At 61.3% G+C, this 55,089-nt stretch carries 59 protein-coding genes and 5 pseudogenes (1 of these 64 only partly in view); 17 read left to right on the plus strand and 47 right to left on the minus strand.

The annotated features are described in order from the left end of the window. Positions 1–87 precede the first annotated feature (87 nt). Positions 88–668: pseudogene (locus NKI20_RS21810) on the minus strand (hypothetical protein); the annotation flags it as partial. A gap of 439 nt (positions 669–1,107) precedes the next feature. Between NKI20_RS21810 and NKI20_RS21815 the strand changes: the two are divergent. Beyond that, positions 1,108–1,320: a DUF982 domain-containing protein gene (locus NKI20_RS21815; RefSeq protein ID WP_352834228.1), complete on the plus strand. Its 213-nt coding sequence runs from the start codon at positions 1,108–1,110 to the stop codon at positions 1,318–1,320. Between the two features lie 75 nt (positions 1,321–1,395). On the opposite strand, the pseudogene NKI20_RS21820 reads toward NKI20_RS21815, so the two are convergent. The 12 genes and pseudogenes from NKI20_RS21820 to NKI20_RS21875 all read right to left on the minus strand — a co-directional run bounded on the left by NKI20_RS21820 (position 1,396) and on the right by NKI20_RS21875 (position 14,179). Further along, positions 1,396–1,886, minus strand: a pseudogene (locus NKI20_RS21820) (SOS response-associated peptidase family protein). Positions 1,887–2,067: 181 nt separating this feature from the next. Further along, a complete protein-coding gene (locus NKI20_RS21825) occupies positions 2,068–3,039 on the minus strand; it encodes an amino acid ABC transporter permease (RefSeq protein WP_023762005.1) in 972 nt (323 codons plus the stop codon). 19 nt (positions 3,040–3,058) lie between these two features. Next, complete coding sequence (locus NKI20_RS21830) at positions 3,059–4,339, minus strand: NAD(P)/FAD-dependent oxidoreductase (protein WP_352486983.1); 1,281 nt, start codon at positions 4,337–4,339, stop codon at positions 3,059–3,061. Between the two features lie 144 nt (positions 4,340–4,483). Beyond that, complete coding sequence (locus tag NKI20_RS21835) at positions 4,484–5,311, minus strand: transporter substrate-binding domain-containing protein (protein ID WP_352834102.1); 828 nt, start codon at positions 5,309–5,311, stop codon at positions 4,484–4,486. Between the two features lie 307 nt (positions 5,312–5,618). Beyond that, positions 5,619–7,037, minus strand: a complete 1,419-nt coding sequence (locus tag NKI20_RS21840) for an NAD(P)/FAD-dependent oxidoreductase (RefSeq protein ID WP_352834104.1) — start codon at positions 7,035–7,037, stop codon at positions 5,619–5,621. After that, positions 7,034–7,900, minus strand: a complete 867-nt coding sequence (locus NKI20_RS21845; protein ID WP_352834107.1) for a PfkB family carbohydrate kinase — start codon at positions 7,898–7,900, stop codon at positions 7,034–7,036. Before NKI20_RS21845 ends, NKI20_RS21840 begins: the two co-directional genes overlap by 4 nt. Then, on the minus strand, positions 7,897–8,751 hold the full coding sequence (locus NKI20_RS21850; protein WP_352834110.1) for a sugar phosphate isomerase/epimerase family protein: 855 nt from the start codon (positions 8,749–8,751) through the stop codon (positions 7,897–7,899). Before NKI20_RS21850 ends, NKI20_RS21845 begins: the two co-directional genes overlap by 4 nt. 21 nt (positions 8,752–8,772) lie before the next feature. Next, positions 8,773–9,633 carry a carbohydrate ABC transporter permease gene (locus NKI20_RS21855; protein ID WP_352834113.1) on the minus strand — a complete coding sequence of 287 codons (861 nt, stop codon included), beginning with the start codon at positions 9,631–9,633 and terminating at the stop codon, positions 8,773–8,775. Continuing rightward, positions 9,630–10,592, minus strand: a complete 963-nt coding sequence (locus NKI20_RS21860) for a carbohydrate ABC transporter permease (protein ID WP_352834115.1) — start codon at positions 10,590–10,592, stop codon at positions 9,630–9,632. Before NKI20_RS21860 ends, NKI20_RS21855 begins: the two co-directional genes overlap by 4 nt. A 7-nt stretch (positions 10,593–10,599) precedes the next feature. Then, complete coding sequence (locus NKI20_RS21865; protein WP_352834118.1) at positions 10,600–11,922, minus strand: ABC transporter substrate-binding protein; 1,323 nt, start codon at positions 11,920–11,922, stop codon at positions 10,600–10,602. A 28-nt stretch (positions 11,923–11,950) separates the two neighbouring features. Further along, positions 11,951–12,964 carry an SIS domain-containing protein gene (locus tag NKI20_RS21870; RefSeq protein WP_023762014.1) on the minus strand — a complete coding sequence of 338 codons (1,014 nt, stop codon included), beginning with the start codon at positions 12,962–12,964 and terminating at the stop codon, positions 11,951–11,953. 192 nt (positions 12,965–13,156) lie between these two features. Continuing rightward, positions 13,157–14,179 (minus strand): LacI family DNA-binding transcriptional regulator, encoded by a 1,023-nt coding sequence (locus NKI20_RS21875; RefSeq protein WP_031260984.1) that lies wholly within the window; start codon positions 14,177–14,179, stop codon positions 13,157–13,159. Positions 14,180–14,697: 518 nt separating this feature from the next. Here NKI20_RS21875 and NKI20_RS33765 point away from each other — a divergent pair. Beyond that, positions 14,698–15,021, plus strand: coding sequence for a hypothetical protein (locus tag NKI20_RS33765; protein WP_023762016.1), 324 nt, complete (start codon positions 14,698–14,700; stop codon positions 15,019–15,021). Beyond that, positions 15,000–15,586 (plus strand): annotated as a pseudogene (locus tag NKI20_RS21885) (SOS response-associated peptidase); the annotation flags it as partial. The gene NKI20_RS33765 and the pseudogene NKI20_RS21885, both read left to right, overlap by 22 nt. Positions 15,587–15,615: 29 nt before the next feature. Here the strand turns inward: NKI20_RS21885 and ligD are convergent. After that, positions 15,616–16,623, minus strand: coding sequence for a non-homologous end-joining DNA ligase (ligD, locus tag NKI20_RS21890; RefSeq protein WP_352834122.1), 1,008 nt, complete (start codon positions 16,621–16,623; stop codon positions 15,616–15,618). A gap of 494 nt (positions 16,624–17,117) precedes the next feature. After that, on the minus strand, positions 17,118–17,294 hold the full coding sequence (locus NKI20_RS21895; RefSeq protein WP_023762019.1) for a hypothetical protein: 177 nt from the start codon (positions 17,292–17,294) through the stop codon (positions 17,118–17,120). A 113-nt stretch (positions 17,295–17,407) separates the two neighbouring features. Between NKI20_RS21895 and NKI20_RS21900 the strand changes: the two genes are divergently transcribed. Then, positions 17,408–17,566, plus strand: a complete 159-nt coding sequence (locus NKI20_RS21900; protein ID WP_156938615.1) for a hypothetical protein — start codon at positions 17,408–17,410, stop codon at positions 17,564–17,566. A 394-nt stretch (positions 17,567–17,960) separates the two neighbouring features. Next, positions 17,961–18,206: pseudogene (locus NKI20_RS21905) on the plus strand (MFS transporter); the annotation flags it as partial. 226 nt (positions 18,207–18,432) lie between these two features. Here NKI20_RS21905 and NKI20_RS21910 read toward each other — a convergent pair. Further along, positions 18,433–18,576 carry a hypothetical protein gene (locus NKI20_RS21910; RefSeq protein ID WP_352834126.1) on the minus strand — a complete coding sequence of 48 codons (144 nt, stop codon included), beginning with the start codon at positions 18,574–18,576 and terminating at the stop codon, positions 18,433–18,435. Between the two features lie 188 nt (positions 18,577–18,764). On the opposite strand from NKI20_RS21910, the gene NKI20_RS21915 reads away from it, so the two are divergent. Next, complete coding sequence (locus tag NKI20_RS21915; RefSeq protein ID WP_352608346.1) at positions 18,765–19,043, plus strand: hypothetical protein; 279 nt, start codon at positions 18,765–18,767, stop codon at positions 19,041–19,043. A gap of 600 nt (positions 19,044–19,643) precedes the next feature. Further along, positions 19,644–20,216: an NADPH-dependent FMN reductase gene (locus NKI20_RS21920; protein ID WP_352834130.1), complete on the plus strand. Its 573-nt coding sequence runs from the start codon at positions 19,644–19,646 to the stop codon at positions 20,214–20,216. Between the two features lie 156 nt (positions 20,217–20,372). Here NKI20_RS21920 and NKI20_RS21925 read toward each other — a convergent pair whose 3' ends face one another. The 3 genes from NKI20_RS21925 to NKI20_RS21935 form a co-directional block, all read right to left on the minus strand. Beyond that, complete coding sequence (locus NKI20_RS21925; RefSeq protein ID WP_352834133.1) at positions 20,373–20,729, minus strand: hypothetical protein; 357 nt, start codon at positions 20,727–20,729, stop codon at positions 20,373–20,375. Between the two features lie 109 nt (positions 20,730–20,838). After that, positions 20,839–21,405, minus strand: a complete 567-nt coding sequence (locus tag NKI20_RS21930; protein ID WP_352834136.1) for a hypothetical protein — start codon at positions 21,403–21,405, stop codon at positions 20,839–20,841. Beyond that, the gene (locus NKI20_RS21935; protein ID WP_352734233.1) at positions 21,402–21,584 is read right to left on the minus strand and encodes a hypothetical protein; all 183 of its coding nucleotides are present in this window, start codon (positions 21,582–21,584) and stop codon (positions 21,402–21,404) included. The genes NKI20_RS21930 and NKI20_RS21935 overlap by 4 nt, the downstream gene beginning before the upstream one ends. A gap of 82 nt (positions 21,585–21,666) precedes the next feature. Between NKI20_RS21935 and NKI20_RS21940 the strand changes: the two genes are divergently transcribed. Further along, the gene (locus NKI20_RS21940; protein ID WP_031260989.1) at positions 21,667–21,873 is read left to right on the plus strand and encodes a helix-turn-helix domain-containing protein; all 207 of its coding nucleotides are present in this window, start codon (positions 21,667–21,669) and stop codon (positions 21,871–21,873) included. Positions 21,874–23,137: 1,264 nt separating this feature from the next. Here NKI20_RS21940 and NKI20_RS21945 read toward each other — a convergent pair. Together NKI20_RS21945 and NKI20_RS21950 are read right to left on the minus strand one after the other, a co-directional pair. Continuing rightward, positions 23,138–23,593: a hypothetical protein gene (locus NKI20_RS21945; protein ID WP_352834139.1), complete on the minus strand. Its 456-nt coding sequence runs from the start codon at positions 23,591–23,593 to the stop codon at positions 23,138–23,140. Positions 23,594–23,657: 64 nt separating this feature from the next. Beyond that, positions 23,658–25,592, minus strand: a complete 1,935-nt coding sequence (locus tag NKI20_RS21950) for a helix-hairpin-helix domain-containing protein (protein ID WP_352947388.1) — start codon at positions 25,590–25,592, stop codon at positions 23,658–23,660. Here NKI20_RS21950 and NKI20_RS33770 point away from each other — a divergent pair. Together NKI20_RS33770 and NKI20_RS21960 are read left to right on the plus strand one after the other, a co-directional pair. After that, complete coding sequence (locus NKI20_RS33770) at positions 25,525–25,773, plus strand: hypothetical protein (RefSeq protein ID WP_502898146.1); 249 nt, start codon at positions 25,525–25,527, stop codon at positions 25,771–25,773. The genes NKI20_RS21950 and NKI20_RS33770 overlap by 68 nt on opposite strands. Beyond that, positions 25,679–25,876 carry an SDR family oxidoreductase gene (locus tag NKI20_RS21960; RefSeq protein ID WP_502898147.1) on the plus strand — a complete coding sequence of 66 codons (198 nt, stop codon included), beginning with the start codon at positions 25,679–25,681 and terminating at the stop codon, positions 25,874–25,876. Before NKI20_RS33770 ends, NKI20_RS21960 begins: the two co-directional genes overlap by 95 nt. 7 nt (positions 25,877–25,883) lie before the next feature. Here NKI20_RS21960 and NKI20_RS21965 read toward each other — a convergent pair whose 3' ends face one another. The 5 genes from NKI20_RS21965 to tkt form a co-directional block, all read right to left on the minus strand. Next, positions 25,884–26,705 (minus strand): ATP-binding cassette domain-containing protein, encoded by an 822-nt coding sequence (locus NKI20_RS21965; RefSeq protein WP_352834144.1) that lies wholly within the window; start codon positions 26,703–26,705, stop codon positions 25,884–25,886. Further along, entirely contained in the window at positions 26,705–27,715 is a 1,011-nt protein-coding gene (locus tag NKI20_RS21970; RefSeq protein WP_352834147.1) for an ABC transporter permease, read from the minus strand. The genes NKI20_RS21965 and NKI20_RS21970 overlap by 1 nt, the downstream gene beginning before the upstream one ends. Before the next feature lie 102 nt (positions 27,716–27,817). Beyond that, positions 27,818–28,834 (minus strand): substrate-binding domain-containing protein, encoded by a 1,017-nt coding sequence (locus NKI20_RS21975; RefSeq protein WP_352834150.1) that lies wholly within the window; start codon positions 28,832–28,834, stop codon positions 27,818–27,820. Between the two features lie 196 nt (positions 28,835–29,030). Beyond that, positions 29,031–30,626, minus strand: coding sequence for an FGGY-family carbohydrate kinase (locus tag NKI20_RS21980; protein ID WP_352834153.1), 1,596 nt, complete (start codon positions 30,624–30,626; stop codon positions 29,031–29,033). Beyond that, positions 30,623–32,683, minus strand: a complete 2,061-nt coding sequence (gene tkt, locus NKI20_RS21985; RefSeq protein WP_352834156.1) for a transketolase — start codon at positions 32,681–32,683, stop codon at positions 30,623–30,625. Before tkt ends, NKI20_RS21980 begins: the two co-directional genes overlap by 4 nt. A gap of 225 nt (positions 32,684–32,908) precedes the next feature. Here tkt and NKI20_RS21990 point away from each other — a divergent pair, with 225 nt between their 5' ends. Then, positions 32,909–34,150: an ROK family transcriptional regulator gene (locus tag NKI20_RS21990; RefSeq protein ID WP_352834159.1), complete on the plus strand. Its 1,242-nt coding sequence runs from the start codon at positions 32,909–32,911 to the stop codon at positions 34,148–34,150. A gap of 7 nt (positions 34,151–34,157) precedes the next feature. On the opposite strand, the gene NKI20_RS21995 is transcribed toward NKI20_RS21990, so the two are convergent. From NKI20_RS21995 to NKI20_RS22010, 4 genes and pseudogenes are all read right to left on the minus strand, one after another. Beyond that, the gene (locus NKI20_RS21995; protein WP_352834162.1) at positions 34,158–34,946 is read right to left on the minus strand and encodes an ATP-binding cassette domain-containing protein; all 789 of its coding nucleotides are present in this window, start codon (positions 34,944–34,946) and stop codon (positions 34,158–34,160) included. Next, positions 34,943–35,980, minus strand: a complete 1,038-nt coding sequence (locus tag NKI20_RS22000) for an ABC transporter permease (protein WP_352834165.1) — start codon at positions 35,978–35,980, stop codon at positions 34,943–34,945. The genes NKI20_RS21995 and NKI20_RS22000 overlap by 4 nt, the downstream gene beginning before the upstream one ends. An 8-nt stretch (positions 35,981–35,988) precedes the next feature. Then, positions 35,989–37,041, minus strand: coding sequence for a sugar ABC transporter substrate-binding protein (locus NKI20_RS22005; RefSeq protein ID WP_352834230.1), 1,053 nt, complete (start codon positions 37,039–37,041; stop codon positions 35,989–35,991). A 205-nt stretch (positions 37,042–37,246) separates the two neighbouring features. Further along, positions 37,247–37,615, minus strand: a pseudogene (locus tag NKI20_RS22010) (RpiB/LacA/LacB family sugar-phosphate isomerase); the annotation flags it as partial. On the opposite strand from NKI20_RS22010, the gene NKI20_RS22015 reads away from it, so the two are divergent. Beyond that, positions 37,614–37,832: a hypothetical protein gene (locus tag NKI20_RS22015; protein ID WP_352834168.1), complete on the plus strand. Its 219-nt coding sequence runs from the start codon at positions 37,614–37,616 to the stop codon at positions 37,830–37,832. The pseudogene NKI20_RS22010 and the gene NKI20_RS22015 overlap by 2 nt on opposite strands. Positions 37,833–38,197: 365 nt before the next feature. After that, complete coding sequence (locus NKI20_RS22020) at positions 38,198–39,571, plus strand: PleD family two-component system response regulator (RefSeq protein ID WP_352834171.1); 1,374 nt, start codon at positions 38,198–38,200, stop codon at positions 39,569–39,571. 45 nt (positions 39,572–39,616) lie between these two features. Here the strand turns inward: NKI20_RS22020 and NKI20_RS22025 are convergent, their stop codons facing one another. Genes NKI20_RS22025 through NKI20_RS22035 form a run of 3 tightly spaced genes read right to left on the minus strand, consistent with a single transcriptional unit; the run spans position 39,617 to position 42,931 of the window. Next, on the minus strand, positions 39,617–40,111 hold the full coding sequence (locus NKI20_RS22025) for a Mov34/MPN/PAD-1 family protein (RefSeq protein WP_352834174.1): 495 nt from the start codon (positions 40,109–40,111) through the stop codon (positions 39,617–39,619). Then, positions 40,108–41,787 (minus strand): ThiF family adenylyltransferase, encoded by a 1,680-nt coding sequence (locus tag NKI20_RS22030; RefSeq protein WP_352834177.1) that lies wholly within the window; start codon positions 41,785–41,787, stop codon positions 40,108–40,110. The genes NKI20_RS22025 and NKI20_RS22030 overlap by 4 nt, the downstream gene beginning before the upstream one ends. Continuing rightward, a complete protein-coding gene (locus NKI20_RS22035) occupies positions 41,780–42,931 on the minus strand; it encodes a CBASS cGAMP synthase (protein WP_352834180.1) in 1,152 nt (383 codons plus the stop codon). The genes NKI20_RS22030 and NKI20_RS22035 overlap by 8 nt, the downstream gene beginning before the upstream one ends. 124 nt (positions 42,932–43,055) lie before the next feature. On the opposite strand from NKI20_RS22035, the gene NKI20_RS22040 reads away from it, so the two are divergent. Next, positions 43,056–44,066, plus strand: coding sequence for a CBASS cGAMP-activated phospholipase (locus NKI20_RS22040; RefSeq protein ID WP_352834182.1), 1,011 nt, complete (start codon positions 43,056–43,058; stop codon positions 44,064–44,066). Positions 44,067–44,407: 341 nt separating this feature from the next. On the opposite strand, the gene NKI20_RS22045 is transcribed toward NKI20_RS22040, so the two are convergent. From NKI20_RS22045 to NKI20_RS22055, 3 genes are all read right to left on the minus strand, one after another. Next, a complete protein-coding gene (locus NKI20_RS22045; RefSeq protein ID WP_352834185.1) occupies positions 44,408–45,016 on the minus strand; it encodes an RES family NAD+ phosphorylase in 609 nt (202 codons plus the stop codon). Beyond that, entirely contained in the window at positions 45,017–45,700 is a 684-nt protein-coding gene (locus tag NKI20_RS22050) for an XRE family transcriptional regulator (protein WP_352834188.1), read from the minus strand. It abuts the gene before it with no gap. Between the two features lie 93 nt (positions 45,701–45,793). Then, complete coding sequence (locus NKI20_RS22055) at positions 45,794–46,930, minus strand: RHE_PE00001 family protein (RefSeq protein ID WP_352834191.1); 1,137 nt, start codon at positions 46,928–46,930, stop codon at positions 45,794–45,796. Between the two features lie 220 nt (positions 46,931–47,150). Here NKI20_RS22055 and NKI20_RS22060 point away from each other — a divergent pair, with 220 nt between their 5' ends. The 3 genes from NKI20_RS22060 to NKI20_RS22070 are packed head-to-tail and all read left to right on the plus strand — an operon-like array spanning position 47,151 to position 48,980. Next, entirely contained in the window at positions 47,151–47,393 is a 243-nt protein-coding gene (locus NKI20_RS22060) for a type II toxin-antitoxin system Phd/YefM family antitoxin (protein ID WP_023762657.1), read from the plus strand. Further along, positions 47,393–47,806, plus strand: a complete 414-nt coding sequence (locus NKI20_RS22065) for a type II toxin-antitoxin system VapC family toxin (RefSeq protein ID WP_352834194.1) — start codon at positions 47,393–47,395, stop codon at positions 47,804–47,806. The genes NKI20_RS22060 and NKI20_RS22065 overlap by 1 nt, the downstream gene beginning before the upstream one ends. Beyond that, positions 47,799–48,980 carry a site-specific integrase gene (locus tag NKI20_RS22070; RefSeq protein WP_352834196.1) on the plus strand — a complete coding sequence of 394 codons (1,182 nt, stop codon included), beginning with the start codon at positions 47,799–47,801 and terminating at the stop codon, positions 48,978–48,980. The genes NKI20_RS22065 and NKI20_RS22070 overlap by 8 nt, the downstream gene beginning before the upstream one ends. A gap of 10 nt (positions 48,981–48,990) precedes the next feature. Here the strand turns inward: NKI20_RS22070 and NKI20_RS22075 are convergent, their stop codons facing one another. From NKI20_RS22075 to repB, 11 genes are all read right to left on the minus strand, one after another. Beyond that, the gene (locus NKI20_RS22075; protein ID WP_023762660.1) at positions 48,991–49,128 is read right to left on the minus strand and encodes a hypothetical protein; all 138 of its coding nucleotides are present in this window, start codon (positions 49,126–49,128) and stop codon (positions 48,991–48,993) included. A gap of 95 nt (positions 49,129–49,223) precedes the next feature. Beyond that, entirely contained in the window at positions 49,224–49,379 is a 156-nt protein-coding gene (locus NKI20_RS22080) for a hypothetical protein (protein ID WP_352834200.1), read from the minus strand. A 481-nt stretch (positions 49,380–49,860) separates the two neighbouring features. Next, positions 49,861–50,292, minus strand: coding sequence for a plasmid maintenance toxin (PemK-like) (locus NKI20_RS22085; RefSeq protein WP_352834203.1), 432 nt, complete (start codon positions 50,290–50,292; stop codon positions 49,861–49,863). Continuing rightward, on the minus strand, positions 50,279–50,572 hold the full coding sequence (locus tag NKI20_RS22090) for a type II toxin-antitoxin system Phd/YefM family antitoxin (RefSeq protein WP_352834206.1): 294 nt from the start codon (positions 50,570–50,572) through the stop codon (positions 50,279–50,281). Before NKI20_RS22090 ends, NKI20_RS22085 begins: the two co-directional genes overlap by 14 nt. Before the next feature lie 303 nt (positions 50,573–50,875). After that, a complete protein-coding gene (locus NKI20_RS22095; protein ID WP_352834209.1) occupies positions 50,876–51,394 on the minus strand; it encodes an RES family NAD+ phosphorylase in 519 nt (172 codons plus the stop codon). Continuing rightward, the gene (locus NKI20_RS22100) at positions 51,391–51,780 is read right to left on the minus strand and encodes an MbcA/ParS/Xre antitoxin family protein (RefSeq protein ID WP_023762666.1); all 390 of its coding nucleotides are present in this window, start codon (positions 51,778–51,780) and stop codon (positions 51,391–51,393) included. Before NKI20_RS22100 ends, NKI20_RS22095 begins: the two co-directional genes overlap by 4 nt. Before the next feature lie 242 nt (positions 51,781–52,022). Next, positions 52,023–52,208: a hypothetical protein gene (locus tag NKI20_RS22105; RefSeq protein ID WP_352834212.1), complete on the minus strand. Its 186-nt coding sequence runs from the start codon at positions 52,206–52,208 to the stop codon at positions 52,023–52,025. 295 nt (positions 52,209–52,503) lie between these two features. Continuing rightward, complete coding sequence (locus NKI20_RS22110; RefSeq protein ID WP_352834215.1) at positions 52,504–52,986, minus strand: RES family NAD+ phosphorylase; 483 nt, start codon at positions 52,984–52,986, stop codon at positions 52,504–52,506. Next, complete coding sequence (locus tag NKI20_RS22115) at positions 52,983–53,414, minus strand: antitoxin Xre-like helix-turn-helix domain-containing protein (RefSeq protein WP_352735002.1); 432 nt, start codon at positions 53,412–53,414, stop codon at positions 52,983–52,985. Before NKI20_RS22115 ends, NKI20_RS22110 begins: the two co-directional genes overlap by 4 nt. An 89-nt stretch (positions 53,415–53,503) precedes the next feature. Next, positions 53,504–54,709, minus strand: a complete 1,206-nt coding sequence (gene repC, locus NKI20_RS22120) for a plasmid replication protein RepC (protein WP_352834217.1) — start codon at positions 54,707–54,709, stop codon at positions 53,504–53,506. 155 nt (positions 54,710–54,864) lie between these two features. Then, positions 54,865–55,089, minus strand: the 3' end of a protein-coding gene (gene repB / locus NKI20_RS22125; protein WP_352834220.1) for a plasmid partitioning protein RepB. It continues 741 nt past the right edge of the window; only the last 225 of its 966 coding nucleotides appear in the window; the start codon falls outside the window, past its right edge — the gene reads right to left on this strand; its stop codon occupies positions 54,865–54,867.

The raw sequence follows: 55,089 nt of genomic DNA on the forward strand, positions 1-55,089 counted from the left end.
ACAAGGCGATCTACTGGTATCGCAATGAACCGATCGCCGACTATGGCCATCGCACGGCGGCCGAGCTCGTCGCCGGCGGCCAGGTAAAATTCCCGTTGACCAATCGAGGACTTCCGGCACCTTCCAGCGCGTGTCCCCGGTGCCGTTGTCAGCGATCCTCTGCACGGCGTCGATCAGTTCTGAGTCAAGTATTCTGCCATAGTCCGGACCGGTTACGGCTCGCAACTCGAGGCGTCCATTGTCGATTTCCAGCGTCTTCACCTGCTCTGCTCGGTGGTTGAGCAGACCGTGCTGAAGGTTGATCGCCGCGAGCGGGGCTGGAAGCTGCCGCAGATAGGCGGCTGGTGCGCCGACCAGGCCGGCGAGTAAAACTCCAATGCGTGGGGGCAACCGGGGCAAGCGCACCGGGCAGCATTAGCCTCAGGCGCTCGGGGATCGTCGCGACTGGCCTCGACGCGGATTAGCTCACTTTCGACGATGCGGGTCTTGCTGCGCTCCGACCGGGCCTTCACCGAGTTCCAAAGGTCGGTGAGCGACAGGTAGCGCTCGTCCGCCGGCCGGTTGAACCATTCTGACGACACGCGGCCAATGCGCTGGCCGCGGCCGACGTCGACCTTGTAACCGGCCCGCTCGTTGCCCTTGGGCGTGTGAATTTCCATCTTGGTCATGGGTGTCGCTCCTCGGCGGGCGCCGGGAGACTCTCTCCCGGACCTTCACCCGCCGCCGCGGCCCGCCCACCCTCTCCCTCTCCCGGCATCGGCGCGCCACAGGAAGCATCGGCATTGCGGCAGCGGCCGGGTCAAGGCTGACACCATGAGAGAAGGCACGGGCATCAGGAAAGTCCGAAGACCAAGCGCCGCTTGACCTTCCGGACGCGGCAGAATTCCGCTGTGCTTTCTTGCGCACCAAGACCGGGACCCATCCGATTTTGGGTAGCGGCCTGCTGAAATTGCACAGGCAATTTGTCTGATTGAGCAACTGCAAGTTCTCTTCGAGCTTAGCCCATACATGTATGAATTGATCCACGTCATGATACGCGAAGACAGGTATCGAAGTCGAAACTGAGAGAGTAATTGCACGTCGAGCAGTTTCATCCGGCCCGTGGCGGTGCAAATTGGCCGGCATGACCGTGAGCGCGTCATGTTCGATGTGAACGACGCAGCCACGATCCTGCTGCGAAGTGTCCCTCGTCCGACGGAGAACCGAAAACTGGCTATGGATGCATGTCTTCAGGTTCTGCGTGGTGAAGCCCAGACGCCGGTAGCGAGACGCGCCTTCGTTACAGCGGCGTTAGAAGCGAAAATTCTGCGCAGCGACTGAGGTCCAAATAATATTAGCCTCGATCACAGTGGCAGCGGCGGATGGCCGGCGAGATCACCAAGTTCGAGTTTTGGTTCAAAATGCTAGCACCGCCTGTGCAGATGCTTCGCGCGGCTTCGAAACCACGAACGTGCCGGCCGGCAACGGCCGAAGCAGCTCTTCTTCCAAGCAGGTCCTGTCGAGCCAAGCCACCCGTTGATCGCGCCGCATCACTGCCACCTGTCGGTCGTGGAAGGGCGCAACGTCGTCGTTCGCCTCGATCGTCAGGATGGCATAAGCCTCACGCCAGTCACGTGTCGCCGGGCGCCAGATTCCGGCGAAAAAGACCAGTCACCGTCGGCGAGCGAGAAGCTATAGGCCTTGCCCCTGCTCCGGTGCCGGAACGAGGCAACGGTGACTGCGAAACGTCCTGCCCTAGCGCGCATGACGGTGAACGGCCTGCCTCCAATTTTGCTGGGCTGAAGGCCCCAAGGCAACTCTGCCATCTCAACATCGCCGCCGTAGCGCCTTATGATAGCGCGGCCTTCGTCGAGCGATGCGTCGGAATCGAAAACCATTGCACTCATCGTCATAACAAGAACACGGTCGCGCTGCAATGCGATCAAACGGAGGACTGATGTGCAACGACTATCGTTTGACGGTGGACGTCGCCGAACGGCATGCTGTCGCGTACAATCTGCAGCTGCTCTCCGAAGTTGGCTGTTGCGGTGCTGTGCAACTCGCTTTGGCGAAAATCACGGATGACGATCAGCGCTTGAGTGAGCGCCCGAACCGGTCCTCAATCCGCGACTGCAGGAACTCGAGCCCCATCGAGAGCAGCCAATAGATCATCGAGGCGGTGATGAGCATCTCGATGTGGCGGAACTCGGTCTGGCCCTGCGTGCGTGCGAGATACATGATCTCCCAGACCCCGACCACCGAGACCAGCGAAGAATCCTTCAGCATCGCAATGAACTGGTTGCCGGTCGGCGGTACGATGACGCGCATCGCCTGCGGCAGGATGACCAGGAACATCGTCTGGTTAGCGCTGAGGCCGAGCGCCGTAGCACCCTCGGTCTGGCCGCGCGAGATGCTTTCGATGCCGGCACGGAAGATCTCGGTCATGTACGCGCCGTAGCAAAGCGACAGCGCCATGATGCCGGCCGGCACGGCGCCGATCACGTAGCCAATCTGCGGCAGGCCGAGATAGATGATGTAGATCTGCATCAGCAACGGCAAGCCACGAAACAGAGAGGTATAGAAGGTCGCCAAGCCATAGACCACGCCGTTGCGGGAAAGTTTGGCGATGGCGCCAACGAAGGCGATGAGGGTGGCGATGGCGATCGAAATGGCCGAAATGTAGAGGGTCGTCACCACGCCCTTCGAGACGAGGAAGCCGATCTTCTTGGCGATGAACGCGAAGGACAGGTCGAAAGAATAGAAAAACAGCATTAACAACACGAACAGCTCTATCCACACCGCCACAATCTGCTGTTTGCGGCTGAGATACCGCAGCGCGTTCCAGTTCGCCGCCACGATCAATGCGATCAGCACCGCCGAGACCGCCCGCCCGATCTCAGGGTTGGCGGCGAGACACTCGACTGTCCCCGGAACAAGCTTGCCGAGCCAACTGGCTTTGATGCCGAGCCCGTACAGGCCGGCGGCGATGGCGGCGAGCATGAAGAACACGCCAACGCGGCGCGCCGCGTCCGGGTGGTTGAGCAACAGTCGGCCGATCACGTCCTCGATCTCCTTATGGTCAGCGGGCGCGCTCGCGCCACCAATCCTGCGCCTGCAGCTTCCAGTAGGTAAGTTGCGCGACTGCAAGTCCAGCCGGGCCGCCTGCCCAGGCAAGCCCAAATGGTGCGAACAGCCGGTAGCGGTCCGATTCTCCCAGTATGGCCTCGGCGATCAGCTTGCCGGCGATCGCCGTGGTGTTGATGCCATGGCCGCCAAAAGCCGTGAGGTACCAGACGCCCGGCTGCAACGCGCCGATTTGGGGCATCAAGTGGCGGGCATAAGACATGAGCCCGGACCAGGCGAGTTCGGTCTTGAGCTTTTCGAGCTGCGGATAAGTTGTGACCATCTCGCGGCGCAATTGCCACGCCAACACGCCCGGTGAGGCCGCCCGCGTGGTGATGCGCCCGCCCCAGAGCAGCCGTTTGCCGTCTTCGAGAATGCGGTAATAATCGCCAGCGCGACGGTTGTCGCCAACGGCGTCGGTTGTCGTAATCGCCTTGGCGATCAGGTCAGGCGCCTCCTCGCTCACCATGACGTAAGTGGCGATCGGCAGGAACGCCCGCTTCAGCCTGCCGACCAGTGGCCCGGTATAGCCACCGGTGGCAAATACGGCCTGGCGGGCGCGCACGTGGCCGCCGTCGGTGCGCACGATCTTTTCCGCGCCGTCAAGGTTGGCTTCAACGGCCCCCGATCTCTCGTGGATCCTGCCGCCCAGCCGTTCGATCTCTCCCGCAATGGCGCGGAGATAGTTGAGCGGATGCATGTGGAAGGCGCTGGGGTCGCGCAAGCCTTGGTAGTAGCGCTCGGAATGCAGCACCGCTCGCACCTGGTCGCGCTCGAGATAGTCGAGCCGATAGTTGAAATCCCGCGCCAGTTGCTCGGCATATGCCTTGAGCGCGGCGCCGCCATCGTGGCGAAGCACGCTCAACATACCGGAGCGCGGCCCTGCCGCCTTGATGTCGAGATCGCGGATCGTCTGCCGCACGAAATCGACGCCTTCGATGGACAGGCGGTGCAGTCTTTGTGCCGCGTCCACGCCGGCCATCGCGGCGATGTTGTCGGTGCCTGTGGCGAAGCCGGGATTGACGAAGCCGCCATTGCGACCGGAAGCGCCGAAGCCGATGCGCTGCGCCTCAAGCACGACGACCTGCTGGCCGGCGCGAGCCAGCTGCAACGCCGTCGTCAGGCCTGCCAGTCCGCCGCCGATAACGACTGTTTCGCACTGCGAAACGCCGCTCAGCGGCGGTCTGATGGTGTTGTCGGCAAGCGTGCGTCGGTAATAAGTGTCAGGATATGTCATGATCGATATGATGAGATGGCGGCACTAGAGCATTTTGAAGCCGGGCGGAGCCGCCCGGTGTCGCAGAAATGCGGTTGAACAAAACAGATGGAGCGGGATGTTCAATTTGAATGCATCCCGCCCAAGCTTCGTCCACGACGCTCCTCAGTCGGCGCTGTAATCCTTGCCGTACCACTCGGTAGTCAGCTTCGTGAGGGTACCGTCCTTCTTCATCTCGTCGAGAATGCCGCCGATCTTGGCATTCCACTCGGCATCACCTTTTTCCGCGATCACCACCAGTGGCTCACGGAAGGCATAGCCGCCTTCCAGGATACGCAACGGGTAGCCGTTCTTTATCGCGTTCTGAGCTGTCTGTTCTGGTGCGATGACCGCGTTGAGGCGCACGCCGTCACCGAGCCTCAAATCGTCGAACGGCAGCATTGAGTCGGCGAAAGTCCTGATCTCACCGGGCTCCAGCTTGTATTCGATGGGCGGCAAGCCGGGAGCATCGATCTCAAGCTGTCTGCGGACGAAATCCTCCGACGTGGTGGCGGTCTCGACGCCGATGATCTTGCCGTTAAGGTCGGCGACCGATTTGGTCGGGCTGTCCTTGTGAACCACGTAAACGTAGGGGCTGTAATAATAGATGCCTTCGAAATCGATCACCTTGGCGCGCGCCTTGGTCGGCGTCACCGAGCCGACACCCAGATCGTAGCGCCCCTGCCAATGACCGCCCGTCATCGTCGCCCAGTCCGGCGTGTCGAAACTGACCTCGACGCCGAGGCGCTTTCCGATCTCCTTCGAGACGTCGATGTCGAAGCCGACCAACTGATTGCTGTCGTCGAGGAAACTCTGCGGCGGCCAGCCGCTGTTTGTGGCGACCACCATTGCCTTCTTCGAGGTAACCCGGTCGATGGTTTCACCCGCCGACGCCGCAGACGCGAACGCTAGCGTGGTAGTGGCCAAGGCCAGCCACGCGATCAATTTCCTCACTTAAACCTCCCTCTTCATCGTTAGATATATGCGCCCTCTCCCATAGAGAAAGGGCTATTTGAGAGCGCAACATGAGATCGATCTCATATCAGACTAGGTACACATATCGACGAGGGGATCAAGTCCTTTTTCAGCGATTGGAAAGAAAACCCGGCCAGCTTTTATTTTGCCGGCAACGCGCCGACAATCGGCGGCTACAGCGACGCATCGGCGGCACTGTCGTGAAGTTTTCGGGACTTGCATCAAGGGCAGATCAGCCATCGTATCCTCCTTGGTGGCGTGAAGGACAAGACGCTCTGGACGTCGCTTATTTCTTGCGGTGGCCCGGCTTGAGCCCAGCCAGCAGATTGGTGATCCTGTCCGCCTTCCGGTTGCGGATCTCGGCCTCATTCTTGCGGCGCACCGCGCCGCGGACGAGCTTGGCGCCGAGATAGCGGAACGGCTCGGGCGGGAGCGACATCCGACGCTCGATGCCGACCAGCCCGCTGGCGCTCCAGCGATCGTTGCGCTCCAGCACGAGGCTGGCCAGTATCCGCCCGCCAATCGGCGTTTGCGCGATGCCGGTTCCGTTGAAGCCCATGCCGTAGAAGATGTTCGGATGGCCGCGCAGGTGATCGAAGACCGGAACGTGTTCGGGTACACAGTCGATGGGACCTGACCAGTCATACTCGACCCGCACGCCACGCAGCGCCGGATAGACTCTGTGCAGTTCCCGCACATTGTCACGGCCATGCTCCGGGCTGCGGTTGAAGCTGGCCCCGAAGTTTCCGGCGAACGCCAAATTGCCGCTGCCGCGGCCGAAGATCACCCTGCCCATGCTGGTGCGCTGGTAGTAGAGGACCTGTGCTTGTGAATCGCAGATTGAGGCACCATCGCGCCAACCAATGCTGTTGAGCAGCTCGGGCACGGCGGCGGTTGCGACCACTTCGCTGTCGATGACGTAGAGATGGCGGCGCAGTTCCGGCAGCGCTGAGAGCCATGCGTTCGCGGCAAGCACAACTTTCTCTGCCCGCACCCTGCCTTGTGCCGTTCGCAGCGTGCACGTCCTGCCGGTTTCGATGTCGAGGACCGGGCTGCGCTCGTGGATAATGACGCCGCGGGCCAATGCCAGCTTGCGCAATCCGATGGCAAGCTTGGCGGGATGGACCGTGCCGGCATTGGTCTCGACGACTCCGACATAGGATGCCGATGAACCGGTGCGGCCTTGAATGTCGTCGGCCGTCAGCGGCTTGAAACGGTTTTCTCCAACAGCCGCGGTCATGGCAACGGCATTCTCCCAGGCGCCTTCCTGCGCAATTGAGCTCGCGGTCCACAGCCATCCGTCCAGCCTCAGGTCCATGTCTATGGTGCCGTTTTGCTGCAGCGCCTTCAGCTCCGCAATCGATGCCACCGTGTCGGCGCAGAGCTGTCGCGCTTCTTCGAGGCCGACGACGGCACCGATCTGGTCGATTTCGGCGAACCAGGAATGAACTTGGCCGCCATTGCGCCCCGAAGCTCCTGAACCGCATAGATCGGCCTCAAGCACGATGACCCGTGTTTCCGGCGCCAATTCACGGATGCGCAGCGCCGTCCACAGGCCGGTATAGCCCCCACCGACGATCACCACGTCGGCGCGCTCGTCGCCTCTCAACGGTGCGGTCGCGGTGTCGGCGCCGATGTCCAGAAGCCAGAAGGACCGGTCGCACGGAAGCGCCACCTTCGGCTGTCGCAGACGCAGTGTCGTCACGGCCGGGCTCCCTGGGCGTCGGCAATGAAGCTGGCATATTTGGCCGGCAGCCAATCTGGTATGGGACGCGGTCTCTGGGGAAACCCGCCGAGATGTGTGCAGGTCTGCGCAGCGGCGATTGAAGCCTCGTGCAATGCCTCCGAGGCGCGAAGGCCGTCGAAACGGAAGCCGGCGAGGAAAGTGGCGATAAAACTGTCGCCGGCCCCACACGTATCCACGACATCGACAAGCGTCGCCGGCGCATGCACTATGTCATTCGAGCCATCGTCAAAGTAGGATCCGCGACGGCCGCAGGTCAAAACCACTTGGCTCGCGCCGGCGGCCCTGAGCGCGGATAGCAATGGCTCGATGGGGACATCGACATCGTCTGGGCCGGAGGCAAACAGCATCGGCACGCCGCCGAGCGGCAGTGCCAGATGTGCCGTCGATACATCAATGCTGAACGGCACACGATCCGCGACCATCCGGCGGACAAGGTCTCTGTTGGCATTGGTGCCGAGATGCACCCAGTCGGCTGCGGCGATGATCGCATAGTGCTCCGGCGACGGCATGTAGCTCTCACCGACCCCGAAGGATTCGTGCAGGAATTTGCGCTCCCCGGATTCGTCGCGAAGCAAGGTGACCGCGGTGTCGCCGGGGCGACGTTCGACGTCATCCGGCGAAAGGCCGACGCCTACCAATTCGGAAAGTACCATGTCACCCTCGGCATCCTCGCCGACAGCGCCAAAATACCGTGCCGTCCAGCCGTTGCGCCGCCATTGCGCGGCAACGTTCAGGGCGTTGCCACCGACGGTAAGCAGACCGCTGGTCAGGTAAGCGTCGAGGCAATTATCCCCGACAGCGACAAGCTTCTTCAACGTCATGCCAGCACCGTTGCGCGATTCAGGTACGGCTCGATAGCGTTGAGGCAGCGCGTCCAGGCCCCTATCGGATCCAGCGCGTAGCATCCATTGCCGAACGGCTCGAAGGTGATCTTGCCCACGTATCCGGCGCTCGCCAATTCGCTGACAAAGCGGCCGAGCGGCAGTATGCCGTCGCCCCACACAAGATGTCCGCTCGGCGTGCCGTCGACGAGTTGGACATGCGCAAGCCGAGCGCCGAACAGGTCTACATAGCCGGCCACCGTGTCGCCGGCAGTGGCCATGGCAACCGTGTCCAGCACAACATCCATGTTGTCAGCGCCGAGTTGGTCGAGCATGCGGCGCAGGCCAGCAGCGTCATTGATGACGTTGGTCTCGAATCGTTGCAGTGGCTCCAGCAGGCACCGGACACCGTTTCGGCCGGCATGCGCGGCGATCATGGCAAGCCCCTCGAGGGCGTGATCCCATGCCACCTGCGGCGCCTCGTTCTCGTAGCCTCGCCCCGGAGTCAGGAACAGGTAACGGGCGCCCAGTGCCGCGCAGATGTCCGCCGCGCGGCAGAACCGCTCGATGCTGTCACGGCGCAGGTCCTCATCGCCTGAGGCAATGTCGATCGGATATAGAACCTGCTCTGGCGTGAAGCACCAAGTGGACAAGCCGCTGTCGGCGAGCACCCGACGAACGGATTCGACCCGTGTGTCGGTGGCGTGGAAGAGGTCGAGATGCTGGGCAATCCCCCACAATTCGATCTCCCTCATGCCGAAGTCGCGGATCGTCCTGGCAACCTCATCAAACGGAAAGTGCTGAAAGCTGAAATTGGCTCCGATCAGCTGATGGGCAGCAAGCTGCGGCATGAAGGCTCCTTTCGGGAATTGTTATTTGCCGATGCCTTCGGCCAAGCCACGGATGAAGTAGCGTTGCGCGGCAAAGAACACGACCACGATGGGCAGGGCCGAGATCGTCATGGCCGCGAAGACCACGGCATAGTTGGTTCCGTGCGTTGCCATGATCGACGTCAGTCCAACCGGCAACGTCTGCACATCGCTGCCGCTCGTGAAGATCATGGCGAAGAGATATTCGTTCCAGGCAAAAAGGACGTGCAGGATGACACACGAAATGATGATCGGCCGGCACAGCGGCAAGGTGATGCGCCAGAAGATCTGACCCTCGCTGGCGCCGTCCATCGTCGCCGCCTCGTCGATGTCTTCAGGCAGATCCAGCATGTAGGCACGGATCAGGAAGGTGGTGAACGGGACCCGGAACGCCGTGTAGAGAATGATCAGCGCCCAGTAGGTGTTATAGAGACCGAGCGCTTGCAACATTTTCACCAGTGGTATGATCGCCACGGTGGGGCTGAGCATCAAGCCGCCAAGAACGATGGCAATAACCAGAGGCTTTGCCGGCATCTTCGTGCGGGTCAGGCCGAAGGCCGTCCAGGCACTGATCAGCACCGTGCATATGGCCGAAGCGACGGTCACCAGCACCGAGACTGTCACATATCCACGAACCCCTTGGTTCCACGCCTGGACGTAATTGTTCCACGACCAATGGACAGGCAGAGCGAAGGGATCGCCGAAGATCTGCGCATTGTCCTTGAAGCCGCTCAGCGCCATCCAGATCAGCGGATAGATGACGATCACAGCGAGGCAGACCAGGAAGGAATAGAGCAAAGTCGTGGCGATGGCCGACCATACAGTGACACGCCGGCTGCGACCGGCTGCGACCGTCGCACTCATAACTGCACCCGCCGTTGCTTCGTGTACCAGAGCTGTGCCGCGCCGGTGAGCATGGTGAGGACGAAGATGACGGCGGCAATCGCCGCGCCATAGCCGAAATTGTCCTCAATAAAAGCCTTTTGGTAGAGCCATGTGCCCAGCACCTGGCTGCTGTTGTTTGGCCCGCCCGCGGTCATGACCATGACCTCGTTAAACACCTGGAAGGCGCCGGTGATCGTGACAATGATCATCAGCCCCGTCATTTCCCGGGTCAGCGGAAAGGTGATGCTCCACAGCCGGCGCAGCGGACCGGCGCCATCGATCGTTGCGGCATCGTAAAGGTCGCGCGGGATCTTCTGGATGGCGATGGCAAACAAGAGCGTCGAGTAGCCAAATCCCTGCCATTGGCTCATGGCGATGATGGCATAGATGGCGGTGTACTCGTTGCCGAGCCAGGGCATGACGAACTGGCTCAGACCAACGCGGCTGAGCGCGGCATCCAGCAAGCCGATCTGCGGCTGGTAAATGAAATAGAACAGCAGTCCGGTCACGGTGATCGAGATGGCCGACGGCACGAAATAGATGGCGCGCCACAGACGGCGCCAGCGTTCGCTCCTCAGGTCCTCGATGATGGCCGCCAGCAGGAACGCGCCGAAGACCTGGAAGATAACGGAAATGATGGCGTAGAGGCAGTTGTTCCACAGCGCCAGCAGCACGACCGGGTCATGCAGCAGCCGGTCGTAATTGGCAAGGCCGACATTGGTGACCTCGCCGGTATAGATGTCCTGGTCGGTGGTGCTGACGATGAAATTGTCGACGATCGGATAGTAAACGAACCAGCCGATGAGGATGAGTGCAATCGCCGCCCATCGCAACGACGACAGATTGGCGAAGCGGGCCCGCGGCCTGTTTGGCCGTTGCGGCCTGGCGACGCCGCGAAGCACGGCGCCGCTCTCCATTGTGTCCGAGGCCCTTGCCATGGTCTGTTTATTTGACTGCGGATGCGGCCTTGCGCACCTCATCCATCACTTGTTCGGGCGTCATCGAGCCACCTGCCAGCGCCTGCAGGCTGGAGAGCCAGACGGCGGCGACGCGTGGCGGGTTGGCCGTGTCCAACCAGGGCATGAGATAGGAGGCCGCGTTGATGTCCTTGAGACCATCAACGACAGCAGCGCTCATGTTCTTTTCCGAGGCGCCGCCGATGGTGGCGCTCGGCTGGCCGTAGGGTGGCGCTGACAGGACCTGCGCGTTTTCCTTGGAGGTCGCGAACTTCATGAAATCGATCGCCAGCGGGATGTTTTTGGACGCCGCGTTGATCATGTAGCCCTCCGGCGCGCCCTCGATCGACTTGGGGTCACCCTTGGCCCCCTCCGGCACGGGCAGTCTGAAAAACCCGAAATCGGTGGGTTTGAGGGCCGAATCCGGCGTGGCGGCCTGATCGAACTCGATGATCTCCTGATAATACATGGCCGACTGCGCGTTGGTGAAGGCCTGGAGAGCCGAGGCATAGGATGTGCCGTTGACGCCGGCGCCATCGGTGCAGCGCTCTACAAGCTGGCTGAACTGCTTGAGCGCTGCGACATAACCTGCATCGCTGTAATCGGCGGTGGCCGGGTCGAAGTCGCGTTCCAGTTTTGCCTGCGGCACGTTGTAGGCGAGCAACTGGCCCGCAAAGTGGATTGCCGGCCAGGCCTCCTTGTTGCCGAACGAAATCGGTGTCGCGCCAGACTTGCGAATGGCGTCGCAGCTGGTCAACAGTTCCTCGAAAGTGGCTGGCGCCTTGAGGCCGAGCTTGGCGAAGACCTGCTTGTTGTAGCCCATGAACTTGGCATCCTGGTAAAGCGGAATGCCATAGAACTTGCCATTGTATTCGAATGCCTTGACAGCGGCCGGAGAGAGCGTCTTGCCCCAGTCGGTGTCGGGGCCGATGACGGCGCTCAGGTCGACTGCGCGATTGCCGCGCACGAAGTTGCCGCCCCAGCTTCCTGTCCAGGAGAAGTAGATATCGGGCAGCGAGTTCGAAGCAACCAAGGTCTTCGTCTTGCCCTTCACGCTGTCGTCGCTCTCCTGGATGAGTTCGACCTTCACGCCCGGATGGAGCTTTTCATAGTCGTGCGCCAGATTGACGAAATAGGGCGACAGCTGCTGCAGTCCGAACTTGGTCAGGACCGACAGCGTGCCGCTATACTCGACCTTGGCGCTGGGGTCGGCCGCAACCGGCACTGAAGCGGCGAAACTGCCGACCATCGACAGCCCCAATGATGATACCGCGGCCAGTGTGACCGCCACGACTTGCAGCGAACGTTCCATTAGCAGCTCCTTCAGAGGTGAGAGTGGATCAGTATTCAACGCGTTTGTAGTAGCGACGTGTCGTCAGCGGGTGATTGCGCAGCACCTCGAGATGCGCGCTCAGCCGCTCGAGCAAGGTGGCAAGCAGGACCGGCGAGATCATGCTCCGCACCTGGGCGGAAATGCGCGGCAACTTGACCGAGGCCGCGTCGAGCGTACGAACACGGTCCGTGTAGCGTTTGGCAAAATTTTCGACCCGGTCGGCCAACGGGCGAAGCGCATCCTCGCCTTTGAACACGAAGACGCTGACGCCTGGCTCGACCAGTTCGAGCGTGCCATGAAAGAAGTCCGCGGCGTGCACAGGGCGGGTGCGGATCCACTGCATCTCTTCGAGGATGCACATGCCGTAGTAGTTGGCTTCGGGCCAAACCGATCCTGCGCCCGTGAAGATGTGATAGGTTTCGTCCTTGATCGTCCCCGCCAGTTCGGCGGCCTTGCCCTCGAACGCGGCTTTGGCATCGGCGAGCAGGCCCGGCAACAGCTTGAGCTCGGCGACGGTCGCATCGAAGCCGTCATATTCGCCACGTTCGGCCAGAAGCGCCAAGACGATCAGTAACGTCTGCAGGTAGAACGATTCCGATGATGTGTCGTCTTCGGCGAAATTCGTGAAGTTGTGGTCAGCTTCCCGCGCTATCGGCGAGTCCGAATGGCCCGTGAGCGAGATCGTGCGGACGCCCCGTTTTTTTAGGAAGGCCATGAGTTCGACGCCTTCCTTTGTCGTACCCGACAATGAAGGGATGACGACCACAGCCTTGCTGTCGAGACCGGCTGGCGGGTCAAGCACGACCTGTGCCGGATATGCCGCGCATACCGGGAAGGTGGAGTAACGCTGCGCCAATTCGATCGCCGGGAGCGTCAGGAGCTGCACGCCGCCGGTACCCATGAAAAACAGTCGCTCGACGCCCTCCGAAATCAGCGTGCGCATGAGCGAGCGCGCCTCGCCCGCGATGGCAACGGCCCCGCTCTGAATCCTTATGAAGCGATCTTTGTCGAAGTTCAGCATGTAGTTCTTCCTTGTACTCGGATGCGGTAGAGCCTCTATCCAGGCGCAAGGATCGAAGCGCCCGTCTCACCAGCCTTTGATCAGTCCCGGCCAATGTGAGATCGATCTCACATCCGGATAATGGCCATGCAATTCCGCGGTTGGCAAGCCCTTGCCGACAAAATTGTTGGTAACGGAGGAATCCCGGCGTTGTCAGCGCCTGCTGAATCGAGCAACCGAACCGCGCACGATCAGGCGCGTCGGGAACCGGATATGGCGAGGCGCGATCTTTTTGCCGGCCAACCGTTCCAGCAGAAGCTTGGCAGCCAGCGGCCCGATCTCCGAGATCGGCTGGGCCACCACGGTGATCTGGGGGTCGGTGAAGGTGGCGAGATTGAAGTCGTCGAAGCCCACCAATGACACGTCGTGGGGGATCGACAGGCCCATCGAGCGCAGACCGAGAAGTGCGCCCTGGGTCATCAGGCTGTCCACGGTGAACAGGGCCGTCGGGCGGTTGCGGCGGCTGAACAGGCGGATGGTTGCGTCGACGGCATGTTCGACGGTCGAGCGCGACACGCTGATCAGCGATTCGTCGAGCGCAATGCCATGCGATTGCAATGAATTCTGGTATCCGGCAAGACGTTCCTGCGCGGTGAAGATGCGCGACTCGTCGCGCAGCAGTCCGATCCGTTGATGGCCATTGGCGACGAGGTAGTCCACGGCCTCGCCCGCCCCGCCCTCATTGTCGACGACGACACTGTCGCAGTGCAGCTCTTTGACGACGCGGTCGATCAGCACGACCGGCGCGCCTTCACGCACCAGCTGGACGATGTGCTCGCTGTCGGTTGCGGAGGTTGGCGCTAGGATGAAGCCGCGGATGCTCAACGACCGCAGGCTTTCCAACAGCTCCTTTTCCTGTTCGACATTTTCCTCGCTGCTGGCAATCAGCAGGTTGTGGCGATGCTTGCGGAGCTCAACCTCGATGTCGTGGGCGATGCGTGCGAAGAACGGATTCTGGATATCGCCGGGCACGAAGCCGACGATCGGCAACTGACCGCTGCGCAGGGCCTGCGCCACGAGATTGGCCCGATAGCCCAGTTTTTCGGCGGCTTCCACAACCCGCAGCGCGGTCTCGTCGCCGACATAACCGTAGCTGTTGAGCGCACGCGCCGCCGTGGCGCGCGACACATTGGCCGCGGCGGCAACGTCCTTCAAGGTGATCCCTTTCTGCGTCACGGCTACTTGTCCTCCTGCAACCCTGACATTGATCGCATCGTGCTTCCGGCTCTGCGTTGCATTTATCTTGTGCGGCATATCCGCGAATTCTCAAACTTCCAACGCAGCTTGTGCACGCTCTTTCCTCAAGCGTCCTATCATCGATTTTGGAAGAAGTGCTGAAACTGCGAACTCTGGCCGGTCGGCTCACCGGCGGCGCCTTATCCTGGCTCGAAAAACCAGACAAGGAGTGGGGGCTCGTCGAGCGAGTAGGGCGACGTTTGGGAACGGAACCAATCCCAGAAATATTTTGTTGGTATCTTTGTTGGTACACGGTCGGCCGAGCACCAACCTAATAACCTGAGAAGAAAGTACAATTCTCTACGCTTCGAATCGGCCTCTGGTCGTTTCGTTGCTCCGGCTGTGTGGACGATTCTGGCGTTACAGCCAAGCCACCTAAATGGAGCAGGTCTATGGCTATCTGATCGGCCCTCGGGTTCCGCCACCGCGTCGAGGCCATCGTCGAAAAGTTCTCTGTTATGCAGGAGGACCTGGCCAAGGAACGCAACGCCACAACACGCCTGTGGGCCAAGCGGGAGACTCAAATACAAGGCGTAGTCGAGTCGACCGTCGACCGGCTACGGCCTGCCTCCAACTTCGCTGGGCTGAAGACCCCAAGGCAGCTCTGCCATCCCAAGATCGCTCCCGGAGCGCCTTATGATGAGACGGCGTTCATCGAGCGATGTGTGGAATCGAAAACCTTCGCGCTCATGTCCGCGCGAACAAAACAGGAACACGATCGCGGTGCGATGCGATCAGACGGAGGACCCACGGAGGACCGATGTGCAATGACTATCGATTGACCGTGGATGTCGCTTCGATCGTGGAGGACTTCGCCGACCTGAAGATCAAAATCCGCTTCGGCGAAGGAGCGCCGAACCTCGAGACGCGCGAGGACATCAAGATCACGGACGTGGCGCCGATCATCAGGACGATCGAGGGCGTCCGAGGCGAAGGTGATATGATGCAACGTCGCTGGAGCTGGCCGGACCAAACAGGCGGCCGGTCTATAATTTCCGTTCGGAGGGCCGAGAATTCACCTCCGGTCGCTGCCTGATCGTGGCGGACGGCTTCTACGAATTCACCGATCCCGAAGACCCCAAGAAGAAGCGCAAGGACAAGTGGCTCTTCACAAAGAAGGAGGAGCCGATCTTCTGCATCGCTGGCATCTGGCGTGAAACGCCTGAGGTCGGCGAGGCATTCACCATGCTGACGATGGAGCCAGGACCCGACATCGCGCCCTACCACGACCGGCAGATCGTCATCCTCGATCGCAGCGCGTGGGCGGATTGGCTCGACCCTTCGGTGTCGGCCAAGTCGCTGATCAAGCCTCTTTCACCCGGCACGCTGCAGGTAGAGCAAGTCGGATGGATGAACCGGTCGGCGACCGATGCCGATCAGGGATGGGGCACGGAACGCACCACCTGCCGGGCCGGCTTATCCTGCCGCTCACCTTGATACGAGACCTGACGCAGGAGATTGTCTTCAGTCCAGGTGAGATAGGTGACCTCGACCACCATTTCAGGCTTGACCCAATGGACGCGCGACAGCTCAAGCGGCGAGCCGAACCGGCTCTCGCGTGGCGGTGGGACGTCGAGCGGCATTCGATCTACCTGAAGTGGTCCAAGCCGGCCAGCCAATCGCTTGAGCTCTGCAATCGTGATGCCTGTGCCGGCGCGGCCTGCGTACATCAGACGACCATCATAGGTGTAGTAGCCGAGAAGCAGCGAGCCGATATGGGGGCGGCTTCCAGTTGGATCGGTCCAGCCGACGACGATGAATTCCTCTCTGTTGAGACACTTTGACTTGACCCATAGCCCGCGATTGCCGGATGCATAGGCGCTGGCGATCCGCTTTGAGATAGCGCCCTCGAGTGCAAGCCGGCAGGCGTGCTTGCGGAACGCAGGCCCGTCGCCGATCACGTGATCGCTGAAACGCAGGCCAGGCATATCGGACGAAAACAGGCCCTCCAGTCGCGCCTTGCGATCTATCAGCGGCAGCTTCGCAATGCTTTCTCCGTTGAGAAATAGAAGGTCGAAAGCAAAGAAGACAAGATCGCCCGTGCGGCCTTCGACCATGCCGGCCTGCAGGCGGCTGAAGGAGGTGACGCCGTCTGCCCGAACGGCGCACAGCTCCCCGTCGACATATGCCTCTTTCACCGGGAGCGCGCGCAGGGCCGCTATCGTCGTTCGATAGCGATGCGACCAATCGAGGCCGGTGCGGGTAAGCAAGCGGATGTCGCTGCCGTCGATCCGCGCGTGCATGCGGTATCCGTCGTACTTGATTTCGTGAAGCCAGTTCGGGCCGTCGGGCGCTTCGTCGACCAGGCGCGTGAGCTGGGGCTCGATCCATTTCGGCGGATGCGTTTTGTTCGGCTTTGTGGGATTCACCGTCTTGCGCGCCAATTGAGATAAGCGTCGTCATGCGGGCGAGACTACCACATGATAACCGCTGCAGCTTTATCGGAAATCCCGCGTTTTCACGTTGATGCGGTCGATGTGCTCGCAGGGGTCTTATCCCGAATCGGAGACTATGCCGATCAAACTGCCTAAGCCGCGGGACTGCCGGTAGAAAACGCCGCCGCGGCTCGGCATAGTCACGATCTTCGGCGTCCAGTCTCCGTTCGGGTGGAAAGCGGAAGGGCAGCTTTCTGGATGCCACCGGCGATCCCCTGCAAGGCAACCAGGAGGGCGTTGCCGATCAGACACTCTCAAGTTTTGGCGCGAGAATAAAATCGAAACGGGCCCGGCCTAAGCCAGTGGTGGCGGCTCCCTCGAGCTGTAATGCCGCCCGCAATGTGCGGACGGTACTTTGATTGAATTAATCAAAGATTCGGAATTTTGGTTGCGCATGACGGGCATGCGGGTAGAGCAGAATAGCCGTCGCCGAAGGATTGCCCCTAGTCTTCCTTCAAAGCCTCTGCCTCGTCTTTAAGTTTCTGCCAGTCCGCGCCATGCTTGCGAAGCAGCGCTCTGGCCTGTTTCGGAGAGACGTCGGTCACCTCCGCCAGGTGCTCAACTTCCAGTTCTGCGCCCTTCACCACGCGGCTTGTGTCGTTCGTCTTCTTGGCGACCATATTCTGCGCTCCTCGCCCATCGATCACAGGCAACGAGCGCCGGTGAGCATTGTTCCGGACCTATGGAACTATCTGCCCCCCGCATTGGTTTCTCGATTGAAGGGAGGACGATCATGCTAAAATTTTTACTTGGTTTTAGCGCGCTCTGGGCGATGTTCCAAATCGGTAGGGAGTTCGGCAGAGCCGAGGCAGAAGTCATGTTGTCGCCTCCCGTCGATTACGATCGCCATCGATCGACAAAGAGCGATGCGGAATACGGCGATCCGACCTGACATTGTCATTCGCCGGCCGCAGGTCGGGGATCTGATGCCGTAGAATTCCGGCCGGCTGAGGCGACGAACCTGACCGGTGCCGCCGCCTATGGCGATGGTTGCTGATGTCATCTGCGCTCCACAATGTTCGCCGGAGAGGGGCCGCCTGAATGGCGAGAGCTTTCGAGCGTCCCTTGCCGCATATAGCCTCGCTCAGTGTCTGTTGCTTTGCGCCAATCCGGGACTCAGTGCGCTGATCGATATCTCGCAACCCCCGCTGCTGATGTCGAAGCCTTCTTCGCCTGGCTCTCGGAGCAAGGCGATCTCTTTTCGCTGATTGCTGAGATCGGCATTCGGTCCTTGAAAAGCTTTCGCACCCTCGAGCTCGTATTGGTTCGGATGCTGGAGCGGATCCTGGGGCGCGGTTTCCTACGGCATCTACACGATGTCGATCATCGAGCTCGGCGAGCGCTTCACCGGCTCGACACTGGTCGCCGGCAATGCCGCCTTCTCGCTGATGTGGGGCGTTGGCGGCATTGCGGTGGCGCCGTTGGCGGGCACCGCCATGGATGTGCTGGGTGCCGGTGGGCTGCCGATCACGCTTGGCCTGATGTGTCTGGCGCTGGCGATCGCGAGCGTCGTTGGTCGAAGGTCAGCCTGATGCGATCGTGGGATGCCGCAGCCGGTCATCCCCTTGCCATCTCGAAATTGTCCATATGTCACAATCGGCATGACGTTCCTCAAGGTGTATCCGACGCAGCATGTCCTGAATTTCAGCGACACGGTCAAAGTCGGCTATCAGCCAAACGTGGGACAGTTCCGAATTCGCAAATACGTCGGGGAAGCCGCCGCAATTGGTCGACGCACTTATAGGGTGATCCGTCCTATCAGGCGTCGGCGTCGATGTCCGGCGTTCTCGTCTTGATGGCATGAACCCGCCGCCAATCGAGACCTGCAAACATGTGTTCGAACTGGGCGTGGGTCAGTATCATCAGTCCATCCTTGATACCGAGGCCAGGTGAAGCTGCCATGACGATACCGGAGCCATCCCAGTAGATTAGCTTCAGCCGATCTGCCTTACGAGCGCAACCCCAACGATGCAGACGGACTGCTCATGAAGGGTCGGTTGATGACCTGTCGTGGGCGACACGAAGAGGCATTGACTTGTTTGGAGGCAGCCGATCGCCTCAATCCACTGCGCTCTCGCTGGTCCCGTCCTTTGTCCGGCATCGCCCTTTTTTCCCTTCGGCGCTTCGAAGAGGCCACCCATGCGTTCAAACTGACGCCGGTGCCAACCCCATGGTCGGTCGCGCGGCTCGCGGCGTGCTACGCCCAGCTTGGTCGGACAGCAGAGGCACAGGCAGCCGTGGCGGAGGTCCTGCGGCTGCAGCCCAATTTCTCGACTGTCGAATACATGCGCAAGAGCGTTTTCCTTGAACACGCCGACGACCGAGAGCTTCTCCGCGAAGGACTGACCAAGGCGGGATTGCCGGCGTGAGGGGCCGTGCCAGAGCAGTTGGTGGCTACCGTGGTAACGGTCGTTCCCTCGCGCAGCGTGTCCGACAGATGCGCCTGTTTCTCCTCATCGCTCTCCGCCCCGACCAACCCATGGCCGAATACGCTCGGCAAATCGACCTCGCTCCCGGTGGGCCGTCAGGCCGTCATTTCGCTGCCCTGAGGTCGGTCGATGAAACTGAAGGATATGGCACCAAGAAGCAACGTCACACCGGGCTTGGCCTGATCGAGACGTACCCCGACCCCAACGACAAGCGCAATCAGTTGGCCCGCCTGTCCGGAAGGGGTGAAGGGGTCCTCAACTCAATCGTTCATTTCATTGAGGAGGATCAGACCTTCGGACAGCAATACCGTGAGGTCGGTGCCTCCCATCCCGGAATGATCTGGCGGGATGGCGCCAAGCGCAATCGACGCTTGGGGATTGTGCCCGCTAATCCCATTAGTCCCACCGCTAAAAGGCCGCCACAAGCGGCAGCGCCCATAGGGCTGCAAACATTCGGGAACCGATGTCTGGTGCGCGCGTTCGAGCATGGGGACTGCGCTGTCAGCCGCATACTGGCAGTCTCCCGAGGAGGTATCCCCAATGACCGCTTACAAAGTCGGTTATCTCATTGGCAGCCTTGCCAAGGGCTCACTCAATCGGAAGCTGGCCAAGGCGCTGGTGAATTTAGCGCCGGCCGAGCTCTCGATGACTGAAATCCCGTTCAAGGACCTACCGCTCTACAGCTACGACTACGACGCAAATTTTCCTCCGCCGGCAAGGGCCTTCAAGGATGCACTCGCCGGGGTCGAAGCCGTGTTGTTCGTCACACCGGAGTACAACCGCTCTATCCCAGGCGGATTGAAAAACGCGATCGACTGGGCGAGCCGTCCCTACGGTCAGAACTCGTTCACCCGAAAGCCGTCGGCTGTCATCGGCACTTCGCCGGGTTCGATCGGCACCGCGCTGGCGCAGCAAAGCCTTCGCGGCGTTCTTGGCTTCTGCAACTCCCCACAGATGAACTCGATCGAGGCCTACATCCAGTTTAAACCCAGCCTGATCACCGACGAAGGTGAGGTCACCGACCCCACGACCGAGGAGTTCCTGCGCGACTACATGCTGCAATTCCACGGCTTCATTGCAAGGGTCTATACCGCCCTTCCCAGACCGACCTAACGCCTGTCGAATAGGGGCTTGGCGTCCACAAGTCCCCGACACATGCCGTAGAACCCGCCACCGTGAGGCAGCGGGCTCGTCGCGCCCCTGCGATTGGAATTCGTTTGGTTGCCAGTTCTTCGACTTTGTTTGGGCATATCCAGCGCAGCCTGATGATCACTTATAGAACCAGCGATCCTGACTAGGCCCAGTAGCGTTGAGGGTGAGACCCAATAGCAGACCTAATGCGGCGCCGAGAATGAAGGCGCTCGACACCGTACCCGGATTGTCTTCGAGGGCACCGGAAACAGATTGAGCCCCAGTCCGGAGCGCCTGGGCTGTACGGCCAGCGCGATCGGCAGCGCTGTCATACCAGCCTGTGGCTTCCTCGATGGCCTCTTCGGCGCGCTCTGCCAGCGTTCGATTGATCTTGTTGATTTCCCGCTTCAGCTGAGCGACCTGCTTCTCCAAGGCTTCCTGAGCTTCGCGCTGGGTCGGTCTCGGTGTCGCGGCTTCGTTTTGGTCGGCGGCCATTTTCAACCTCCCTTGATTGTCATGCTCAACGGCTGGCCGCTGCGTAAGGTTCCTGTCAGCGAAAAAAGCCCGCCACCGTGAGGCAGCGGGCCACCAGTTGCCTTCACGCTCAACTCAGGCGAGCTGCAAGGCGCCTGATATCTGTGGCGATCGACAGGAACGCCGCGTTCGGATCGCCAAAATCCTCTAGTCCCAACATGTCGCTCACGCGAAGCTTTACCGTCATGCCTTCAAGGGTATGGGCAGGGACCGCGCAAATGCGCTTGCCTATTTCCCATTCCTCGTCGCAAATCGCGTTGAATGCTTCTTCGGCAGCGTCAACCCCGTCTTCGCGGTTGATCTCTTCCCATTTGGCGGTGCGCGCATCCTGCAAGGCCTTGTTCTCGGCTTTCTGTTCTTCGATCTGCTTGGACCATGCGGCGTAGATGGCCGGCCTCTTGTTGTGCGCCATGTCTGCAATCGTCATGGCGTTGAACGCAGTCCTCACGTCTTCCGGCATGTCCGGCTCCTTCCACGCCGAAGGTCTCGGCGGGTAGAGCTTTTCGCATCGTCTACGAACCTTCCTGCATACCTTCGCCGCTCTTTCCCTCCGGGTGCGGGCTTGTTCCAGTTCCTTTTCGAGCCGGAACAGCTCGGTGTCTGTGCTTTCGAAGTGCGAATGATTGACCATGTTCATCGGATATTCCTTCTCTCCAGGAAACCCGCCGCTTCTGTCAGTCCAGATGATTCGGCTTTACGTGAGGTTACCGCTGCGATGGAGGCGGCACCGATACCGGCCAGGATGGTGCGGCGGGAAAATCTCCCGATGGCAGCGGGCATAGCTTCGCGGGCCGCCGGAACATAGGTGTTCGGCATTTGGAATTCCCCTTCAGTTGTGATACTTACACTTGTGAAAATAGCACAAGAGCGAAGAGTTGTGAAGCCTGCACAAGTGAGGATGGCTAGAGCCGCTTTGAATTGGTCGTTGGCCGACCTGTCAAAGGCCGCCGGAGTTCATCGCAACACCATCTCAAATTTCGAGACAGGCAAGTATGGCGGTTCGGAGGATGCCTTGGCTGCAATCGAGCGCGCCCTCGAATCTGCCGGCATCGAGTTCATCGCCGAGAATGGCGGCGGCGCCGGGGTGAGGCTGCAGAAGCCCTGAGATCCCGAGGGGAGCCGGCTTGCGCGTGCGCGCCAGTTGCGCGATTGTCCATCGCAGGGATAGGAGGGCTTTCCTTTGAATAGGTGGCTTTTGATGGCCTCAACGCTGCTATCGCGGCAGTTGCGACGTTCTTTGTGCTTAACAGTGACTACAACCCGTTCGCATCCCCAATGAGCCGAGCTTGCGAAGCAGTCCTAAAGAAACGACTTCACGCGCCAGCCGGCTATAAGCGGGTAGAGACTTCGGAAAGTTCCGAACCCATACCTTTGGAAGACTATTTAAAGGACCGCGACGCCACCACCGAATCAGATCGGGATCTATGGACCAGGATGTACAGCGACGACTCCGGTCGCAAAAATCCGCCGACAAAGTTCACGCTCTTCATCGCCTATGACGCCCCCCAACGCCTATGGAACGCCGGTTCGTGGCCTTTCAATGTGCGAATACCGATCCCTCTCAGCCAGCAAATCCGACGCAGCATGGTATTCGGTGATTGTCGATAACTTCACGCAGACTGGTTGGTTAAGAGGCTAATACTCAAGGGCAACGTGCAGAAGTGATTCCGCTCTACATCGCCGCAATCGGTGTCGTGATGCTCGCTGGCGCGGTCTGGCGCTATAGGCAGCGCGACATGCTAGGGATGTCCGTCTGCCTCCTGATGGCAGCGTTCGCGGTTTTGTTGCTGGTGCTTCCGGCGAGGCCCTAACGTCGCTTCGGCTTCGTCGTGATCTCTTCCACCCGGGCGTTCACGCCGTCCTGCACCATTGCCTGCTCAAGCGCGTCCGCTTCGGCCTTGTCCTTGGTCGTCAAGATCGTGCGCCAACGGGGCTTGTCGAACACGCTGACGATAGAGGTCGTGGCCCGGCTTGTCGTGACCTATCGGAGCCCGAAGAAGCTCAATATCGCCAACACGATGACAATCGCTCCAACGATCCAAATGATATTGTTCATGATCATTCTCCGGTTTAGGAAGCCCGCGCCTCTCCGAGGCCTGATCTTTGGCAGGCGATGGAGGCACCACTGATGCAAGCTTCAACTTTTAGAAGCCGCTAATGTTCCCTTCGATCGAAAGTCGGCTTCCAGTCGCGGTTTCGCTCCCGCTGCAGGCCTTCCAGCCCGCCTCGGAGCACCTTTTGTCCGGTGGGACGAGACGGGCTGCGGAAGCTCGAAGGGGGCTTCCCGCTTCAAAACTTCGTGAGCCGCCAATTGTTCCATTAGTCTGCGCTAAAATGCCCGCCACCCCGCTACGCCTCAGTCCGCCAATTTAGCTTTCGCTAATAGCTGGTGCGATGACGCCATCTCGTGGGGATTCACAGCCTCCGGGTTTCAATGTATGTTGCTCGGCATGGAACGGGCATTCGATGACATCGCTGCCGCCCTCAGAGAGCCCCGCCAGGACTTGTGGCGCCCTGTCCGCGCCATCGCCCTTGATCTTGCCGGCAAGCTGCTGATGGGCGTTGCAATCGGCCTTGGCGTAGGACTTGTGATGGCGATAGCGGGTTAGGATGGCGGCGGCGCCGGTGTGAGGCTCCGGAAATGGAAGCGCCTTGAGAGGGTTGCGCAAAAGGCGCGCGTGCATGCGGTATCCGTCGTACTTGATTTCGTGAAGCCAGTTCGGGCCGTCGGGCGCTTCGTCGACGAGACGCGTGAGCTGGGGCTCGATCCATTTCGGCGGATGCGTTTTGTTCGGCTTTGTAGGACTCACCGTCTTGCGCGCCAATTCACATAAAGCGTCGTCATGCGGGCGAGACTACCACATGATGGCGGTATATCCGCTGCAGCTTCTATCGGAAATCCCGCGTCTTCACCTTGATGCGGTCGATGTGCTCGTAGGGATCGACGATATCGCGCGTTTTCGGCATGCCGCGCGGATCAACGCCCGATCCGCCATGATGGGCCTCGTCACCGCGGCCGTGTGGCAATGGAAATGGCGTGTCGCGGTTTCCGACGCTGGCGAGTTCGGCCGATAGATCGGTCAACTCGTGGGCAACGAGATGCACCACCTCCCCTTCCCGCTGGATGCGGCCGCGCACGCCGAGCATGGCCGACGAAAGAAGCACGCGCCGGAATTTCTCGAACACCTTTACCCAGACAACGACGTTGGCGGCGCCGGTCTCATCCTCCATGGTGAGGAACATGACGCCTTTGGCCGAGCCCGGCCTTTGCCGCACCAGCACCAGGCCGGCGGCCTCGAGCCATCGTTTGTCCCGCGCCTGCATGGCTTCCTGGCAAGTCACGATGCGACGCCGGCGTAGATCGGCGCGTAGAAACGACACCGGATGGCTGCGCAAGGTCAGCCCGACATGACCGTAATCCTCGACAACTTCACGGCCCGCCGTCATCGGCCTCAGCGCGATGACAGGCTCGTGGATTTCAGGCACCGTTTTCTGTTCACGGGACGTGGCGGCCGCGAACAGCGGCAAAGGTTCATCGCGCAGCGCCTTGATCGCCCAGAGCGCATCGCGGCGGGCAAGGTTCAGATCCGGCAGAAATGCGTCGGCCTCGGCGAGCTGGACAAGTGAAGCCGCCGGCACGCCGGCGCGGCGCCAGAGATCGTCAACCGAGAGGAAGGGTTCGTCGGCCCGCGCCGCGACGATTGCGGCCGCGTCATCATTGGCGAGACCCTTCACCATGCGCAGGCCAAGCCGGACAGCGAAGCGATCTTCGGCATCGGTCGGCTCGAGCGTGCAATCCCAGCGGCTGGCATTGACGCAGACCGGACGCACCTCGACGCCATGATCGCGAGCATCACGCACGATCTGGGCCGGCAGATAAAAACCCATCGGCTGCGAATTCAGAAGCGCGGTACAAAAGACATCGGGATGCCAGCATTTCACCCAGGACGAGGCGTAGGCGATCAGAGCGAAGGAGGCGGCGTGGCTTTCGGGAAAGCCGTAGCTGCCGAACCCTTCGAGTTGCGAGAAGGTCTTTTCGGCGAACTCTGGCGTGTAGCCGTTGGCGATCATGCCGTTGATCAGCTTGTCGCGGAATTTCGAGACGCCGCCAGTGTGCTTGAAGGTGGCCATGGCGCGGCGCAGCTGATCGGCCTCGCCGGCGGAAAAGCCGGCGCAGACCATCGAGACCTGCATCGCCTGCTCCTGAAACAGCGGGACGCCGAGCGTCTTGCCGAGCACGCGCTCGAGCTCCGGCGTCGGAAACGTCACCTCTTCCGTCCCATCGCGCCGGCGAAGGTAGGGATGGACCATGTCGCCCTGGATCGGGCCGGGACGGACGATCGCAACCTCGATCACCAGGTCGTAAAATGTCCTGGGCTTCATGCGCGGCAGCATCGACATCTGCGCCCGGGATTCGATCTGAAACACGCCAAGCGTCTCGGCCTTGCGGATCATCGCATAGGTTCGCGGATCCTCGGCCGGGATCGTCGCCAGATCGAGGACAATGTCCTTGTGCTCGGACAGGAGATCGAATGACCGCTTCATACAGGTGAGCATGCCCAGGGCCAGGACATCCACCTTCATGAATTTGAGGGCGTCGATGTCGTCCTTGTCCCATTCCACGACCTGGCGATCCTTCATCGCCGCCGGCTCGATCGGCACGAGGCCGTCGAGCCGGTCATGCGTCAGGACAAAGCCGCCCGGATGCTGCGAGAGATGACGCGGCGTGCCGGCAAGTTGCGCGGCGATGGTGGCGATGGGCAAGGGAGGCGCGATCGTCAACGTTTCCAGCCAGGCGGCGCTGGTCGCGCTCGACGGCCACATTTCCTACCGCTCATCCAAGGCCGCGCTGGAAAACAGAGCTGGGCAAATACAATATCCGGGTCAACAGCGTGAACCCAACCGTGGTCATGACACCGATCTCATTGGGCCATTGGAGTCAGCCGCATGTCGCCGAGCCGTTCCTGAAACAGATGCCGCTCGGCCGCTGGGCGACGGAAGATGAAGTCGTAGGCCCAATCGTGTTTCTGCTCAGCGACGCCGCTTCGATGATCACCGGGATTCACCTTCCCATCGACCGCGGCTACACGTGCCGATGGGGCCTGTGACATCGTCCTAGAGAAAAGCTGATGCTGCCGGTTCTTCGAACTTCGCCGCGCCGGTCATGATGGCAACGACATCGGCCATGGTGTGGGTTTTCGGACTGACCACGGCCGCGCGTTTGCCCAGGCGCATGATTTGGATGCGGTCGGCGATTTCGAAGACGTTCGGCATGTTGTGACTGATCAGGACCACGGGCAGTCCGCGTTGCCGGATGGCCCGGATCAGGTCGAGCACCTGGCCGGTTTCGCGCACGCCGAGCGCTGCCGTCGGCTCGTCCATGATCGCAAGTTTCCTGGCGAACAATGCCGCCCTGGCGACCGCGACGCCCTGACGCTGGCCGCCTGACAGCGCTTCCACGGCGCTGCCGATCGACGGCAGGCGGAATTTCAGCTCCGCCATGCTGCGTTCCGCCTCCGCTCGCATGCCCTTTTTGTCGAGCATGCGCAGTACATTGCCGAGAAATCCGCGGCGGCGGCGTTCTCGGCCAAGAAACAGGTTGCTGGCGATGTCGAGCGCGGCCGCAACGGCGAGATCCTGGTAGACCGTCTCGATGCCGAGCTTGCGTGCTTCCAGCGGACCCTTGAAGTGGACGGGTTGGCCGTCCAGCAGGATGTCGCCGCTGTCGGGGACGATCGCGCCGGTCAGCGCCTTGATCAGCGAACTCTTTCCAGCGCCGTTGTCACCGACCACCGCCAGGATTTCGCCGGCGCGCAGTTCGAAATCGACACCGTCGAGAGCGGTGACGTGGCCGTAGCGTTTGACCAAATTGCGGGCTTCGAGGATGACGCCACCCGGGGTGGTCACCACTGGCGCTCTCGGCTCGACAGGCGTCATCACCGCCTCCCCCTGGTCAACTGATCGAGCGCGACCGCCACGATCACGAGAATGCCTGTGATCAGATCCTGCCAGAGCGGGTCAATGCCGGCGAGCGTCAGCCCATTGCGCAGGACGCCAACGATCAGCGCGCCTATCAGGGTGCCGATCAATCCGCCCCGGCCGCCGAACAGGCTGGTGCCGCCGATGACGACGGCGGTGATGGAATCGAGATTGGCGGTCTGCAAGGCATTGGGGTCGGCATTGGGGATTCGGCCGAGCGCCAGCCAGGCCGCGATCCCGTAAATGAACGCCGCTAGGACGTAGACCGACAGCAGGAGCCGGCCAACAGGTATACCGACGAGCCGGGCGGCTTCCGGATTGTTGCCGACCGCGTAGACATGCCGTCCCCATTGCGTCTGGTTGAGAAGGAACCAGACCATTCCATAGAGGAGGAGCATGATGATGACGCCGTAGGTCACGATGAAACCGTTCAGGCGGATGGTGTTTCCCGTCCAACCGAGAAAGTCGTCGTTGACCGCAAAAGCCCCGCCCGCCGAAATCAGCCTGAGGGCGGCGGTGATGATGCCCAATATGCCGAGGGTCACGATAAAGGGCGGCAGGCGCAGGCCGCTGATCAGGCTCCCAGCCGCGACTCCGGCCGCTGTGCAGGCAAGAACTGCCAGGGCCATGGCCGCGACCGGATCATAGCCGCTGTTCGCCAGCTTTCCGGCAAGGATTGTGCCCAGTACGCATATCGCCCCCACTGCGAGGTCGATGCCGGCGGTCAGGATGATCAAGGTCTGGCCAATGGCCAAGGTGCCGATGATCACCGTCTGCTGGAGAATGATCGACAGGTTTTGCATCGCGAGAAACCGCGGATTAGTCAGCGAAAAGATCACGCCGAAAGCAAGCAGCACCAGCAATGGGCCCACCGATGGCGTGCCGATCACCTTCTTGGCAATGCTGGACATCCTGCCGAAAGAGAGTGCCGATGGCGAATTCATAGTGCCCTCTGGAACGGTCGCCATGTCTGCCTCAAGGGTTGGGCCGGAAAACGAACGGGACCATGCCGATACAGACCGTCTTGTCGACGGCCTGTCCGGCATGGTCCCGCCGGGAGGATTCAGAAATCAGTCGCCCCAGCAGTTCTTGAGGCCCCATTCGGTATCCTTGGAGTCGATCCCTTCAATAGGCTTGTCGGTGATCAGGAACGAACCCGTATTGACGAACCCACTCGGCTTCTTGCCGCTGGCGGCATAGTCCACGACCGCATCGACACCCATAGCCGCCATCTTGTAGGGGAACTGCATGACCGTCGCGGCGATCTTGCCGGCCTTGACGTCGCGAACGCCGGCGCAACCGCCGTCGATGGAGGTCAGCATGACATCGGCTTCCTTGCCGAAGGATTTCAACGCCGCATAGCCGCCGGCGGCGGCTGGCTCGTTGATGGTGTAGACCGCATTGATCTCGCCGTTCTTGGAGAGCAGGTTTTCCATGCCGACCTGGCCCTTGTCCTGCGCGCCATTGGTGATAGCCGAGCCGGCAATGGCCGGATCGCCTTCGGCAAGCCCGAAGCCCTTCAGATATCCATTGTGCCGGAACATATCGACCGTGCCGCCAGGCGTTCCATCAAGCATCGCCAGCACCGGCTTCTTGTCGCCGATCGCCTTGCGGGCATAGGCGCCCTGCTGCACGCCGGCCTCGAAATTGTCCGTGGCAAACGTCGCGTCGACGGCGTCGGCCGGATCGGTCGCGGTATCGAGCGCGATCACGAGCACCCCCGCATCGCGCGCCTTCTTGATGACACCCAGCATGCCGGTCGAATTGTTCGGCGTCACCAGTATGCCTTTGGCGCCGGCGCTGATCAGATCCTCGATCGCAGTGACCTGGCCCTCATTGTCGCCGTCGAACTTGCCGGCACGGGCGATCAGCTTGGCGCCCTTGGCCTTGGCCTCCGCTTCGGCGGCCTGACGCATTTTCACAAAGAACGGGTTGACCTCCGTCTTGGTGACGAGGCCGACAATGACTTCCTCAGCCGAGGCATGGCCACTCACTGCAAAGGCGGTCCCGAAGAACACCAGGCCCGCAACGGCTGATTTGGCGATGGTTCCGGATTTCGCACCGGTCGACATAGGCAAAGTGGACATGAACTCCTCCCAAGTTGTTGAACCTTTCTCCTCAAAGGCTCACCGAGTTACGCACATGTTTTGCATACAGTCAAACATTATATCGTGAATTATGTATGTTTTTATACATAATCCACGATACGCGCCCCATATCGGACGTGCTCTGCACGACGAGGACGGCGATTCCGCAAAACGACGGGGCTGGCAATCGCTCTGTTCAGGCCACCGATTTCGCTTCTTCCTCCGGCCGCTCGAGCGACGCCGCCCTGTTCAGATCGTGCATGGCGTTGCGTACGGTCCGGCTGTCGCTGAGCTGCCTATAATTCTTGTAGAGGGACCGATAGGCGGCCGCGCCTTCGCGGCGGGGGTGATAGGGCGTGAAGGTGCGCGCGCCGAACCGGGCCGTGCCTTCGGCGAAGCCGCTCACCAGTTCGGCCGCGACCGCACCATGAACCGCCGCGCCGACGGCCGTTGCATGGGCAATGCTTGGAACCTCCACGACGCGCCCCAGCACGTCGGCCATGATCTGCACCAGCAATGGATTGTTCTGGGCCAGCCCGCTGGTCAGGATGACGCGGTTGATGGCAAAATCGCCGGCTTCGAAGAGGTCGACCACCGTGCGAGCGCCAAAACACAGCGACTCGATCAGTGCACGGTAGATGCCCGCACCGGTGGTTTCGGTGGTGAGACCGAGAAGCAGGCCGCTGAGGTCTGAATCCGCAAGTGGCACCCGGTTGCCGTTCCACCAGTCGAGCGCCACGAGATGGTTGGTGCCGGGTTCGAGCGTGGCTGCCTCGCGGTTGTAGATACGGAAACTTTCCGCCTCGTCGGAACCACGCGGAAAGGCCTTCACGAACCAGGCGAGCGTGTCGCCAAACCCCGCCTGCCCGGCCTCGTAGCACCAGAGATCGCGAACCGATCCATCCTTGGCCACGCCTTCGATGCCGGGTGGCAATGGACGGAACTGCTCGTTCAAAAAGAGATAGACCGCCGATGTTCCGAGCGCGCCGACGAGACAGCCGGACGACACGGCCCCGACCGCGGGCAGCACGACGTGTGAATCAATCACCGCCACCGCCACGACGGCGCGGCCAGTGATCCCCGTGCGCATCCGCCATGGCTCGGATAGGCTTCCAGCCGGAGTGCCAATACGGTGCGGCTCCGACAGCCTTTCGGAAAGACCTGGCACGATCCCCTGGGGATAGCCTTCCGCCTCGGAATACTGGGCCTTGTAGGCCGCAAAACCCAGACTGCGCACTTCACAGCCAGTCAACTGCCAGACAAGCCAATCGCCGGATTCGATGAACCGTCCGGCCGCTTTCCAGATGCGCGGTGCTTCGTCCGCGATTTGGGCCGCCTTCGGCAGCAGCCATTCGCCGGAAAGCTTGCCGCCGAAATTGCGCAGGAAGGCCCCGCCCCGGCGGTTGATCGCATCCGCATAGGGCTGCGCGGCGCGATGCTTCCACAGTTTGACATAGGCATGAGGCTCGCTTGGGTAAAGGTCGGAAAGGGCCGTGCCGTCGGTGGTGGTCGGCATCGGCGAGCTTGCCGAAAAGCCGAGCCCAATCGACTCGATGACCCGGCCACGCCCAAGCACGCCGAGGATTTCTTCCGTCGCCTCAAGATAGTCGGCGGCATTCTGCAACGCCCATGACCGCGGCAACGGCGTGCCATCAGGAAGGCTTTGGGTCATGACGTCATGACGGTAGGCATGCGTGTGGCTGCCGATCTGCTCGCCGGTTGCTGCATCCAGAAGGACGCCGCGAGCTGAGCCGGTGCCGTAATCCAGTCCGATAACGTAAGTTGCGGTCATCTCGCCTGCTGCCCTCCCAACTCCGGCGACGCAGCGCGACGATGTTTCTCAAGCGCCCTGTAAACCGCCTTCTTGACCGCCTCAACGGTGAGGTGGAAATGCTCGTAGAGCATCTCGGCCGGGGCCGATTCGCCAAAGGAGTCGATGCCGACACACTCACCCTCAAGGCCCACATATTTGCGCCAATAGTCGGTGACGCCGGCTTCGACGGAGATGCGGGGAACGCCGCGCGGCAGCACCTCGGCCTTGTAGCCGTCATCCTGCCGGTCGAAGGCACTGGTGGACGGCATGGAGACCACACGAGCCTGGATTCCTTGCTTCGCGAGCTGCTCCTGTGCGCCGACAGCGAGCTGTATTTCGGACCCGGTCGCGATGATGACGGCGTCCAGCCGGCCATCTTCCCGGCGCAGCACATACCCGCCCCTGCGCACAGCTTGAACCTGGGCCTGGTCGCGCGGCTGAAACGGCAGGTTCTGGCGGCTAAGCGCGAGACTTGTCGGCGTCGCCGCCTGCTCCAGCGCAACCTGCCAGGCAACCGCCGTCTCAACGGTGTCGCATGGTCGCCATACGTCCATGTTGGGCATCAGCCGGAGCGTCGCCACCTGCTCGATGGGCTGATGCGTCGGACCATCCTGACCGAGCGCGATGGAATCATGGGTAAAGACATAGATGGCGCCGAGCTTCATCAGCGCTGCCATCCGCAGGGCGTTGCGCGCGTATTCCGAAAACATCAGGAACGTGCCGCCGAATGGACGAAACCCGCCATGGGCCATCAGGCCGTTCATGATCGCGGCCATTCCGAACTCGCGAACGCCGTAGTAAATGTAGTTGCCACCCGAGACGGAGGTGATCGGCTCGGCTCCCTTCCAAAGGGTGAGGTTCGAACTGGCGAGATCTGCCGAACCGCCTATCAGCTCGGGAAGGAAGCCGGAAAAGGCCTGAATGGCGTTCTGGCTTGCCTTGCGTGTGGCCAGCGTTTCGGCTTTTTCGACGGTTTGCGCAACGAACGCATCCGCCTTGGCGGCGAAGGCCGTGGGAAGATCGCATTTGGCTCGCCGCTCGAACTCCGCCGCTTCATTGGGGTAGACCTCGCGGTATGTCTCGAAGCGGCGGCGCCAGTCGGCCTCGAGCATAGCCCCTCTGACCGAGGCGTTCCACGCGTCGCCAATCTCTCTTGGAACGTCAAACGGCGCATGCGGCCAGTCGAGAGCAAGCCGAGCCCCGCCGACTTCGTCGGCGCCCAGCGGAGATCCATGGCAATCGTGACTGCCCGCCTTCGTCGGCGCTCCCTTGCCGATCGTGGTCTTGCAGCAGATCAGCGTCGGGCGGGTTGCATGCGCTTTTGCCGCGGAAATCGCCCGGTCGACCGCCTCGACATCGTGCCCGTTCACATCGGCAATGACCTGCCAGCCATAGGCCTCGAAGCGCTTGGGCGTATCGTCAGAAAACCAGCCGCCGACATGGCCGTCGATGGAAATGCCGTTGTCGTCGTAAAGCACGATCAGCTTGCCCAGACCGAGCGTTCCGGCAAGCGAGCACGCCTCATGCGAAATGCCTTCCATCAGGCAGCCGTCGCCTGCCAGGACAAAGGTGTGGTGGTCGACAATGTCGTGTCCGGATCGGTTGAATTTCGCGGCCAGCGTCTTTTCGGCAATTGCCATGCCGACAGCATTTGCGAGGCCTTGCCCGAGCGGCCCGGTCGTAACCTCAACTCCCGGCGTATAGCCGAATTCGGGATGGCCCGGCGTCCTGCTACCAAGCTGCCGAAACTGCCGCAGATCATCGATCGAGACATCGTACCCAGTGAGATGGAGCACGCTGTAGAGCAGCATCGAGCCGTGGCCATTGCTGAGCACAACGCGGTCGCGGTCGGTCCAGGCCGGATTGGATGGATTGTGACGAAGGTGCCGGTGCCAGAGCGCGACTGCGATCTCGGCCATGCCCATCGGCATGCCTGGGTGGCCGGACTTGGCGTTCTCGACCGCATCCATTGACAGCGCACGGATGGCATTCGCCAGGAGATCCGGGCGGGCGAAGTCCTTTTGCGCTGACAACATGTGAGATTCCGTCGATCGAGTGACGGAGAAACATCGCAACAGCGCGGGGCGGCCCACGCAAGTTCATCCGTTCCTCCCGGACGACATCCTCTTAGCTGCCGATATATCTTTAAGTCAACGTGTTATTGCATGTTTTTGTACAAAAGTTATGCAGCTTTCTTGCAGACATGCCTTTATCTCCCCGGGGTTTATGGCTAAATCTCAGGGCGAACGGGAAAGTGCGGAATGGTCAGGACAAATGGTACGGCGGAGCATCCCGCCCTTGCAAACAGCGGGCAAATTCTCTCGCTGATTGCCACCGGCGCCGCCACGTCCCGGTCGGCGTTGCTCGAGGCGTCGGGATTGTCGCGCGTGACCGTCACCCAGCGCCTGAATGCGCTGATCGACTCCGGCCTGATCCGCGAGACGGCGCGCACCATGCCGAGCGGCGGGAGGCCAACGCGCGTGCTTGGAATCAATGAACGGGCGGGCTTCTTTCTCGTCGCCAACATCGGCGAAACCTACATCCATCTTGCCGCCATGGACCTCGAACCCGCTGTCGTCTCGCAAAGTACAATACCGTTCAACGCGTCGGACGGACCGGCGGTTTCCCTTGAGCAGATTGCCGACGGGTTCGACATCCTCGCAGCGAAGGCCCGGACCAGCCATGGCTCGCTTTTCGGGGTCAGCCTCAGCATGCCCACGCCGGTCGATTTCAAACGCGGCCGCGTCGTCGGTCCTTCGGTGCTTCACGGGTGGGACGAATTCGACATCATCAGCTGGCTGCGCCGTCGCTTCGATGTGCCAATCTATGTCGAAAACGACGTGAACCTCATGGCGATCCACGAGCATCGCCAGAACTTCCCGCATGTCGATGACATGTTCTTCATCAAGGCTGGAACGGGTATCGGCAGCGGCATCATCGCCGGCGGCAAGATCTTTCGCGGCGCTCAGGGCGCGGCCGGCGACATCGGCCATATCCAGTTCAACTCCGAGAACCCGCCGTTGTGCCGCTGTGGCAAGCTCGGTTGTGTCGAAGCCCGCGCCGGCGGCTGGGCGATTGCCCGGGATCTCTCGAGCAAAGGCTTCAAGGCGGAGAACGCACGCGATGTCATATCGCTCGTCGAAATACAGAAGCCGGAAGCCCTGATGCTGCTGCGCAGCGCTGGGCGGGTGATCGGCGAAGTCGCCTCAGATGTCGTCAGTATTCTCAACCCAAACCTGATCGTGGTGGGCGGCACACTCGCCAAGGGTGGAGAGTTTCTGTTGTCGGGTATCCGCGAACTCGTCTACCAGCGATGCCTTCCACTTGCTACGCGCGAGTTGCAGATCGTGCTTGCCAACCCGCAGAAGGATAGTGCCCTTTTTGGCGCTACCTATCTGGCGCTTGAGGATATCTTCAGCCTCAGGAAAGTGGAGGAACTCATCGATCGACTTGCCATCGACCGCGCCAATCCACTTTCACAAGGCGGCAGGATTTCCGGATGACGCTGTTTCAGGTGACACCCATGATCATCGCGACAAGATCCTTCTGAACGCCTTGGCGTATAGTCATCTCGCCGACACTTCGGCCTTGCCGCATGACGACAGCACGATCCGCCACGCGCACGACGTGGTCCATGTTGTGGCTTACAATAATGACTGACAGGCCTCGCTCCGGCAGGCGTCTTACCATCGTCAATATCTCGTCGGATTCGCGCACACCAAGTGCCGCCGTGGGTTCATCCAGAATGACCACCCGGCGGGCGAACGCCACCGCCCGTGCAACTGCCACAGCTTGACGCTGGCCGCCCGACATCAGTCCGATCTCCTGGGAGGGTGAGACATGGCTGACGCTTAGCGCGCTCGCATGCTCCCGCCACTGTCTCTGCTCTTGTCCGGCGGAAAGGAAGCCCAGCGGACCAAGCCAGCGTGGCCACGTCTGCTCGCGTCCAATCAGGAAGTTGTCGGAGACGGTCAGATTGTCGAAAACAGCAAGATCCTGAAATACGGTCTCGATGCCCGATGCACGCGCGTCGGCGGGCGAACGCAGCCGCAGTGGGCGTCCGTCAAGCTCGATGTCACCGGAATCCAGCGTTACGATGCCGGTGATCGCCTTGATGAGTGTCGACTTTCCGGCACCGTTATCGCCGAGCAAGGCAACAATCTCGCCCTCATGAAGGTCAAGCGACGCACCAGCCAGCGCCGTGACGAACCCGTAGGCCTTGCGCGCGTCCCGCACCGAGAGAACCAGACGCGCATCGGAGGCCACGTTGGAAATGCTGTCTGGCGAGGCGATGCTCATTGGCTCACCTGTCTCGCGCGCAGCGTTCGAATGCGGGTCTCGATGTGTTTGCGCAAGACATCGAGTTCAAGTGCCAGCAGGATGCCGATGCCTATTGCCACCGATGACCAGAACGGAGAGACGTCGAGTTGCTGAAGGCCACTGCGGATCGTGGCGATGATGAGCGCGCCGAACAGCACGTTGGTGATGCTGCCGCGACCGCCGAAGAGACTTGCGCCGCCGACAACCACCGCCGTGATGGCGTCCAGCTCATAGCCGACGCCCGAAAGAGGCGAAGCCGACCCGGTCCGACCGTGATACAGCATGCCTGCAATGCCCGCTGTGGTACCACAGATGGCATACGCGCTCATGATCAACCTGTCGCGCGGAAGCCCAACCCATTGCGCGACATCCGGATTGCCGCCAACCGCATAGAGCCAGCGGCCCCATTGCGTACGCCGCAACATGAGCCAGAACAACCCTGCAAGAACCAGGACCATCAAGGCGCCGGCAGGTATGCCCAGCATCTTGCCGTTTGCCAGCCAATGCACGGCGGGCGAAACACCCACGAGCGTGTTGCCGCCGCTGATGAGCAATGCGACACCGGCAACAATGCCGAGCATCGCGACGGTGACCACGAGGGGCTGCGGAATGCCGCCCTTGACGATGAGGAAGCCGTTGATCAGTCCGACAATCAGACCAACAAGAGGATAGATGACCAGCGCAATCGAGCTGGGTTGATCGACACCGGTGAGCGTGGCCGCCGTCACGACGCTCAGCGCTATGACGCTGCCGACCGAGACATCGATGCCGCGAACCAGGATCACGAGGAATTGCCCTAGGCCCAAGGCGCAGACAATCGCGCTTTGGGCCAGCAGGTTCTGAAGATTGCGCACCGATAGGAAATGTGGGGCAAGCAGGCCGAATGCCACGATCAGCGTTACCAGAATTATGATCGGGCCGGCCTGCAACAGCCACAGCAAGACAGAGAGGTGGTCGCGGCGTCCTGCCGCCGTGTCAGGCGACTTCCCCACAATGTCGACATGTGCTTCCATGGATGGCGCTATTTCACGACGTCATCAACATTGCCGGCCACCACGTCGGAGACCGTCTTCAGCATGCCGCCAGCATTCTCCGAGGTTTGGACGGGCTGCGCCGGCACCACCACAAGCTTTTCAACGCTTTTACCGCGCACCAGGTCAGCAGTGGTGTCCGTGGCTGTTCTGGCGATCACCTCGAACGGGTAAGGGACCGTGAACTTCCAGTTCTTGTTGCCCTTAGCGATCGCCTTCAGCGCGTACTCCTGGCCGCCGACCGAACCAACGATGACATTGGAGCCGGTTGCCTCGAGCGCCTGCAGCGTGCCCTGTGCCGAGACGTCAAAGATATCGTAGATGCCGACCAGATTTGGATGCGCGTTCAACATGCCCTCGGCGATCGTGCGCGATTTCTCGGGGTCGCAACGGGCGTCGCCCTCGGCAACGATGCTGAACTTCGTACCCTTCAACGCATCCTTGAAAGCATTGATGAACGCGTCGGTATCCGCCAGGCCCGCAATACAGCGGATGACGCCAATCTCGCCTCCCGCAGGGAGTTGTTTGGCAAACTCCTGCACGACTGCCTTCTCGGCCCCGACGGGATCATAATTCACCTGCGCCGTCAGGTCGTCGATCGGCGGTGGCGCGCCGTCGAAGGACAGCACCTTGATGCCTTGCTTGGTCGCATCGTTGAGCGCGCTTACCAGTTCCTTGGAGGTGGCACCGGTGTTGACGCCGATAACGTTGTAGCCTTCAGCGGGGGCGTTGACGATTTCCTGAATGAAGAAATTGACGTCGCCGCGCGAGGTACCCGATTTGACGTCGATCTGGACATCTTCAATTTTGCCTGCCCGGCCTTTGGCGACATTGTACTGGCGAACATAGGCCTGATCGCCGAGGTACGAAAAGAGCATCAGCCCCTTGGGCTTTTCACCTGCAAAAGCGCCAAAGGCAACGCAGCAGCCTGCCGCAAGCAAGGTCGCGACGGAAGCGTGCAAAACCAGCTTCGATTTCATTTTTATCTCCTCCCTGGGTGTCGAGGCCCTCCCGAAGTCAGCCTCCATCTGACGATACGCCATCTCCACCAATATGTCTATCTTCATCTAAATTATGGGCGGATTTTGTTCATTTTTAAGCATAACTCTATGCCGACGCAGGTTTGCTCCGGCTCCCGATTGAACCGGTCGTGCGATAGAGCGTGACGGACTGGAGGGCAAAGATCGATGGCCTTCCGCGTACCTCTGTCAGAGGTTCGGTCAGCCAATTGCCCGTGATCGCCGGAGACTAGCGCTTGATCTGGTCGAGGCGGTCAACCGCCTTGACGTTCTCCGCCGAAGCGCCGGCAGGGTCGAAGCTGGAGGCCAGATATTTGTCGACAATCGCTTTCGCCAGTTCGGGCCCTATCACGCGTGCGCCCATGGTGATGATCTGAGCGTTGTTGGACTTGGCGGCCCGTTCTGCCGAATAGGTGTCGTGGGTCAGGGCGGCACGTATTCCCGGCACCTTGTTGGCGGAAATCGAAACTCCGATGCCGGTTCCGCAGAACAGCAAACCGCGCTCGAATTCGCCATCGACAACCCGTTGAGCAAGCCTCTGCAAGATGTCGGCGTAAAGGCCAGGCTGGCTTAGATCCGTTACCGAGACGCCGGCCTTGGCGCCCGGCCTTGTCTTTGGTGGCGTCTATTCGGGTCGCGGTGTGGCACTCTCCATGTCGCTTGGCCAGGAAATCGGTCGCTGGGCGGCAGGTCGGCGCACGAATGAGCAGATGTCGCTTCCGGTCACCAATATGAAGCCGGTCCCGTTCCATCCGATCGCGGTGCAGGTCGCCAACCGTATGCACGGCTGGGACCGATTCCAGGATCGCTCTTGATGAAGCCGCAGATGCTCCCAAGCTTGCCATCACACCGAAACTATGGCCGCTTCAATACCTCCGGGCTGCAACGTTCCAGACTGCCTTTTATGCGACTTTCGAAGCACAAATCATGAACATGGGATGACGGGGTATTCGGTTCAAATTCGCCACTGGCGTCAGCTTCGCGCTCCCTTTCGCCATTGACGTAATCACTACCGCAGCCTCAAAGCTGACACCACGCGCCATGGCACTGGCAATCTTATTTTGGAAATACGGCACTGGAGATGGTGGTAACACCTTATTGGCCGAACGCGTGTCTAGCGCCCGGTGTTTGCATCTATTGTAGTCGATAGTGTTCAATTAAACGATAGTCTGGGCTTGTCATGACCGCGCGAATCCTCGTCGTCGACAGTATCTCTGCCAATGTGCGGTTGCTCGAGGTCAGACTATTGGCGGAATATTTTGAGGTGCTGACGGCGTCCAACGAGTTTGATGTCATCGAGACCTGTGAAAACGGCAAGGTTGATGTGGTACTGCTCGATGTGAAGATGCCCGACATGGACGCGTTCGCGGTCTGCAAGCGACTGAAGAGCGGTCCGGCGACTTCGCATATCCCCGTAGTTATGATCACCACAATTGACGGGGTTACGGATCGCGTGCGTGGCCTTGAGGCCGGCGCTGACGATTTCCTGACCAAGCCGATCAACGACCTGCAGTTGATGACGCGGGTTAAGAGCCTAGTCAGGCTGAAGTTGCTGACCGATGAACTGCGCCTGCGGGTTTCGACGACCCACGACATCGGTATCGAGGACCTTTTGAACGGTAGGTCCACGTTTGATGGAGCGAATCCGAAAACGCTTCTGGTCGACGAGCGCAAATCTTCCCTCGAACACATCCAGAAAATATTGCACGGCGAGGCCGAGCTCGACATTGCCACCGATCCGGATACCGGCTTCTTCAGAGCTGCCGAAACACCGTATGAGTGCGTGCTTATCTCGACCGCCTTTGCCGATTTCGATCCGCTACGGCTGTGCTCGCAGTTACGTTCGCTCGACCGAACCCGCTTCCTGCCGATCATCCTGCTGGCTGACATAGGCGAAGAGGGGCGCATAATCCGGGGCCTCGAACTCGGCATCAACGACTATCTCACGCGGCCGATCGACCAGCAGGAGCTGAAAGCGCGGCTGCGCACGCAGGTGCGCCGCAAGCGCTACAATGACCAACTGCGCTCCACCGTCACCCAGACCATCGAGATGGCGGTGATCGACTCTGTAACAGGGCTGCACAACCGACGTTACTTAGACAGCCACCTACAGACCCTGTTCGACCGAGCCGTGACCCGCCGACGTCCGCTGTCGATATTAATCACCGACGTCGACCTCCTGAAGTTGGTCAACGACACATACGGCCATGATGCAGGTAGCGACGTCTTGCGCGAGTGCGCGCGCCGGCTGCACAAGAATGTGCGCGGTATTGACCTTGCATGTATATACGGGGGCGATGAATTCGTCGTGGTGATGCCTGATACCAACTGTGCGGTGGCGGAAAGGGTTGCGGAACGCATTCGCGTCGAAATCGCCCAGATGCCGTTTTCCGTCGGCTATGATGGCAAAGCGATCGAAGTCACGGTCAGCATTGGCGTGTCCTCTATCTTCGTGGGGGCCGATACGGTTGCCGGATTGATAAAGCGCGCGGATATAGCCCTGTATGAAGCGAAGACTGGCGGCCGCAATCGCGTGATCGTCCATCTCGAATAATTTGTTCACGGCCTGACGATGTCGAGGACTTGCGCGGGCAATTGTTCATGGCAGGCTCTTTGCCGCGGCCAGGAGTGCGCCAGGCTCGCTGTCCAGAGGCACCGCCTCCACGACTAAGCCGCGTTCGCCGACGGCCCACCAGAGGCTTTCCCATCCGCCAATCAGGAAGACCAACGGGTTGGGGTTCTTCTTCATGATGTCGGCCCACGTTTGTCGATCGCGACCAGAAGGCGTGGGGTGGGGCTCGGGGTGAGTATGCCACTCGCCAACAAAGGTTTCGGTCCTGCCGCTCGCGTGCCACGCTTTCAGCGCCGCAGCCTGGTGGCCGGGATCCCGCCGGTCGAAGCGGTAGCGGCTGCGCACATCGAGCGGCATCGGCACCGTGCACCCCACGACCTCGACATGGCTCCCGCGATAGCTGCCGATCAGGATGCCCCCGGCCTCGTTGCGCCGTTCATCAACGATAAGGAACGCGCCGATCGTGGCCAGGACCACGGGCGCAACCATCACATAACGCTGTTGTGACCATTCGCGGATCACGGATGGCGCGCCCCGCAGGCAGGGCACTGGCCAAGCGGTCCAGGGCTTCCGCTCTTGGTGAGCCGTGCAAGACGTTCATCAAACACCTGGGCCCGGAAATGGTGGAATGCGCGGCCGTTCGACCAGTCGAGGACCATGTCGCATGCCATCGCAGCGGCCGTGACCGGGCGGGTCACCGGAAAGGGCGCAAACGCGGTGTCGCCGCAACCCCGAACATTAAGCAGGGCGACCTCTATACCAGCTTTGAGCGTGGGGAACCGTTCTCCGCCGGCTAGGTCTGTCTTCAGGCATTTGAAACACGCATGATCGGGTGAACCGGTGAGGATGGCCCGGGCCGCAGCGCCGTTCCCGGCAAGCCATACGAACAGTATGGGCGGTGTATCAGGGCGGCCCTGCACCGCATGCGCGTTCAGCGCAATCGAAAACGCTTCCTCGCCGGTCGCGTCGATGACCAAGTCGTAGCTGTCACGGGTCAGGTCGTCCCATGTAAAGTCACGGTTCCGAGCCGTCACGTCGAGAGGCGGAAGCTGGGTCTTGAGGAGTTCGGCTACCCCAACCGCCTTGTTGCGGTCGATGAACGGCACGCCGAGCACATGGCGGCCAAGATTGGCCGGGCTCAGTTTCTCGCTGTCATAAAGGGTCAGGCTACCCCATCCGGAGCCGCAACCACACTGCGCAAGCTGTTGGGCGAGAAACCCGCCAATGGTGCCGCAACCGATGAGGGCGATCCGCGCATTAGAGAGGTCGTAGGCGCCACCCAGATTGCGGCTGAAAACATGTGCGCGGTCGGCCAGAATACCCCCCGCCTGTTCAACTTCGACGTCCTTCGCGGCCTGCGCCAGGATGCGTGGCAGGGCGATGCGCCGGTTGTTCAGGAGTTCCTTTGTACGGAAGCGTGGCGGCAGCGTCGCCCGATAATAGAAATAGCCGTTGTCGGCGGAGAGAACTACCGCGCGAAGCGTACCGCTGCCGGTCGTGAACAGCCTCTCGACCCGGCCGAGGGCTTCTGGCGCGGCGATCTGAAGCCACTTGTTAAGCGCCAGCAACGAGGTCGGCGGCCACGGCAAAGCAGGGTCGACCGACAAGGGATGGTCGATCCGGATCACCTCGACCTGTTCGCCATCGCTCTTGTCGACATGGCGCCTGCGGTCGCGCTCAACAAGCCACGATTCGTCGGTCGCGACGACCGGAACCGGCTCGCCCTCTTCAACAAGAGTAATGTATTTGACCGTAGCAGGGCCCTCGTATCCGTCCGGCAAGTCAATATATGCGCTCACGGCGCCCCAATAGGCCTGGAATTCATCGGCAAAATCGCCATCGGAGCGACCCCGGATGGCGTCACGTAACACTCCCTCGGCTTGGTCGAGGCACTGCAGGACCGTGCCGCCGGGATCGTAGCGGTCAAGGATGACAGCGCCACGGGCATAGTAGCACACTAGGTAATTGGGGCCGATGATATGCGGCAGCTTGCGCGCCGGTGCTTTCCACGAGGCGTGCAACCGAATCGACGGATAGGTGACGAAATCAAGGTCCGTGACGTCGATATCTACAGGGATATCGAGGCCACCGGTGTCCAAAACCCCTGAGAACACAGATCGTTCCGGCAGTCGCCAGTTCCGTTTGAACCCCCGCTGGGTCAGGGCATCATGAACCCTGACGAGGCGCGGGTCAGCCACTCGTCGAGCGTCCGACCACCGGAGCGGCAACTTCCTTGCGCGGCTGGGACAGCACCGTCACGGTTGCGGTTTCGGCGGTGGTCACGAGGTCAGGACGGTCCGGTAGGCGTTCACCGAAGATGAACATCATGTTGGCGACCGCTTCCTTGGCAACCGTGCTGGTCGTCACTGCATGGGACAGGCGTGTATGGAACTCTTCCGCCTTGGATACGGCAACCTTGCGCTGCTCGGCGGCCATCCGATTGAGGTTCTCCGAAGACACGGCGGGATTGGCGATGTCCTGGTTCAGGAGGATCGGCAGCCTCTTGACGACTAGCAGGAGAATTTCGTCCTCGCGGCTCGGCAGCAGCTGGCGGGTTTTCTCCTCAAAGGCCATAAAGGCGCAGGCCATCAGGAGGATCGAGGAGACGCCGTCAAGGTGCGGCTGGTGGTGGTCGCGCCAGGCCTTCAGGTAACGGCAAACGCGACGCAGGACTTCGCCATACGTGTCCACCGCCTCGAGGAACCAGGTGTGGATTTTGCGGGGATCCGAAACGAACCAGTCTTCCTCACGGTGGGCGAGCAGGACGGCATCTTCTGGCAGCGCGTCCCAGCGGTCCGGCCGCTTCGCGTCCTCGATTGCGAGAACATGCTTGTTGACGCGCTCCTGAAGCTGGACAAATTCCGCATCCGGAATGGCGTAGAGCGGAACATCGACGTGCGCCGACTTGGAAATGATCAGCCGCGCACAGGTCGGCTTCCTGACGAAACGCCAGCCGTCTTGCTGGGCGGCGAGTTCGATCAGCGCGTTGTCGACGAACTGAAAGAACGCATCGGCCGCCACGGAGGGCTTGGATCGACCGACGGGCCCCGGTCCCTTCACGAAGGACATGGGCAGGTAGCAACCGTCGTCCAGGTCCTTCTGCTGCGGCGGCGTCCAAGCCGGGTCGTTCAGTGTCTTGTAGGCGTGGCTGCCCTGCGTGAAGAAGCGCGGCCTGATCGCCAGGCCGAATGCAGCAACGCCGCCTTTTTCGAAGGCGGCGCGCAGGTGGTCGCGGATCAGTTGCCGGGCAAGGCGCAAATCGTCGTCCTCGGCCTTGATGTTGGCGAGGAAATGCGGTGCCGACGCGGTACTGGAGTAGAGAAGCTTCGAAACATTAGCCATAGAATTACCCGTCCCTTGAAATCTACCCAGCGAATCGTCATGTGGGAATCAGGGTTCGATTATACTAGGGTTCGTGACAAGAACAAAATCGGAACCCTGTGGAAAACCTTGGAGGGCGGAACCATTGTCGTTTCATATCCTTAGCTTGAGTGGCGGCGGCTATCGCGGCCTTTTCACGGTTTCTATACTCGAACGAATTGAGCAACGGATCGGACGGCCCATCGGCGAGTGTTTCGACATGATCGCGGGCACGTCCATCGGGGGCATCATCGCCATCGGTCTTGGGATGGGAAAAACAGCCAAGGAGATCCGCGAAACGTTCGAAAGCGAGGGATTGAAAATCTTCCCTCACCGCGCGCCTCCGCGGACGTTCCTTGGCGAGTATCGGGCCAAGTACGACATGTACAGCAGCGGGCCGAAGTATGATCCAGCCCCGCTGAAGGCGACCGTCGACAAGGTGGTTGGCGCCACGACCCTGCTTGGCGAAGCCAAAAACCGGCTGCTCATTCCGGCGGTGAACATGACCAAGGGCAGCGTCCAAATGTTCAAGACGCCGCATCACCCCAATTTCGTGATTGATCTGGCTCGCAACGCAGCCGAAGTGGCCATGGCGACGTCGGCTGCACCGTTTTACTTCCCGCTGGCATCAATGGGTGACAGTTTCTACGTCGACGGTGGTCTTGTCGCCAACTCTCCCGACATCTGCGCGGTCCACGAGGCGATCAATTTTTGCGGCCAGAAAGTCGACGACCTTCGCGTGCTGAGCATCGGGACCACCACAACCGGGTTTTCGCTTCCGAAATCCCTCGGTAGGTCTCTATCTGGCAAGGACTGGCTGACCAACGAACGGCTGATCTCCACCATCATTTCCTCGCAGCAGCAGATGGTTGATTTCATGCTACGGCATCAGCTGGGGGATCGCTATCTGCGCATCGACGCTCAGCCTTCGGCCGACCAGGCCGTCGACCTTGGCATGGACATCGCCACGCCCGACCGGCGGGCCACCCTCCTTGGCCTCGCCGAGGGCGAATATCAGAAGCATGCGGGTTCGTCCTTCATTGCGGCAGTGTTGGCCCATCGGCCCCCACCGATCGATTTCTCTTCGCAACTGGCCGCGGCGAAGCCTCGCGCCTAACTGTTTCGCCGGCGCCAAGGGTCGCGTGCGGTGCCTCGGCCTGACGGGCGGCCGCGGAACTCACAGCGCGAACCTATCGTTCAATTCCCTGGTGCGCCAAAGGGTGAGTTCCTGACGAGTGAGGTTTTGCGCAAACGCTTTGCAGAATCGTCAACACCCGATGCAATACAGGTAGGTGCGGACTATTTTTGAGCCGGTTACACAACGGCAGCTATTGCTATCGGCACTCGGGAGCCGCCCTTCCGCTTCCGGCCCGCACCGGTCGTTGCGTTGCTCCGGCTTAGTGGATGCTTCTGGCGCTACAGCCATCTTCGCATGCGATACGGATACGAGCTGCATCTTCACACCAACCCCACCCTGAAATCCTCCAGAACCTGAGCCAGCCCTCGCGCGCCGAGAAGGGTCACAACACGCCTCGCTTGAAGCTTCGGTACCGCGCGATCGTAAATGGCAAGATTGGTCGCCTCGTTGAGGCGCGAGGGATAAATGATCCCGTCGGGCGCGGATGGGTGCTCGTGAAACACCAGTGACCACCGGCGTGCCAGGTTCTGGCGCTGTGCCCGAACGACATCGGTCGGCACACCCATGCGAACGGCATTGTCGCCTCTGAGATCGACCAGGCGTAGGTCTGTCGTGGTCGCGATCTCCGCATAGCGCCGCTGGGTCAGTTCCACCTCCTCTATGGGAAGATCGTCAAGGATTCCTTCGCGGCGATCGCGGAGCACGGTCTCGAGGAAGCACACCTTCAGGGAGTCACCGACGTAAAGAACGCCAAACCGATTGGCGTCAACGCGGCGCCGCGGATCGCTGAATCGGCTCGGCGACTTCCCGTACCCCAACGGATCGGGATAGGTGCTCCAGTAGATCCGGCCGAATGTCCGACCCGGCGATATGGTCTCGACTTCGAGCTTTGCGCGCCCGAAATCGGGTGGAGGTGGAACGCCCGGCATTCAGTCGAAATCGCCCCTGGCCATGCCTTCCGCCGCGGCCAAAACCGAGGCGTCATCGCCTTGTTGAAGGGCTCGAAGGCCGGTCCGCCCATCGAGGGCGCCATGGCGCGACACCAGAAACCGATAGACGGCCCAGGCACTATTGCCCAACATGGCATGCAGCGCCGGCAAGGCGCCGAAGGGACGACCGTCCTTGTCGAGTTGCCAGACAGGAAAGCGGAAACCGCGTTTGGCGCCATCGATCCCGAGCACCTGTCCGCTTTGCCGCCTGGCGTTGACCGTCACCCGCGACGTGCCGAGCAGCTTGGCAAAGGCATCCGCGCTCAGCATGTCCTCGCCGGCGACAATTTCGGCGACACGCTTGCGGCCACGCGCGCGCGCTCCGGCAAGAGCCGCCTCGAGATCGGCATCCATGCCCGTGTCCTCGACGGGAAAGATGTCGACTGAGGCGATCGGTTGCTCTTCGACCGGCGTGATCGTCTGCGCATCAGCCGCCGCATCGACCTCTACCCGAAACGATACGCGATGGCCGATCTTGCGGCTGCGAGCGATCGCTTCCTGATAGCGTTCGAGCACTACCTTCTTGAAGACTGCCTGTGCCGGCAGCTTCGTGGTGAAACTCAGGGCGGCGACTGCCGCATGCGATGCGGTCCCGCTATGATTGCTGCGTTTTGGAGCGGCCATGATGAGAACCTCCTGCTATCACCCAATATGGTTGCAGATCGCAAGTTCGTCAAGTTCGACAATTTCGTAAAGTTGGTAGCAAATGGCTGCGGACTAAACAATTCCCCAGGCACGAAACCTTCCCCTGCCCGTCATCTCGCGCACGCCAAGCTCGCCGATCAGGTTGAGCGCCCCCTGTTTTGTCAATTTTAGCCGCTCCTGGATCATGCCCGTCGAGACGAGCGGCCGCGACAGCACCAGCTCGACCAGGTCGGGCAGTTTCGAGCTGGCGCGGCGGTCGCGGAGTTTTCGCTCCATCTGGCTTTTGGCCAGCACCAGCCGATCGTGTTCCTTCAGGCCAGCCACTGCGGCGTCGTGAATGGCATCGAGCGAGGCGAGCAGCCGATCGCCGCGACTGCGCGCCCGCCGCCGCTCGCGCGGAATGTTTTTGGCGCCGAGATGAATGCAAGCGAGATGGTGGGCGGCGAGACCTTCCTGTCGCAGCAGCGCGGCAACCAGCAGCGGCCCGAGCCACGTGGCATGCTGCAGCACCTCGATGTCCGACCAGGCTTCGAGCAGGACCGCAGCGCGCAGCACGACTGGTTGCGCCCGCGTCCCGGCGAGCACAGCCTGCCATTCGGCCAGCCGTTCTTCCTCATTCCAGTCGAGATCGTAGATCAGGCCGTTTTGCGGCTCCGGCCGATTGTCCGGGCGCGCCGCTTTCGCCGGCACGTCGGCGCCGCTGAGAATCTTCGATGAGCGCGCCAGGACGGCATCGATCTCGGCAAATTCTTCGGCCAGCAGATCGGCCTCAGCGTCATCGCGATCGTCGGCTTCCACAGAGGCAGTTCCAGCCCCCTCCCCGTCCCGGCTTTGGCCCGCAGCCGGCATGGCGCCGCCGCGACCGGTCAGCGCCAAAAAACCGTCGCGGCTGAGCGCCCAGTCCGGCTTTTGCGCAAAAATCCGCCGGCGGGTTCGCAGCACCGCGTGCGCGCGCGTCAACTCGTGGGTTGGGGTGCGGATGTCCATGTGGGCGTCGTGCAGCACGAGGTCCTCGAGGTGGACGAGTTCGCCCTCGAGCCAGAGCGCGGAAGCCGCGTCGGCAAAATGCTGGCGCTCGACAAAGCCGTCGCGGACCGGCGAACGGGCGACCCGCTCGTCGAGGCGGACCAAAACCTCGGTCGCGCGGGCAACCGGCCCGATCAGGGTTTCCAGGGGCAGTTTGTCGAGCGTGTAAGCCATTGTTTTCATGATGGCTGATTCGCGTTGGTCAAGCTAGTGAGCTTATCACTGGACTTACATCGTGTTTCTTCAGGGAGAAAAATCACTATCGATAATGACCTCTTATCGATAGTGACAAGACCAACTCTTGACCAACCGCCGAAAATCGCGCTAGCGTCGTCCAAATTGCCGATCGTCGTACCGTTCCACGCTCCGCTCGACGAGAGCGCTATGCCCTCAGGAGAAACCCATGACCATCACCGTCAAGGTCGGAGAGGCCAAGACGCACCTGTCCGACCTGCTGGCCAAGGTCGAAGCCGGCGAGGAGGTCATCATTTCGCGCGGCAACGATCCGATCGCCAAACTGAGCCGAATCCCCAAGACCAACGACCTTGGCGCCCTGATCGAGGAAGTCCGCGCCGCGCGGGCCCGGGCCCAGCCGGTCACCGCCGAGGAGATTCTGGCCTGGAAGCATGAAGGCCATCGCTTCTGATGGTGTTCGTGCTTGACACGTCCGTCGCCGCCGCCTGGCTGCTTCCGGAGGAACACAGCGAGGCGGCCGAAGCGCTGATTGGCGCTCTGACCGCACAAGGCCCGGTGCCGTCGCTGTTCTGGCACGAGGCGCGCAGCATCGTCCTGATGGCCGAACGCCGCGGCCGCATTGCCGCGGGCGAGGCAATCGCGGCGATGGGCCGGCTGCGTCGCCTGCCGCTCGAGGACGCGGGAACGGGCGGGGACGGGCCTGTCTTGGCGCTGGCGGCACGCCATGGGCTGAGCGCCTACGATGCCGCCTATCTGTCACTGGCCATGGAGCGGACGCTTCCGCTCGCCACACTGGACCGCAAGCTGGTCGCGGCGGCACGGGCCGAAGGCGTCGAGATCCTCGGTCCTCTCGCCAATGGCTGAACCCGCGGCCCCACCCTTCGGCGTAGCGAAGCCCGCCGGCGTCGGGCGGCGGGCCGAAGCGCTCGACGCCCTGGACTCGGTCCTGCCCTTCGACCGCCGCGATGTTCTGGCCGGACTGCTGACCGACGACGACGTCGCAACCCTGCGTCACCTGGCCAAGCAAGGCATCGGCGCAAATTCCTTGCGCGCGCTCGCCTCCGACCTCGGCTATCTCGAGGCCTGGTCGCTCGCCGCCACCGGACTATCGCTGCCCTGGCCGGCGCCCGAGGCGCTGCTGATCAAATTCGTGGCGCATCATCTGTGGGATCCCGCAAAGCGCGAAACCGACCCAACACACGGCATGCCCGAGGACGTAGCCACCGCGCTGAAGTCGACCGAGCTGCTGCGCGTCGACGCTCCGCACGCCCCCAGCACCGTGCGCCGGCGGCTGTCGAGTTGGTCGACGCTGACCAAATGGCGCGGTATGAGGGGAAAGTTCAATGGGCCGGGGCTGCAGAGCGCCATCAAACTGGCGGTGCGCGCCAGCGCCCGCCCGCGCGGCCGCAAGAGCAAGAAGGCTGTGACTGCCGACATTTTGGCCGCCCTCCTGAAGGCTTGCGCCGGCGACCGGCTCGTCGACTTGCGCGACCGCGCCCTTCTCATCGCCGCCTTTGCCTCCGGCGGCCGCCGCCGCAGCGAGATTGCTGCTCTGCGCGTCGAACAGCTGGTCGAGGAAGATCCGGTGCCGGCCGACCCCAAGGATCCCGATGCCGAAACGCTCCCGTGCCTGTCGATCCGGCTTGGCCGGACGAAGACGACACAAGCCGACAGCGACGCTTACGTGCTGCTGGTTGGCCGGCCGGTAACGGTGCTGCGGTCGTGGATGGAGCGCGCCGGCATCACTGAAGGCGCCGTGTTTCGCGGCATCGACCGTTGGGGCAACCTCGATAAGCGGGCGTTGACGCCGCAGGCGGTCAATCTGATCCTGAAGCGCCGCGTCGCCCAGGCCGAGCTTGATCCGCAAGCCTTCTCCGCCCACGGCCTGCGCTCCGGCTATCTCACCGAAACCGCCCGCCGCGGCATTCCGCTGCCTGAAGCCATGCAGCAGTCGCAGCATCGCTCGGTGCAGCAGGCGTCGAACTATTACAACGATGCCGAACGCACGCTCGGGCGGGCAGCGCGGATAATCGTCTGAGGCCTCGTTCTTAAAGAAACTCGGGCCAGGGCAGGCGCCAGGTGTTGCCGAGCACATCATTTTCGATATCGACCAGCGGCCAGCGCGGGCCGGGGCCGGTTGCCTCGTCTCTTCGACCAAGCTCTCGCAGCACCTGACCTGCCGTCACTCACCACGCCAGCCAGTCATGGCGATCCTGGGCGATCCGTTCGATGTGCGCGCGACAAAGCTGCGGAAGTCCTCCGGTGAAGTCGATGTTCTGCGTCAAAGCGGCATCGTCGCAAACACCTTGCCGGGCCATGGATTCCTGATCTCCGGCTCGAAGAGGTTGGGCGGAACGCGAACGATCCTGGGCGCCGTCCAGGAGAAGGGTTCCAGAAGAACGACACAGCTGCCGTTGATTTCCTGGCCTGACGGCATGATCTGGTCGCCCTCGGTGCGTCCCCGGCCTTGGATTGGCGCTGACGATTGAAGCCGAAAAACGCCCCTGCCTTGCGCGAGTGCTTCATCGCCAGGACAGCTGGTCCTTCGGCAGCCGGCCGCGGCTATCTTGTGCGGAAGATGCGGACCCCAGTGCCAAAGCACCAGGTTGCGATCTTCCATCTCGGCACCGGAAGCAAAGCTCGACACCAGCCACGATGAAGTCAATCTCGCCCAGGCCCTCGAACGCGAATTTCTGAAACTCCTCCCGTCGCCGTCATATGCGGCAGGACCCGTGCTGAAGCTCAGTTGGCTCTTGGATACGAAGCTGCAGCGCGAGATCGGCGGTGGCGCGATCGGTTCCGCGTCGACCTCACCAAAGGCTCTGAAGATCCCTCCCCGCGAAACCCGCCTGGAAGACGCCTTGATGGAGACTGCCCCTGCCCTGACGCCGCCCGGCATGCCGCACCGCCAGCCGGAGTTACGCCGTGCGCGGCGTGCTCGTGTGCGCCCGGCCTGTCGCAATGGCGGCAAACTGGCGCTTGACCGCGGCAAACAACGCTGGCGGCAGCGGCCCGTAATAGCCGCTCTCTGTCTCCAGCGGCCGGATGTCAGGCCCCGGCCAGGCGAACCGGTTGCTTTCCGTCAAAACGATCCACGACCGCTCGCCATCAAGCCGCAAGCGCAGCTTGACCGCAGCCGGAATCTCAATGGCATCATCGGGATCGGACGGCGGCGTGTGGGTGATCGGCAGGACCCGCACGACCGGCGAGCCGTCCTCCTGCATGGCGACCAGCGCCAGCACCAGGCAGGGCCGGTCCTTGCCGCCTTCTTCACGGCCCTCGCGGTGTTGCCAATGCCAGAGGTAGGAATAACGGAAGACGTGGCCGATCTTGATTTCAGCCGGCAGCATCTTTTGCCGTCAGGCCCTTTGACCCGGAGAGCTCGTCGTTGAGATGGTCAAGACCCGGCTCCATTTCGGAGGCTTCGACCGCGGCGACTTCGTCCGCGCCGAGCTCCGCTGTCAGCTCGACCCGGCGGTCGCGCTTCAACAGCCGGACAAAATCCTCGTAGGCCAGCAGCACAGTGCGCGGGCGGCCGTTCTTGGTGATGATGACCGGGTCGCGGACGGCGGCATCCTGATAGGCGCCAAAATTTTTCGAGACGGCGGCGGCGGTGACGGTGGTGGTCATTGGCGAAACTCCTTCTTCCGGAATATACGGGGTTTGCGGGCTTTCCGCAAGTTCGGGGCGCAGCGGGGCGCCAACGCCAGACGGAAACGAGCCCGTGAAAGAGCAGCTTCCCAAGACCAAGACGTGCCGAGGGGCTCGATGCGCTTGAGACGGTGCTGCCGTTCGATCGGCGCGAGTTTTTGGCCGGTCCACTGACCGACGAACGACGATACGCGACCTGGCGAGGGAAGGGATGCCCTCGATGCGTCGCCCCGGCCTTGGATTGGCGCTGACGCCCACAGCCGAAAACGCCCCTGCCGTGCTTCATCGCCAGGACAGCTGGTCCTTCGGCAGCCGGCCACTCGGGTCGAATACAGTTACCTTGTGCGGAAGATGCGGACCCCAGTGCCAAAGCACCAGGTTGCGATCTTCCGTCTCGGCACCGGGAGCAAAACTCGGCACCAGAATGCCGGCGATGCCTTGCGGCCGCAGTCGGTCATGGATGGACCATGACGCCGGGCGATCTCCATCGCTGAGAGCCGTCGCCCAGGCGCAGGCCATGTCCTCGCGCGTGACGGAGAATTCTTTCCTCGCCTGCTCTGTCGTCAGGTCCGCAATGTCGTCGCAATCAACTTCGTAGGAGCACAGCACGCAAGGATCGATCCGATGCGCGAAACCCTGGTTGGCTTCCTTGACCGCTGTCATGACGGTCAGCGCCAGATAAAGCGCCGGCACACCCTTGGGATTGAATCGGGCACCCCGGATCGCCGCTCCATCACCGGAAGTCGGCTTGAATGCCCAACGTGGATCGTGCGTCCTGTAGCAGGTTCCGGCAAACCTCACGCAAAGCCGCCAACGGCCATGTGATCGAGGTAGTCACGCACCGCAGCGGCCTTTCCATCCTTCACGAGCGCTTCGGCCGTGCGTCCGCCGAATGCCGGAAGCGGCTGGGCCCGATACCAGGCCATCGCCTGTTCCTTGCCGCCCGCCCAATCCATCACGCGGCTGATAATCTCGAGCATTTCCCGCAGACGTCCCTGTGTCCTTACCGTCCGGCTGCGCTCCGACCGATAGAGGGTCTCGCGAGCAAGACCGGCGGTCTGAGCCAGCTGGCCCTTGGACATGCCAAAACCGTCCGCGACCTGCTCGATCGCGATCTTCCCGTTGCGGTCCATATAGGACAAGACGAGAGGTTCATTCTGCACGGGTAACTTCGGTGCCTGGCCCATAGCAGCTCATTCACCACATAAATCGTCATATTTTATGTGCAGAAGATATGGCATTTCTCAATCGCTTTCAAGTCCGGAGCCGAACCAGCTTGAGCGCCTGCATGAGTGGACACCAAGGGGAGGTGCTCAACGGACGGAGTCGTAGTCGGGAAACGGCTCAAGCCCGAAGGCCTGGCCTCGTCGCAGAACCAGTCATTGTGACCTGGATCCGAGAAACTTCGTCGCTGCTGCGGGGACCCTCGTCAGTTCAAAGTCCGCGACTGACGCTCGACATCTCCGAGCCGCTTATACGCCATCCATGCATCGGCGGCGACGGCGCTGCCGGCTCGCGCCAGCCAAGCCGCGCGATCGGCCTCATCAAGTGAGTTCCACCACACCATCCCGGCGGTTTCATCGGGTGTCGGCTGTCGGTCGTCTTTGTTCTTCATGTCCTCGATCCTTGCATACGGTGTCCTTGCCGACAAGCGCTGCTGCCACAAGTCCACGCCCTATCCGCGGATTAAAGCCTGAGCCCTCCTCCGCAAATCCCGGTATCCACACACCCTCCGCTCATCATCGTTGTCGCGCCATGCCTTCAGCGCCGCCATCAGCATGGGCGGTATGGAAATTCCCTGCTGTTGCTTTTTTGGCCAGCACACGCAGATAGCCGCCGGCAAGGCTGATCTGGATCCCCTGCGATGGCCATCAAAGCCTTGGTTGTAGTCGACACAAAGCCCCTCCCCGTCACGTCCCAAACAGCCGCCGGTCCCAATAGACGGGTTGGTGCAGACTTGTCTGGATCCTCGAAAACTCCGGATGCGCCGGATTGATCAGCACATTGCAATCGAAACGCGCTACAACACTCGGCACCAGCAGGATGACGCTGCGCCGTTCTAAACACCAGGTTTCGCCAAATCCCTTGCTCACCGTCGCCGGCATCGTGTCCCAGCCGGGCAGTGACGGCTGCGAAAAGACCTCGTAGCTCAGCCCGCGCGGGATTGTGATTTCGATGTAATGCTGGTTGGGCGGCAGTCGGCCGCTGCCATGCACCAGCTTTTCCAACAAGGCCGTCGAATAATGCTCGCTGGTGTAGATGATAGGGCTTCCAGGCGTGCTCCATCGCCCTGGCGCGATTGTCGAGCCGGTCGCGTCGAAGATCGGGTAGGTGCCGGCCGGATCGCCGATGCGAAAGGACGATAGCGTGCGATCGAGAGTCTGCGCCGTCACGCAGCACTGCCGTACTTCAGACCTGCGAGGATCTCGACCACCATTTCGGCGCCGAACTCACTCAGGATAACGAAGTCGATCGGTCGCTTGTCCTCAATCATCGGGTGCGGCCGAAACAAGAAATCGCGCGCTTCCTCTTCGTTCTGCCAGACATCGACAGCAAGACCCCAGACCCGCGCCACGCGGGCCAATCGTGTGCCCTCGTCCGGCGAGAGACGATGTACCGCCTTGCGCCGCTCGTAGGTCGCCTTTGGGACCAGCCGGTATTTGAACTGAGCATCGCCAGGCGCCAGAAGATGCGCAACGCGCTCGAGCGCGCCGATGGGAAGTCCATTCTCGATCCGGGAAATCAGCCCGAAAAGCGACCGCGACGCCACCTCCTTAACGGGTAGCCCCAACACGTCGGCGACGTTTCCGAACGCCAGCATTCTCACTCTCCATTCCATGTGAGGCAAAACATAGCCTCACATGATGCGCCATGCCAGCCCCGCATCAGCGCGAACCGATCCGCCAACGGTTACCCGGTCATTTTTGCTGTCATGCCGTTCGCCTTCAACGCCGCCATCAGCATGGGCCCCACCGAAAACTCCCCTGCCTTCGCCTTTTCGGTTAGAACCCGCAGATAACCGCCGGCCGAGTTGATGTGCTGCGCCCTTTGCAAGATGCAGGCAATCACGATGGCGGCGGTCTCCTGGCCCATCACATGGCAAGCCTCCTCGTATGCTGAGGGCGAAATACCAAGGTAGCCCCGTACCTGGACGGCGGTAATCATCAGATCGCGCCAGTTTCCGATGCCGTGCACGGCATAGTCTGAAATTTCCGGGCAGGCCTTCAGCACAAGTCCTATCGGATAGCTTTTCGGTTTCTCGGCGGCTGCCTGCCTTGGCTCGACCGCCGCCCTGCTTTTCTCCAAAGCCGGTTCAAATACAAAAATGGAGTCTGTGTTTGAATCAGATTGCTGCCGCTCATTTTGGGACTCATTGGCGCCAGGATTCGTGGCATTCATGAAGTTTTCCAACATCATGTCCACTTCGTCGTGAAGTCTGGTCAGTTCGGCAGCGATCGCCTCCAGTTCGCACAGCCCTGCCCGGCGCGGGATTACATCTACAATGGCTCTGAACCGTCTCCAGACGGCTCCCCAGTCGCCAGGAACGCCCTCTTCGATTGCGACCTCGACGAGCTTGTGGATGTCGCGACGATGGAGCGTGATCCGCTCCCTCATTAGCCGGAGCGCCTGGCTGTCGGCGCGCACCTGTTCGGCAGCTTGCTGAAACTCAGCCGCCCGCGTCAGCAGCGGCGCCAGCGAGAACCCGAACGCCTCCTCAATGGCACCACCCTTCCCTTTCCGGGCGAATCTTTTGCCGTTAGGGCTGTCGCGGCGGATGATCAGGCCGCAACTCACCAGCTCGGCCAGGTGTCGCCGCAATGTGGAACTGGGCATGCCATGTGTGCGCAGCGACAACTGTGCGTTCGAGGGAAAGACCATCAGGCCGTTTTCCTCGCTGATCTGGTCGTCCGGATAGAACGACAAAAGCCCGCTCAGCACGGCGAGCGCGCGATCTCCCACACCTACGACGGTCTTGCCTTCGCACAACCATCGATAGACCTGCCACTTCTCGACGAGCGCCCCGTCAGGAATCTGTCGTGATGCCGCGTTCGCTTGCACCAGCGCAAGCGTCATCGGCCGCCGCCCAAAGGGCGTCGTTGCATACGCACTCTCCATTTCCCTCACCTTTCAAAAAGGCAAAAGAAATCTGCTCGCCGAAACGACGCCACGACTCTTGACAGTGATTCGGGGAAATGCGATTCTCAGCTTGCTACAGACTTGAGAAGGGCTTCCGCGACGGTGACGTTCGGGGGCCTTTTTCTTTTGCGGTCTTAGTCTCCTGTTTTCTTCGCCATTTCCGATTCCCGAAAAGCCTCGAAAAGCTCATCGAGTTTGCCGGCAATGAATGCGCCGAAGGGCGACGCTTCCTTGGACTTCAAGGCAAGCGTAAACACTTTTCCGGTGTCGGTGATCTTGGCTCGAACTGATTTGTCCTGGGGTACCCAGGCCCGCTCCTGGGGCTTCGATGGCGCCTGCGGGCGCTTCACCGGGGCGCT

The organism is Mesorhizobium sp. M0830, from assembly GCF_040319965.1.
Classification (GTDB): Bacteria; Pseudomonadota; Alphaproteobacteria; order Rhizobiales; family Rhizobiaceae; genus Mesorhizobium.

What these genes read in the sequence shown, in the direction of transcription:
- NKI20_RS21960 (WP_502898147.1), top strand. Translation starts at nt 25,679, where the DNA reads ATGACACCGATCTCATTGGGCCATTGGAGTCAGCCGCATGTCGCCGAG.
- NKI20_RS21870 (WP_023762014.1), bottom strand. Translation starts at nt 12,964, where the DNA reads ATGCTGAACTTCGACAAAGATCGCTTCATAAGGATTCAGAGCGGGGCC.
- NKI20_RS21845 (WP_352834107.1), bottom strand. Translation starts at nt 7,900, where the DNA reads ATGACGTTGAAGAAGCTTGTCGCTGTCGGGGATAATTGCCTCGACGCT.
- NKI20_RS21975 (WP_352834150.1), bottom strand. Translation starts at nt 28,834, where the DNA reads ATGTCCACTTTGCCTATGTCGACCGGTGCGAAATCCGGAACCATCGCC.
- NKI20_RS21860 (WP_352834115.1), bottom strand. Translation starts at nt 10,592, where the DNA reads ATGGCAAGGGCCTCGGACACAATGGAGAGCGGCGCCGTGCTTCGCGGC.
- NKI20_RS21830 (WP_352486983.1), bottom strand. Translation starts at nt 4,339, where the DNA reads ATGACATATCCTGACACTTATTACCGACGCACGCTTGCCGACAACACC.
- NKI20_RS21895 (WP_023762019.1), bottom strand. Translation starts at nt 17,294, where the DNA reads ATGGTCGCCAAGAAGACGAACGACACAAGCCGCGTGGTGAAGGGCGCA.
- NKI20_RS21965 (WP_352834144.1), bottom strand. Translation starts at nt 26,705, where the DNA reads ATGACGCCTGTCGAGCCGAGAGCGCCAGTGGTGACCACCCCGGGTGGC.
- NKI20_RS22090 (WP_352834206.1), bottom strand. Translation starts at nt 50,572, where the DNA reads ATGACCACCACCGTCACCGCCGCCGCCGTCTCGAAAAATTTTGGCGCC.
- NKI20_RS22070 (WP_352834196.1), top strand. Translation starts at nt 47,799, where the DNA reads ATGGCTGAACCCGCGGCCCCACCCTTCGGCGTAGCGAAGCCCGCCGGC.
- NKI20_RS21980 (WP_352834153.1), bottom strand. Translation starts at nt 30,626, where the DNA reads ATGACCGCAACTTACGTTATCGGACTGGATTACGGCACCGGCTCAGCT.
- NKI20_RS22115 (WP_352735002.1), bottom strand. Translation starts at nt 53,414, where the DNA reads ATGCTGGCGTTCGGAAACGTCGCCGACGTGTTGGGGCTACCCGTTAAG.
- NKI20_RS22005 (WP_352834230.1), bottom strand. Translation starts at nt 37,041, where the DNA reads ATGGCGTATCGTCAGATGGAGGCTGACTTCGGGAGGGCCTCGACACCC.
- repC (WP_352834217.1), bottom strand. Translation starts at nt 54,709, where the DNA reads ATGGAGAGTGCGTATGCAACGACGCCCTTTGGGCGGCGGCCGATGACG.
- NKI20_RS22050 (WP_352834188.1), bottom strand. Translation starts at nt 45,700, where the DNA reads ATGGCCGCTCCAAAACGCAGCAATCATAGCGGGACCGCATCGCATGCG.
- NKI20_RS21940 (WP_031260989.1), top strand. Translation starts at nt 21,667, where the DNA reads ATGGCTAGAGCCGCTTTGAATTGGTCGTTGGCCGACCTGTCAAAGGCC.
- NKI20_RS22060 (WP_023762657.1), top strand. Translation starts at nt 47,151, where the DNA reads ATGACCATCACCGTCAAGGTCGGAGAGGCCAAGACGCACCTGTCCGAC.
- NKI20_RS22000 (WP_352834165.1), bottom strand. Translation starts at nt 35,980, where the DNA reads ATGGAAGCACATGTCGACATTGTGGGGAAGTCGCCTGACACGGCGGCA.
- NKI20_RS21865 (WP_352834118.1), bottom strand. Translation starts at nt 11,922, where the DNA reads ATGGAACGTTCGCTGCAAGTCGTGGCGGTCACACTGGCCGCGGTATCA.
- NKI20_RS21920 (WP_352834130.1), top strand. Translation starts at nt 19,644, where the DNA reads ATGACCGCTTACAAAGTCGGTTATCTCATTGGCAGCCTTGCCAAGGGC.
- NKI20_RS22055 (WP_352834191.1), bottom strand. Translation starts at nt 46,930, where the DNA reads ATGAAAACAATGGCTTACACGCTCGACAAACTGCCCCTGGAAACCCTG.
- NKI20_RS22020 (WP_352834171.1), top strand. Translation starts at nt 38,198, where the DNA reads ATGACCGCGCGAATCCTCGTCGTCGACAGTATCTCTGCCAATGTGCGG.
- NKI20_RS22085 (WP_352834203.1), bottom strand. Translation starts at nt 50,292, where the DNA reads ATGCTGCCGGCTGAAATCAAGATCGGCCACGTCTTCCGTTATTCCTAC.
- NKI20_RS21855 (WP_352834113.1), bottom strand. Translation starts at nt 9,633, where the DNA reads ATGAGTGCGACGGTCGCAGCCGGTCGCAGCCGGCGTGTCACTGTATGG.
- NKI20_RS21935 (WP_352734233.1), bottom strand. Translation starts at nt 21,584, where the DNA reads ATGCCGAACACCTATGTTCCGGCGGCCCGCGAAGCTATGCCCGCTGCC.
- NKI20_RS22105 (WP_352834212.1), bottom strand. Translation starts at nt 52,208, where the DNA reads ATGAAGAACAAAGACGACCGACAGCCGACACCCGATGAAACCGCCGGG.
- NKI20_RS21900 (WP_156938615.1), top strand. Translation starts at nt 17,408, where the DNA reads ATGCTAAAATTTTTACTTGGTTTTAGCGCGCTCTGGGCGATGTTCCAA.
- NKI20_RS21990 (WP_352834159.1), top strand. Translation starts at nt 32,909, where the DNA reads ATGGTCAGGACAAATGGTACGGCGGAGCATCCCGCCCTTGCAAACAGC.
- NKI20_RS22065 (WP_352834194.1), top strand. Translation starts at nt 47,393, where the DNA reads ATGGTGTTCGTGCTTGACACGTCCGTCGCCGCCGCCTGGCTGCTTCCG.
- NKI20_RS22100 (WP_023762666.1), bottom strand. Translation starts at nt 51,780, where the DNA reads ATGGGCCAGGCACCGAAGTTACCCGTGCAGAATGAACCTCTCGTCTTG.
- tkt (WP_352834156.1), bottom strand. Translation starts at nt 32,683, where the DNA reads ATGTTGTCAGCGCAAAAGGACTTCGCCCGCCCGGATCTCCTGGCGAAT.
- NKI20_RS21950 (WP_352947388.1), bottom strand. Translation starts at nt 25,592, where the DNA reads ATGTGGCCGTCGAGCGCGACCAGCGCCGCCTGGCTGGAAACGTTGACG.
- NKI20_RS22045 (WP_352834185.1), bottom strand. Translation starts at nt 45,016, where the DNA reads ATGCCGGGCGTTCCACCTCCACCCGATTTCGGGCGCGCAAAGCTCGAA.
- NKI20_RS22080 (WP_352834200.1), bottom strand. Translation starts at nt 49,379, where the DNA reads ATGCCGTCAGGCCAGGAAATCAACGGCAGCTGTGTCGTTCTTCTGGAA.
- NKI20_RS33765 (WP_023762016.1), top strand. Translation starts at nt 14,698, where the DNA reads ATGCAGGAGGACCTGGCCAAGGAACGCAACGCCACAACACGCCTGTGG.
- NKI20_RS21850 (WP_352834110.1), bottom strand. Translation starts at nt 8,751, where the DNA reads ATGCCGCAGCTTGCTGCCCATCAGCTGATCGGAGCCAATTTCAGCTTT.
- NKI20_RS21910 (WP_352834126.1), bottom strand. Translation starts at nt 18,576, where the DNA reads ATGGCAGCTTCACCTGGCCTCGGTATCAAGGATGGACTGATGATACTG.
- NKI20_RS21970 (WP_352834147.1), bottom strand. Translation starts at nt 27,715, where the DNA reads ATGGCGACCGTTCCAGAGGGCACTATGAATTCGCCATCGGCACTCTCT.
- NKI20_RS21930 (WP_352834136.1), bottom strand. Translation starts at nt 21,405, where the DNA reads ATGAACATGGTCAATCATTCGCACTTCGAAAGCACAGACACCGAGCTG.
- NKI20_RS21995 (WP_352834162.1), bottom strand. Translation starts at nt 34,946, where the DNA reads ATGAGCATCGCCTCGCCAGACAGCATTTCCAACGTGGCCTCCGATGCG.
- NKI20_RS22035 (WP_352834180.1), bottom strand. Translation starts at nt 42,931, where the DNA reads ATGGCTAATGTTTCGAAGCTTCTCTACTCCAGTACCGCGTCGGCACCG.
- NKI20_RS33770 (WP_502898146.1), top strand. Translation starts at nt 25,525, where the DNA reads ATGGGCAAGGGAGGCGCGATCGTCAACGTTTCCAGCCAGGCGGCGCTG.
- NKI20_RS21925 (WP_352834133.1), bottom strand. Translation starts at nt 20,729, where the DNA reads ATGGCCGCCGACCAAAACGAAGCCGCGACACCGAGACCGACCCAGCGC.